Source organism: Hwangdonia sp. (genome assembly GCF_048381975.1).
Lineage (GTDB): Bacteria > Bacteroidota > Bacteroidia > Flavobacteriales > Flavobacteriaceae > Hwangdonia > Hwangdonia seohaensis.
In genome coordinates this window covers 346,029-403,699 of sequence record NZ_JBLWYT010000001.1, presented here as the reverse complement: position 1 = coordinate 403,699, position 57,671 = coordinate 346,029, and the positions used below count along the sequence as shown (strand labels likewise).

Annotated in this window: 48 protein-coding genes and 2 tRNA genes (2 of these 50 cut by a window edge); 18 read left to right on the top strand and 32 right to left on the bottom strand. The window is 37.4% G+C overall.

Annotation, left to right across the window (positions count from 1 at the left end; all coding sequences use genetic code 11):
- The 14 genes from ACN5J7_RS01755 to ACN5J7_RS01690 form a co-directional block, all read right to left on the bottom strand.
- Positions 1 to 480, bottom strand: partial view of an NADP-dependent malic enzyme gene (locus ACN5J7_RS01755; protein ID WP_311937226.1) — the 5' end (the start) only. The gene continues 1,824 nt to the left of window position 1, outside the view; the window shows 480 of its 2,304 coding nt (coding positions 1-480); its start codon is at positions 478 to 480; its stop codon lies beyond the left edge, outside the window.
- Positions 481 to 556: 76 nt separating this feature from the next.
- Positions 557 to 1,483: a tRNA epoxyqueuosine(34) reductase QueG gene (queG, locus tag ACN5J7_RS01750; RefSeq protein ID WP_418602414.1), complete on the bottom strand. Its 927-nt coding sequence runs from the start codon at positions 1,481 to 1,483 to the stop codon at positions 557 to 559.
- The gene (locus ACN5J7_RS01745; protein WP_418602413.1) at positions 1,480 to 2,817 is read right to left on the bottom strand and encodes a cytochrome P450; all 1,338 of its coding nucleotides are present in this window, start codon (positions 2,815 to 2,817) and stop codon (positions 1,480 to 1,482) included. The genes queG and ACN5J7_RS01745 overlap by 4 nt, the downstream gene beginning before the upstream one ends.
- Positions 2,818 to 2,944: 127 nt before the next feature.
- Positions 2,945 to 4,315, bottom strand: a complete 1,371-nt coding sequence (locus ACN5J7_RS01740; RefSeq protein WP_418602412.1) for an FAD-binding oxidoreductase — start codon at positions 4,313 to 4,315, stop codon at positions 2,945 to 2,947.
- A 133-nt stretch (positions 4,316 to 4,448) separates the two neighbouring features.
- Positions 4,449 to 5,525, bottom strand: coding sequence for a nickel-binding protein (locus ACN5J7_RS01735; protein WP_418602411.1), 1,077 nt, complete (start codon positions 5,523 to 5,525; stop codon positions 4,449 to 4,451).
- Between the two features lie 89 nt (positions 5,526 to 5,614).
- Complete coding sequence (gene ruvB / locus ACN5J7_RS01730) at positions 5,615 to 6,637, bottom strand: Holliday junction branch migration DNA helicase RuvB (RefSeq protein WP_311937213.1); 1,023 nt, start codon at positions 6,635 to 6,637, stop codon at positions 5,615 to 5,617.
- A 111-nt stretch (positions 6,638 to 6,748) separates the two neighbouring features.
- Positions 6,749 to 8,542: a cytochrome c oxidase subunit I gene (locus tag ACN5J7_RS01725; protein WP_418602410.1), complete on the bottom strand. Its 1,794-nt coding sequence runs from the start codon at positions 8,540 to 8,542 to the stop codon at positions 6,749 to 6,751.
- A gap of 27 nt (positions 8,543 to 8,569) precedes the next feature.
- Complete coding sequence (locus ACN5J7_RS01720; protein ID WP_311937207.1) at positions 8,570 to 9,637, bottom strand: cytochrome c oxidase subunit II; 1,068 nt, start codon at positions 9,635 to 9,637, stop codon at positions 8,570 to 8,572.
- Between the two features lie 30 nt (positions 9,638 to 9,667).
- A complete protein-coding gene (locus ACN5J7_RS01715; RefSeq protein ID WP_311937204.1) occupies positions 9,668 to 10,999 on the bottom strand; it encodes a quinol:cytochrome C oxidoreductase in 1,332 nt (443 codons plus the stop codon).
- Between the two features lie 20 nt (positions 11,000 to 11,019).
- On the bottom strand, positions 11,020 to 11,574 hold the full coding sequence (locus ACN5J7_RS01710) for a c-type cytochrome (RefSeq protein ID WP_418602409.1): 555 nt from the start codon (positions 11,572 to 11,574) through the stop codon (positions 11,020 to 11,022).
- A 1-nt stretch (position 11,575) separates the two neighbouring features.
- Positions 11,576 to 12,112, bottom strand: coding sequence for a DUF3341 domain-containing protein (locus ACN5J7_RS01705; RefSeq protein WP_311937200.1), 537 nt, complete (start codon positions 12,110 to 12,112; stop codon positions 11,576 to 11,578).
- A 10-nt stretch (positions 12,113 to 12,122) separates the two neighbouring features.
- A complete protein-coding gene (gene nrfD, locus ACN5J7_RS01700; RefSeq protein ID WP_311937197.1) occupies positions 12,123 to 13,853 on the bottom strand; it encodes an NrfD/PsrC family molybdoenzyme membrane anchor subunit in 1,731 nt (576 codons plus the stop codon).
- Between the two features lie 30 nt (positions 13,854 to 13,883).
- Entirely contained in the window at positions 13,884 to 16,994 is a 3,111-nt protein-coding gene (locus ACN5J7_RS01695) for a TAT-variant-translocated molybdopterin oxidoreductase (protein WP_418602408.1), read from the bottom strand.
- A 75-nt stretch (positions 16,995 to 17,069) separates the two neighbouring features.
- On the bottom strand, positions 17,070 to 18,368 hold the full coding sequence (locus tag ACN5J7_RS01690; RefSeq protein ID WP_418602827.1) for a c-type cytochrome: 1,299 nt from the start codon (positions 18,366 to 18,368) through the stop codon (positions 17,070 to 17,072).
- Positions 18,369 to 18,584: 216 nt separating this feature from the next.
- Here ACN5J7_RS01690 and ACN5J7_RS01685 point away from each other — a divergent pair, with 216 nt between their 5' ends.
- Positions 18,585 to 18,977, top strand: coding sequence for an SPOR domain-containing protein (locus ACN5J7_RS01685; protein WP_418602407.1), 393 nt, complete (start codon positions 18,585 to 18,587; stop codon positions 18,975 to 18,977).
- Between the two features lie 59 nt (positions 18,978 to 19,036).
- Here ACN5J7_RS01685 and ACN5J7_RS01680 read toward each other — a convergent pair whose 3' ends face one another.
- From ACN5J7_RS01680 to rimP, 5 genes are all read right to left on the bottom strand, one after another.
- Positions 19,037 to 19,723 (bottom strand): T9SS type A sorting domain-containing protein, encoded by a 687-nt coding sequence (locus ACN5J7_RS01680; RefSeq protein WP_418602406.1) that lies wholly within the window; start codon positions 19,721 to 19,723, stop codon positions 19,037 to 19,039.
- 13 nt (positions 19,724 to 19,736) lie between these two features.
- The gene (locus ACN5J7_RS01675; protein WP_418602405.1) at positions 19,737 to 20,324 is read right to left on the bottom strand and encodes a phage tail protein; all 588 of its coding nucleotides are present in this window, start codon (positions 20,322 to 20,324) and stop codon (positions 19,737 to 19,739) included.
- A gap of 125 nt (positions 20,325 to 20,449) precedes the next feature.
- A complete protein-coding gene (gene infB, locus ACN5J7_RS01670) occupies positions 20,450 to 23,194 on the bottom strand; it encodes a translation initiation factor IF-2 (protein ID WP_418602404.1) in 2,745 nt (914 codons plus the stop codon).
- A 63-nt stretch (positions 23,195 to 23,257) separates the two neighbouring features.
- A complete protein-coding gene (gene nusA / locus ACN5J7_RS01665; protein ID WP_311937179.1) occupies positions 23,258 to 24,490 on the bottom strand; it encodes a transcription termination factor NusA in 1,233 nt (410 codons plus the stop codon).
- A gap of 9 nt (positions 24,491 to 24,499) precedes the next feature.
- Positions 24,500 to 24,961 (bottom strand): ribosome assembly cofactor RimP, encoded by a 462-nt coding sequence (gene rimP, locus ACN5J7_RS01660; protein WP_418602403.1) that lies wholly within the window; start codon positions 24,959 to 24,961, stop codon positions 24,500 to 24,502.
- 135 nt (positions 24,962 to 25,096) lie between these two features.
- On the opposite strand from rimP, the gene ACN5J7_RS01655 reads away from it, so the two are divergent.
- Positions 25,097 to 25,921 carry a universal stress protein gene (locus ACN5J7_RS01655; protein ID WP_418602402.1) on the top strand — a complete coding sequence of 275 codons (825 nt, stop codon included), beginning with the start codon at positions 25,097 to 25,099 and terminating at the stop codon, positions 25,919 to 25,921.
- 423 nt (positions 25,922 to 26,344) lie between these two features.
- Positions 26,345 to 27,301 carry a serine hydrolase domain-containing protein gene (locus tag ACN5J7_RS01650; protein ID WP_418602401.1) on the top strand — a complete coding sequence of 319 codons (957 nt, stop codon included), beginning with the start codon at positions 26,345 to 26,347 and terminating at the stop codon, positions 27,299 to 27,301.
- Positions 27,302 to 27,717: 416 nt separating this feature from the next.
- Here the strand turns inward: ACN5J7_RS01650 and ACN5J7_RS01645 are convergent.
- A tRNA-Gln gene (locus ACN5J7_RS01645) sits at positions 27,718 to 27,790 on the bottom strand.
- A gap of 215 nt (positions 27,791 to 28,005) precedes the next feature.
- Here ACN5J7_RS01645 and ACN5J7_RS01640 point away from each other — a divergent pair.
- Both ACN5J7_RS01640 and ACN5J7_RS01635 read left to right on the top strand, forming a co-directional pair.
- Complete coding sequence (locus ACN5J7_RS01640) at positions 28,006 to 31,314, top strand: protein O-mannosyl-transferase family (protein ID WP_418602400.1); 3,309 nt, start codon at positions 28,006 to 28,008, stop codon at positions 31,312 to 31,314.
- Positions 31,315 to 31,329: 15 nt separating this feature from the next.
- Positions 31,330 to 32,034 carry a polysaccharide deacetylase family protein gene (locus tag ACN5J7_RS01635; protein ID WP_418602399.1) on the top strand — a complete coding sequence of 235 codons (705 nt, stop codon included), beginning with the start codon at positions 31,330 to 31,332 and terminating at the stop codon, positions 32,032 to 32,034.
- On the opposite strand, the gene ACN5J7_RS01630 is transcribed toward ACN5J7_RS01635, so the two are convergent.
- The 3 genes from ACN5J7_RS01630 to ACN5J7_RS01620 all read right to left on the bottom strand — a co-directional run bounded on the left by ACN5J7_RS01630 (position 32,031) and on the right by ACN5J7_RS01620 (position 34,523).
- The gene (locus ACN5J7_RS01630; RefSeq protein ID WP_311937159.1) at positions 32,031 to 32,327 is read right to left on the bottom strand and encodes a thioredoxin family protein; all 297 of its coding nucleotides are present in this window, start codon (positions 32,325 to 32,327) and stop codon (positions 32,031 to 32,033) included. The two genes, ACN5J7_RS01635 and ACN5J7_RS01630, sit on opposite strands and share 4 nt — an antisense overlap.
- Positions 32,328 to 32,468: 141 nt before the next feature.
- Positions 32,469 to 33,698, bottom strand: a complete 1,230-nt coding sequence (locus tag ACN5J7_RS01625) for a metallophosphoesterase (RefSeq protein ID WP_311937157.1) — start codon at positions 33,696 to 33,698, stop codon at positions 32,469 to 32,471.
- Between the two features lie 102 nt (positions 33,699 to 33,800).
- Positions 33,801 to 34,523 (bottom strand): copper homeostasis protein CutC, encoded by a 723-nt coding sequence (locus ACN5J7_RS01620; protein WP_418602398.1) that lies wholly within the window; start codon positions 34,521 to 34,523, stop codon positions 33,801 to 33,803.
- A 196-nt stretch (positions 34,524 to 34,719) separates the two neighbouring features.
- Here ACN5J7_RS01620 and ACN5J7_RS01615 point away from each other — a divergent pair, with 196 nt between their 5' ends.
- Both ACN5J7_RS01615 and polA read left to right on the top strand, forming a co-directional pair.
- Positions 34,720 to 35,727 (top strand): isoaspartyl peptidase/L-asparaginase family protein, encoded by a 1,008-nt coding sequence (locus ACN5J7_RS01615; RefSeq protein WP_418602397.1) that lies wholly within the window; start codon positions 34,720 to 34,722, stop codon positions 35,725 to 35,727.
- A gap of 74 nt (positions 35,728 to 35,801) precedes the next feature.
- Positions 35,802 to 38,648: a DNA polymerase I gene (gene polA / locus ACN5J7_RS01610; RefSeq protein ID WP_418602396.1), complete on the top strand. Its 2,847-nt coding sequence runs from the start codon at positions 35,802 to 35,804 to the stop codon at positions 38,646 to 38,648.
- Between the two features lie 135 nt (positions 38,649 to 38,783).
- On the opposite strand, the gene ACN5J7_RS01605 is transcribed toward polA, so the two are convergent.
- Both ACN5J7_RS01605 and ACN5J7_RS01600 read right to left on the bottom strand, forming a co-directional pair.
- A complete protein-coding gene (locus tag ACN5J7_RS01605; RefSeq protein WP_418602395.1) occupies positions 38,784 to 40,103 on the bottom strand; it encodes an RDD family protein in 1,320 nt (439 codons plus the stop codon).
- A gap of 41 nt (positions 40,104 to 40,144) precedes the next feature.
- Entirely contained in the window at positions 40,145 to 40,603 is a 459-nt protein-coding gene (locus ACN5J7_RS01600; RefSeq protein WP_418602394.1) for a toll/interleukin-1 receptor domain-containing protein, read from the bottom strand.
- Between the two features lie 706 nt (positions 40,604 to 41,309).
- Between ACN5J7_RS01600 and rplM the strand changes: the two genes are divergently transcribed.
- The 11 genes from rplM to ACN5J7_RS01545 all read left to right on the top strand — a co-directional run bounded on the left by rplM (position 41,310) and on the right by ACN5J7_RS01545 (position 53,278).
- Complete coding sequence (gene rplM / locus ACN5J7_RS01595) at positions 41,310 to 41,765, top strand: 50S ribosomal protein L13 (protein ID WP_311937144.1); 456 nt, start codon at positions 41,310 to 41,312, stop codon at positions 41,763 to 41,765.
- Positions 41,765 to 42,151 carry a 30S ribosomal protein S9 gene (gene rpsI, locus ACN5J7_RS01590; protein ID WP_311937141.1) on the top strand — a complete coding sequence of 129 codons (387 nt, stop codon included), beginning with the start codon at positions 41,765 to 41,767 and terminating at the stop codon, positions 42,149 to 42,151. Before rplM ends, rpsI begins: the two co-directional genes overlap by 1 nt.
- 195 nt (positions 42,152 to 42,346) lie before the next feature.
- Entirely contained in the window at positions 42,347 to 43,135 is a 789-nt protein-coding gene (gene rpsB, locus ACN5J7_RS01585) for a 30S ribosomal protein S2 (RefSeq protein ID WP_418602393.1), read from the top strand.
- Positions 43,136 to 43,220: 85 nt separating this feature from the next.
- Entirely contained in the window at positions 43,221 to 44,195 is a 975-nt protein-coding gene (gene tsf, locus ACN5J7_RS01580) for a translation elongation factor Ts (RefSeq protein ID WP_311937135.1), read from the top strand.
- 144 nt (positions 44,196 to 44,339) lie between these two features.
- Positions 44,340 to 45,047, top strand: a complete 708-nt coding sequence (gene pyrH / locus ACN5J7_RS01575) for a UMP kinase (protein WP_311937132.1) — start codon at positions 44,340 to 44,342, stop codon at positions 45,045 to 45,047.
- A gap of 152 nt (positions 45,048 to 45,199) precedes the next feature.
- Positions 45,200 to 45,757, top strand: coding sequence for a ribosome recycling factor (gene frr, locus ACN5J7_RS01570; protein WP_311937128.1), 558 nt, complete (start codon positions 45,200 to 45,202; stop codon positions 45,755 to 45,757).
- 98 nt (positions 45,758 to 45,855) lie between these two features.
- Complete coding sequence (locus tag ACN5J7_RS01565; protein ID WP_418602392.1) at positions 45,856 to 47,085, top strand: hypothetical protein; 1,230 nt, start codon at positions 45,856 to 45,858, stop codon at positions 47,083 to 47,085.
- Between the two features lie 59 nt (positions 47,086 to 47,144).
- Positions 47,145 to 49,547 carry an efflux RND transporter permease subunit gene (locus ACN5J7_RS01560; protein WP_418602391.1) on the top strand — a complete coding sequence of 801 codons (2,403 nt, stop codon included), beginning with the start codon at positions 47,145 to 47,147 and terminating at the stop codon, positions 49,545 to 49,547.
- A gap of 109 nt (positions 49,548 to 49,656) precedes the next feature.
- Complete coding sequence (asnS, locus tag ACN5J7_RS01555) at positions 49,657 to 51,090, top strand: asparagine--tRNA ligase (protein ID WP_418602390.1); 1,434 nt, start codon at positions 49,657 to 49,659, stop codon at positions 51,088 to 51,090.
- Between the two features lie 122 nt (positions 51,091 to 51,212).
- Complete coding sequence (gene rpoN / locus ACN5J7_RS01550; protein ID WP_311937117.1) at positions 51,213 to 52,673, top strand: RNA polymerase factor sigma-54; 1,461 nt, start codon at positions 51,213 to 51,215, stop codon at positions 52,671 to 52,673.
- Positions 52,670 to 53,278, top strand: a complete 609-nt coding sequence (locus ACN5J7_RS01545; RefSeq protein ID WP_418602389.1) for a hypothetical protein — start codon at positions 52,670 to 52,672, stop codon at positions 53,276 to 53,278. The genes rpoN and ACN5J7_RS01545 overlap by 4 nt, the downstream gene beginning before the upstream one ends.
- 33 nt (positions 53,279 to 53,311) lie before the next feature.
- On the opposite strand, the gene ACN5J7_RS01540 is transcribed toward ACN5J7_RS01545, so the two are convergent.
- The 7 genes from ACN5J7_RS01540 to ACN5J7_RS01510 all read right to left on the bottom strand — a co-directional run.
- On the bottom strand, positions 53,312 to 54,004 hold the full coding sequence (locus ACN5J7_RS01540) for a porin family protein (RefSeq protein ID WP_418602388.1): 693 nt from the start codon (positions 54,002 to 54,004) through the stop codon (positions 53,312 to 53,314).
- Between the two features lie 164 nt (positions 54,005 to 54,168).
- On the bottom strand, positions 54,169 to 54,651 hold the full coding sequence (locus ACN5J7_RS01535) for a biopolymer transporter ExbD (RefSeq protein ID WP_311937109.1): 483 nt from the start codon (positions 54,649 to 54,651) through the stop codon (positions 54,169 to 54,171).
- A gap of 27 nt (positions 54,652 to 54,678) precedes the next feature.
- The gene (locus tag ACN5J7_RS01530; RefSeq protein ID WP_311937106.1) at positions 54,679 to 55,290 is read right to left on the bottom strand and encodes a biopolymer transporter ExbD; all 612 of its coding nucleotides are present in this window, start codon (positions 55,288 to 55,290) and stop codon (positions 54,679 to 54,681) included.
- 1 nt (position 55,291) lies between these two features.
- The gene (locus ACN5J7_RS01525; RefSeq protein ID WP_311937103.1) at positions 55,292 to 55,726 is read right to left on the bottom strand and encodes a hypothetical protein; all 435 of its coding nucleotides are present in this window, start codon (positions 55,724 to 55,726) and stop codon (positions 55,292 to 55,294) included.
- Positions 55,727 to 55,747: 21 nt separating this feature from the next.
- Positions 55,748 to 56,521, bottom strand: coding sequence for a MotA/TolQ/ExbB proton channel family protein (locus ACN5J7_RS01520; RefSeq protein WP_311937099.1), 774 nt, complete (start codon positions 56,519 to 56,521; stop codon positions 55,748 to 55,750).
- A 74-nt stretch (positions 56,522 to 56,595) separates the two neighbouring features.
- Positions 56,596 to 56,683 (bottom strand) — tRNA-Ser (locus tag ACN5J7_RS01515).
- 78 nt (positions 56,684 to 56,761) lie between these two features.
- Positions 56,762 to 57,671, bottom strand: the 3' portion of a protein-coding gene (locus tag ACN5J7_RS01510; RefSeq protein WP_418602387.1) for an asparaginase. The gene runs 122 nt beyond the window's last position; only the last 910 of its 1,032 coding nucleotides appear in the window; the start codon falls outside the window, past its right edge; it ends in the stop codon at positions 56,762 to 56,764.

Here is a 57,671-nt window from a genome sequence, read left to right as displayed (position 1 = left end):
CATTACAGGAATATCCAATTCTTCCTTTAATCGACGCTCTATTTCAAAAGCTTCAGGCGCTTTTATATCTTCTAAATTAATGCCTCCAAAAGTGGGTGCAATCATCTTTACGGTTTGAATAAATTCGTCGACATTTTCGGTGTCAACTTCAATATCAAACACATCAATATCTGCAAATATTTTAAACAGTAAACCTTTCCCTTCCATAACGGGTTTAGAGGCTTCCGGTCCAATATTGCCCAAACCTAAAACAGCGGTTCCGTTTGATATTACAGCTACCAAATTTCCTTTAGCCGTGTATTTATAGGCATTGTTTTTATCCTTTTCAATTTCTAAACAAGGTTCGGCAACACCGGGTGAATAGGCCAGTGACAAATCTCTTTGGCTCGCATATTTCTTGGTTGGAACAACCTTAATTTTACCTGGAGTTGGTTTTGCGTGGTATATAAGGGCTTCTCTACGTTTACTTTCTTCGCTCATAAGGATTAGATATTTTTGATTTTCCGACTATGCGGGATAACAACCAACAAATATAACAATCCTATTTACGAAACGACTACTCTTTTAAAAAATTGATGTTTCTTTTTAATCCCGAAAACTTGGTACGTTTGACGGCAGATTTTTTAAATACCTTGCTAAACGTTTCTTGGGTTATCTCTTCCCAGTCTTTTTTTGTCATGGATAACAACTCGGGATGCGGATTGAACAAAGGCTCATTATGCGCTTTTGAAAAACGGTTCCACGGGCACACATCTTGACAGACATCGCAACCAAACATCCAATCGTCAAATTGTCCTTTAAATTCCGATGGGATATTTTCTTTGAGTTCAATGGTGAAATACGAAATACATTTGCTGCCATCAACCACATAAGGTTCGGTTATGGCCTCGGTTGGGCAGGCATCAATGCATGCAGTGCACGTTCCGCAATGGTCTGTGGTTACCGAATCGTATTCCAAATCCAAATCAATAATCAGTTCCGCTATAAAATAAAACGAGCCGACTTGTTGGGTTAATAAATTACTGTGTTTGCCAATCCATCCTAAACCAGATTTTGCAGCCCAGGCTTTATCGAGAACCGGAGCGGAATCTACAAAGGCCCTTCCGGAAACTTCGCCTATTTCATCTTGAATAAAATGTAATAGTGCTTTGAGTTTATCTTTTATAATAAAATGGTAATCGGTGCCATAAGCGTATTTGGATAGCTTATAAGAATCTTTATGTTGTAACTCCGACGGGTAATAATTTAACAATAACGACACCACACTTTTTGAGCCTTCCACAAGCTTTGTAGGGTCCAATCGTTTATCAAAATGGTTTTCCATGTATTGCATTTGCCCATGCATGTTGTTGTTTAACCAGTTTTCCAAACGCGGTGCTTCGTCTTCTAAAAAACCGGCTTTACTGATGCCGCATGACAAAAAACCGAGACGTTTGGCTTCAGTTTTAATAAGATTGGTATGCTGTGTTTTTGAATTTATCATGGTGCTTTTAATGAAAACTTCAATTTTACGTCTACGGGCTTCAAAGTTATCAAAGGATTTATTTTTATGGTGTTATTATCTGTTGAAATATGAAACTTATTTACGATGCTTTTTACGGCTAAAATCATTTCGTACATCGCAAAATTATTACCTATACAAAGCCTTGGGCCAGCGCCAAAAGGCATGTAATATTGCAGTATTTGTTTTCTGTTTTCTTCTAAAAAGCGTTCGGGTTTAAAACGCTCGGCATCATCCCAATAGTTTTTATTTCTATGTAGCTCGTAAATGGAAGCGCCAATTATCGTTCCTTTTTTTAAATGGTAGTTTTCCACCCTATCATCTTCAATATTTACCCTATCGGTTATCCACGCGGGCGGATATAAGCGCAAACTTTCTTCAATGCAACACTTGGTGTAATTTAGTTGCGCTATACTTTGTAAAGGCGTTACATTTTTGTGGTTTGCCTTATTGATTTCATCTTCAACCTTTTTTAATTCTTCCTTATTTTGTGCCAAAAGTTTTAATGTAAAGGTTAAGGCATTGGCGGTGGTTTCGTGCCCTGCAACAAACAAAATTAAAATCTCGTCGATGAGCTGTTGGTTTGTCATGGTCGTTCCGTCGTCGTATTGCGCGTGCAATAACATATCCAATAAATCGTCGTGCGTTTCATCCGATTGTCTTCTGTGATCGATAATTGTATTGATAATGCTTCTGCTTTCCTTTACCAATTTCATGTGATAATTAATATCTCCTTTTAAAAAATACCACATTTTCTTATAGGGCATTCGCAGTTCTTTTACAATAAACAATTGCAGCTTTTCAATAATGAATTGCAAGCGTTTCAAAGTCTGCTTTTCTGCTGAAAAATGAAACAGGGATTTGGCAACTACTTCGAACGCCAATTCATTCATCAAAGGATACAAATCGACAAAATCCCCGGCTTTAATGGTATTTACTTGTGTTTCAATAGTCGTATCGATGATTGAAACCAGATTTTGAATTTTCTCTTTATGGAATGCCGGCTGGATTAAACGGCGTTGTTTTAACCAATAATCGCCACTTGAGGTTAACAAGCCATAGCCCACATATTTTGATAAATACTTGGTTTGGATTTTTGATTTATGATAGGTTTTATGGTTTTTTTGAAGGATGTGTTTAACAACATGTATGTCTCGCGTTAACACAATATGCCCATAAAATGGTGATTTTACGGCAAAGGTATCTCCGGCTTCATTGAAACACTTATTGTGAAACGGAATGGGGTTTTTGGCTATGGAAGCCGACATGCGTAAAAACTTGCGAAACGGGATTTTATTTGGGTAGTTGTATTTCATTATCTATATGATGAGATTCTGAAATGATTTCAGAATGACGCAAGTGTTAAAAGTACTATTTTACTTAGTATTATAAAACAAAAAACCGAAGCATTTAACTTCGGTTTTAATCAATATCATTGACAATTTAGTTTGGTTCTATATTTTGATTAATATGAAAGAAATTATCAGGATCATATTTTGTTTTGATTTCTACGAGTCTATCATAGTTATCTTTATAAGATGACTTTATTCTTGCTTGCCCTTCTTCCATCATAAAGTTTACATAAGCACCGCCCATCGCATAAGGGGCTAAAGCATCAAAATAATCTTTGCACCAATTGGTGACTTTATCAGCTTTTGCTGGGTCAGGATCGACACCAACAATTACCTGTGCCCAACGCGCATCTCTATTTGCCCAGGCTGTTTCGTTATTAGAAACCTCGTGTACTGCACCATCGATGGGGTAAAAATGTGTTGTTGAATGCATGGTCGGGATTTTAGAACCAAATTCAATATTCTCATCTATCGATTCGTCTGTTAATTCCTTAATATAATGTGCGCGCCAATACCATTGCATTCCCGGTGGATACAAAGCATCGAACATGCCATTTAAAGCTGGCATTGGTATTTCTCCAACAAAGTCTAAAATTGGTGGGCCAAAATCTCGAATAGGTTTGAAAACCTCTTCAGCTTTTTCAATGGGTCCCGTGTAACTCCACACCACACCACAAACATTTTTATTCCATAGATCTTCTGGAAAAGGTTCAGCTGGAGGCACTATTAAAAAGGCAAAAAATCCATATAAATCATTTGATGCAGTTTTAGTGACGTTGTCATAAAATTTCATTGCTTTCTTTGCTTTTTCCAAAGGCCAAAACATAGGACCTGCATACACGTTTTTTATGGCTATTAAATTGAAGGTAAACGACACAACCACTCCAAAGTTTCCGCCGCCACCTCTTAAGGCCCAAAATAAATCGGGATGCGAATTTTTATTAGCGGTAACCACTTCGCCAGTAGCTAGAACAACCTCACACTCCAATAAATTATCAATAGAAAGTCCGCCCTTTCTGCTCAGATACCCTATGCCACCTCCTAAAGTTATACCACCAATTCCGGTGGTTCCAATAATACCGCTTGGTAATGCTAAACCGTATTCATGTGTTGCCGCATCAACATCGGCAAGTGTATTTCCAGATTGTATAACGGCGGTTTTTGACTGTGGATTTATATTTATGGCTTTCATTTCAGAAAGGTCTATTACCAAACCATCGTTAACCAAAGCGAGTCCAGCTCCGTTGTGTCCGCCACTTTTTATGGAAACTTCAATATTATGATCTCGAGCATAATTTACCGCATTAACAACATCTTGTTCGTTTTTGCATTTTACAATAACAGCCGGTTTTTTATCAATCATGGCGTTGTATATTGACCTTGCCTCATTATAATTTTCATCTTGTCGCACTATTAAACTCCCGTGAAGTTTATCTTTTAAATCGTTAATTGCCTGTTCCATTTGTTTAAGGTTTTAAAGTGAATAATCAAGAACTCTAAATTACTTATAAACGGTTTTTTGAAACGATAACGAATCAATCAAAAACAATAAATTTTGATTCATTCTTAGAAAACGACAAATGCTATTTTAACTACTAAGCTATTTTTGAAGGAGCTACACCATATTTCTCTGAGAAGCATTTTGAAAAATATGAAGGATTTTCATATCCCACTTGATACGCTATTTCGGAAACTGAAAATTTTTGCTTTGAAATTAGAGCCAAAGCCTTTCTTAATCTAATATCTCTTATAAAATGAACTGGAGAACGACCACTAAGCTGTGTGATTTTTCGATAAATTTGAGGTCGGCTCATCCCTAATTGTTCTACTAATAAAGTAATATTAAGGTTTGAATTAGACATATTGGATTGAATAGCTTTAAAAAAAGATTTTAGAAATTCTCCTTGTTTTTTATCTAGGCATCGTACATTATTATTTATTACTACATCCTGAAGTTCTACAGGAACTTCAATTCTAGAATCAAAAACAGTCTCATTCTTATTAGCTATTAAATTTAACTGCTGACATCTATTTAACGCCTTTTCAAAAAAACCGTGGTGCTCCGTTAAAGGTTCTCCAATACTTAAAGTAACTTTAAATTCACTTGAACCTGTATTTTTTAAAAGTGCTTCTTTTATTTTTATGGCCGATTGAATAGCAAAATCATCCTGATCAAAAACTGCTAGAATGGTATCATCCCACATGTTTTTTATTTCATTTCCTCTAAAACGTTCAAGTATGTTTGAAACTAATTTCCTTTGTTTACCTATATCAATTAAGCTTTCAAAATCATTTATATTTTTAGCTTTAGTAAGACCAATGACATCTACCATTAATAAATACCGAAGCCCTTCATCTACTCGTCCATTTTGTTTAAGTACCAATCCGTGGTCTAACTTAGGGTTACTACCCATAAACAATTCATAAAACCCAGATTTAACTTCGGTCATATTACAAGCCACATTGCCATGTGCTTCTCTGTGCACTTGCGCGCAAGCCTCTTTAGATGGCCCTTCCATTAAACAAAAAACCGTGCCTAATTTTTCGTTAACCCAAAACTGAAGGTATTTAACACCATATTCGTTTTGAACAGATTTATCGGCAACATGTGCTTGTTTTACTTCGTCAATAGTAACATGATCAAATTTGTGAAAATCCATGAAAATCGGCATAATCCTAAAATTTTAAAAAGGGTTAGGCTATGTAATTCTTGGAGAGGATTTTAAAGATACAAAAAATAGCCTACTTAGTACTATTTATGTTAAAACAACCCACCTTGAACCGATCCTTTGATTTTGCCTAAATGTTTGTACGCTTGTTCGGTTACTTCGCGTCCTCGTGGTGTGCGCATAATAAACCCTTGTTGGATTAAAAAGGGCTCGTAAACCTCCTCAATCGTTTCGGGGCTTTCGCTTACTGCAGTGGCAATAGTTGTAATGCCTACGGGACCGCCTTTAAATTTATCGATAATGGTTGATAGAATTTTGTTGTCCATTTCATCCAAGCCGTGGGCATCGACGTTTAAAGCTTCCAACGCGTATTTTGCTATTTTAATATCGATACTTCCGTTGCCTTTTATTTGGGCAAAATCCCTAACCCGTCGTAATAAAGCGTTGGCAATTCTGGGTGTACCGCGACTTCGTCCTGCAATTTCAATAGCTGCTTCCATGGTTATTGGAACAGCCAAAATAGTGGCACTTCGTTGTACAATGGTGGTGAGCAAATCGGTTTTATAATATTGCAGTCTGCTTTGAATACCAAAACGCGCACGCATTGGCGCCGTTAATAAACCTGAACGCGTTGTGGCACCAATTAGAGTAAACGGATTCAAATTAATTTGAACGGTTCTTGCATTTGGGCCAGATTCAATCATAATATCGATTTTATAATCTTCCATAGCGGAATATAAATACTCCTCTACAATAGGGCTTAATCGATGGATTTCATCAATAAATAATACGTCGCGTTCTTCAAGATTGGTAAGCAAGCCTGCCAAATCTCCCGGTTTATCTAAAACGGGACCCGATGTTACTTTTATGCCAACATTCAATTCGTTTGATAAAATATGTGCCAGTGTGGTTTTGCCAAGTCCCGGAGGCCCATGAAACAGGGTGTGGTCTAAAGCTTCGGTGCGTAAGTTTGCAGCTTGAACAAAAATTTGAAGGTTTTCCAATACCTGGTCTTGGCCCGTAAAATCGTCAAATGACAAGGGTCTTAACTTTCTTTCTACATCTAATTCCTCGGGTGAAAAATTGTCGTCTGTTGGGTCTAGATTTTCGTTCATTTAGCTTTTTAGCTTAAGTGATAAAGATACTGAAACAAGTTCAGCACAAGCAAATATAAACAAAAAGCCTTTCCATTCGGAAAGGCTTTTCATTATTAGTATATAGAATTTTTAATGGTGTAATTCTTCTTCGCCTTCTTTAAGAGGGACGTTCTGTGGCACAAAATCATCATCATGTCCTGGTTTGCTATAATCGTAAGACCAACGGTATACGTGAGGTATCTCGCCTTCCCAGTTTCCATGGATATGCTTTACGGGTGCTGTCCACTCCAAAGTAGTTGAACGCCATGGGTTTTGAACGGTTTTCTTTCCAAAGAACATACTGTCAAAGAAGTTATATAAATATACGATTTGCACGATGCCTCCAATTAAAGCAAAAATGGTTATAACAACATTTACGTTTGCTAAATCGTCAAATAACGGAAAATGACTGTTTGTATAATAACGGCGTGGCAAACCTGCCATTCCTATAAAGTGCATGGGGAAAAATACACCATAAGCACAAACGGCCGTTATCCAGAAATGGATATAACCTAAGTTTTTATTTAGCATACGTCCAAACATTTTTGGATACCAATGATAGATTCCTGCAAACATACCGTACAATGCCGATATACCCATTACTAAGTGGAAGTGTGCAACCACAAAATAGGTGTCGTGTACATTAATGTCCAGCGCCGAATCACCCAAAATGATACCTGTTAAACCTCCGGTTATAAATGTAGATACAAAACCGATTGAGAATAACATGGCGGGATTCATTTGTAAATTACCCTTCCAGAGTGTGGTTATCCAGTTGAAAGCCTTTACGGCCGATGGAATGGCGATTAATAAGGTTGTAAATGTAAATACAGACCCTAAGAACGGATTCATTCCTGAAACAAACATGTGATGCCCCCAAACTATGGTTGATAAAAAGGCGATGGCTAAAATGGAAGCAATCATTGCACGGTAACCAAAAATGGGCTTACGCGAACTTGATGCCATAATTTCGGAAACCAGTCCCATGGCAGGTAATATAACAATATAAACCTCTGGGTGTCCCAAGAACCAAAATAAGTGCTCGAACAATACGGGCGACCCACCTTGATAATGCAATACTTCACCTTGAATAAAAATATCTGACAAGAAGAATGATGTTCCAAAACTTCTATCCATAATCAACAATAAGGCTGCCGACAATAATACCGGAAACGATACCACACCAATTATAGCCGTAACAAAGAACGCCCAAATTGTAAGAGGTAATCTCGTCATAGACATCCCTTTGGTACGCAAATTTATTACCGTAACTATATAGTTTAGTGAACCTAATAATGACGAAGCAATAAATATGGCCATAGATACCAACCAAAGTGTCATACCCATTCCCGAGCCTCCTTGAGCCATTGGTAAGGCACTTAATGGCGGATAGATTGTCCAACCGGCAGATGCTGGTCCAGCTTCAACAAATAATGAAATCACCATGATTACACTTGATAAAAAGAATAACCAATACGACACCATATTTAAAAACCCAGACGCCATATCTCGGGCACCAATTTGCAATGGAATTAACAAGTTGCTAAACGTACCACTTAAACCCGCTGTTAATACAAAGAATACCATAATGGTACCATGTATGGTTACCAATGCCAAATAAATATCGGCATCCATAACACCGTCTGGAGCCCATTTACCCAATAGTGCTTCAAATAATACGTTTGGTTCTTCAGGCCATGCAATTTGTATACGAAACATCATAGACATTAAAACTCCTATAACACCCATAATTGTACCTGTAATAAGGTACTGTTTGGCAATCATTTTATGATCTTGACTAAATATATATTTAGTTACAAACGTTTCTTTATGATGATGTCCGTGGTCGTCGTCGTGAGCGTGGTTATCTGCGTGTGCTGACATAATCTTATATCGTATTTATCTTTTTAATTAGTTAATTAGAGAGTTTTTAAATTCTTTTTGCTCGCTTAACCAAGCATCAAATTCTTCTTGTGTTTCCACTATAATCTTCATTTGCATATTATAGTGCGATTTTCCACAAATCTTGTTACAAATTAGTAAATAATCAAACTCGTAAGGCTCTAAAGGCTCTTCACCTTTAGCTAACAATGGTTTGCTATTTTCAACTCTAATTTCATTTATGTTTTTTACTTTTTTAACAATCTGCGACCTTTGCCTCATATCGGCTGTAGTAACGGTTGGTGTAAAGCCAAACTGTGTAATCATACCGGGAACACAGTTCATTTGCGCTCTAAAATGTGGCATGTAAGCCGAATGCAACACGTCTTGAGAACGCATTTTAAACAATACCGGTCTGCCCACTGGTAAATGCAATTCGCTTGTAATGATATCGTCTTGCGCATTAGGGTCAGATTCATCCAATCCTAAAATATTAGCGCGGTCAATATCAATCAATCGAACGTTCGCTTTTCCTAAGGTATTATCAGCGCCTCCGTATCTGGCTTTCCAGTTGAATTGCTGTGCGTACAATTCTACCACCAAGGTATCTTCATCTTCTTCAACACCCATAATGTGTATCCAAGTGTTTAATCCGTAAATGATTAAACCTGCTAAAACAATTACAGGAATAATGGTCCAAATGGCTTCCAATTTATTATTATCGGCAAAGAACAAGGCTTTTTTTCCTTTTTCACCTTTATATTTAAAAGCAAAGTAGTGCAACAGAAATTGGGTAATGGTTTGCACTATAAAGATGACTACCATGGAGATAATCATCAAATTATCTATGGTTGGGCCATGTTCTGAAGCAGAGTTGGACATTAATGGTAAATCGCCCCAATACACAAAACACACAATGGTAATGACATAAATGAAGGCCAAAAAGCCCATCATTAAGTATGCATTTACGGTATTGTCTTTATCGGTAGCAATCTGGGTATTCTCAATTTTAGCTTGCGCCAAATCGAAAATTTTTACCATTTGCCAAATGGCAATTAAAATAAATACTAAAACTATAATTGTTAATAAAGCAGTCATTGGTATCGTTCGTCTTTATTTAAATCTTAATTAATAATGAAATTCTTCGCTTTCTTTTTTGAAAGGGTATCTTTGTACTAGTAACGGTGCTTTGGTTAAAGCGGTAAACACTACAAATATAAACAACCCTGCAAATAGTAATATAGAGCTAATTTCTGGGATGCCAATAAACCACCTGTCTCCAACCGTTGCCGGCATAATCATAACAAACACATCTAAGTAATGCCCGAATAGCACTACGATTCCCGTCATAACCACAAACCATGGCACACGTTTATAATCGGCATTCATCAGCATTAAAATTGGAAATACAAAGTTAAGCGCTACCATACCTAGGAATGGCAATTGATAATCTTGAAAACGCGACACAAAGTAAGTTACCTCTTCCGGAATGTTTGCATACCAAATTAACATGAATTGCGAGAACCATAAATAGGTCCAGAAAATACTAAATGCAAACATGTATTTAGCGACATCGTGCAAGTGATTTTCGTTTACAAATTCTAAATATCCTCTGGATTTTAAGTAAATTGATATTAAAGCGATTACCGTAATACCACTAACAAACATAGTAGCAAACACGTACCAACCGAATAGGGTTGAGAACCAGTGCGGATCTACACTCATTATCCAATCCCAAGACATCATGGATTCTGTATAAATAAAGAATACCAAAAACCCTGCAGCCCAACGGAATCCTTTTTTAAAGTTTCTGTTATCTTCTGCTGTATCTTGAGCAATTGAGTATTTTCTGGAAATGTAGCGGTAAAAACTCCAACCTGCAATAAATATTAATCCTCTAATAATAAACCCTGGTAAGTTTAAGAATCCAGATTTGTTTTGTATTAATCTATCGTGCGCTACAACATCCGGATCCATCCAAATAAACAAGTTGTAATGCCCAATAGTTCCTGACGCCACAGCTATTAAAAGCACAATTAAAGCACCAGGTAAAAGATAAGCGGTAATGCCTTCCATAACCCTAAACAATACGGGCGACCAACCGGCTTGCGATGCAATTTGAATGGCATAAAATGCGAGCACACCCAAAGCAATCATCATAAAGAAAAAGGCTGCGACATATAATGCTGCCCATGGCCTGTTTGCAATTTGATGCTGCACGTGTTTTACATGTTCTGTATGAGCGTCTGCTTCGGCCACATCTGCGTGTGCATCGCTTGATGCCGTTGCGTTGTGTGCCGCTTCTTCTCCATGTCCGCCACCGTGTGATTCTTCTGTAAGCAAGTGCTCTACTTCTTCAAAAGATTTATGAGATGTCATAAAACCATAGCCTACACCTAACAACCCTAAAACCATTAGAATGATAGAAAATGTCTTTAATTTATTTGAAAATGTGTACATATCTATATAATCTTATCTTCTTACTTTTCTAAATCTCCTTTTAACTTCAATACGTATGACACCACTTGCCAGCGTTCTTCTTCTTTCAATTGGTTGGCATAAGAGCCCATGGCATTTTTACCATAGTAAATGGTGTGGTAAATGCTACCTTGGTTGATGGCCCGTCCAATATCGTCAAAACTAGGGATACCAAGAATCTTTTCGCGTTTTACCAAATTACCTTGTCCGTCACCTTTATTGCCATGGCAAATACCACAGTATATGTCGTAAAGTTCTTTGCCTCTAGTTAAATCTACATGCATAGAATCAATGGGACTTATTAATGTGGCTTTAGCCAGCTCGTAACCTTCGGTTGAATTTTCAATATCAAAAGGAACGTGTCCTCTAGCTACAGATCCTTCGGCTGGTAATTGCGCTGCCATACCATCGGGGAAAGCAGCTTCGCCATAAGTTTCATAACCTTCAGACTCATACATATTTGGCATAAACTGATAGTTAGGCTCACTTTTATCAAAGCAAGATGTTACCGATAATAACAATACTGCTACAAGACTTATATGTTTTAAGTTCTTCATATTAATGTGCATCTTCTTTATCAATAATATTAATCTCGACTGCTCCTGTTTCTTTAAGTAGGTTTTCCAATTCGCTTTCATTTCCATGAACTGCAATTTCCATTAAAAAATGGTCGTCGGTTGTTCTCGGGTCTGGGTTTTCAGCCTGTTTAAAGGGCCACATTCTACTACGTAAATAAAAGGTTATAACCATTAAATGTGCTGAAAAGAAAACGGTCATCTCAAACATAATAGGTATAAATGCCGGCATGTTTTCCAAATAACTAAAGCTTGGTTTTCCTCCAATGTTTTGGGGCCAATCTTTAATCATGATAAAATCCATCATTAAAATAGCCACTGTTAAACCGATTAGCCCGTAAATGAAAGCCGTTATGGCAATACGTGTTGGTGCTAATCCCATAGCTTTGTCTAGTCCGTGAACCGGAAACGGTGTATATATCTCTTCGATGTGATAGCGTTCTGCCTTAACCTTTTTAACGGCCGACATTAATACATCATCATCGATATAAATAGCGTGAATAACTTTTGAAGCTTCCATTGACTCTATTCTAGTTTATTAGTTTTTTTGCTTGTCCGGACCAATCATCACGCTCTGCTCTTCCTGGGAAAGACCCTGTGATTTCATCTAACAAGTCGTATTCTCTTTTTGTCATTTTACTAACCTGAGCATAGGTATAAATACCAATACCGTTAAGTACACCTTCCATTTTCGGACCAATACCGTTAATAACCTTTAAGTCGTCTGGGGTTTGTATTGCAGGATCAAATTTACCTACGCCTTGCAACAGGTTATCTAATTTTTCAGAATTATCTTGAATTGGTTTAGAAGCTGTTGTTTCTTCAGGAAGTTTAAAGTTAGATGTTCTTTCATCTGCACCTGTACCCACTAAGCTTTCGCCTCTTTCCCTGATATTTTTATAACGCTCACCAGATGATTTCAAAATGGTTTTTACTTCCGCTTGAGCGATAACCGGGAATGTTCTTGAGTATAATAAAAACAATACAAAGAAGAATCCGATGGTTCCTATAAAAATTCCAATATCAACAAATGTTGGTGAGAACATGGTCCATGACGATGGTAAGTAATCACGGTGTAACGAGGTTACGATAATTACAAAACGCTCAAACCACATCCCGATATTCACCACGATAGATATTATGAAAGAGAACATAATGCTGGTTCGTAATTTCTTGAACCACATAAACTGAGGTGAAAACACGTTACAAGTCATCATCGCCCAATAAGCCCACCAATAAGGTCCCGTTGCTCTGTTTAAAAAGGCATACTGTTCGTACTCTACACCAGAATACCATGCAATAAACAACTCGGTAATATAAGCTACACCAACTATGGACCCCGTAATCATGATAACGATGTTCATTAATTCGATGTGTTGTACGGTAATATAATCTTCAAGGTCACACACTTTTCTCATAATAATAAGAAGGGTGTTTACCATGGCAAATCCTGAGAATACCGCACCCGCAACGAAATACGGTGGAAATATTGTGGTATGCCAACCTGGAACTATAGACGTGGCAAAATCGAAGGATACAATAGTATGTACCGAAAGTACCAAAGGCGTTGCTAAACCGGCAAGTACCAAAGATACTTCTTCAAAACGTTGCCAATCTTTTGCTCTACCAGACCATCCAAAACTTAATAACGAATATATTTTCTTTTGAAATGGCTTTACGGCTCTATCTCGAATCATTGCAAAATCGGGCAATAAACCTGTCCACCAGAAAACCAATGAAACCGATAAATATGTTGAAATTGCAAATACATCCCAAAGTAATGGTGAGTTAAAGTTTACCCAAAGAGAACCAAATTGATTCGGAATTGGCAATACCCAATAACCTAACCAAGGACGACCCATGTGAATAATTGGAAATAAACCGGCTTGAACTACCGAGAAAATAGTCATGGCCTCGGCTGAACGGTTAATGGCCATTCTCCATTTTTGACGGAACAGTAATAGTACGGCAGAAATAAGTGTTCCTGCGTGACCAATACCTACCCACCAAACAAAGTTAGTAATATCCCAAGCCCAACCTACGGTTTTATTTAAACCCCAAGTACCGATACCGGTTGATATTGTGTAAATGATACATCCAATTCCCCAAAGAAAGGCAGCAAGTGAAATACCAAAAACTATCCACCATTGTTTATTTGCTTTTCCTTCTACAGGTTTAGCCACATCCACGGTAACATCGTGGTATGATTTTTCGCCTGTAACTAAAGGTCTTCTAATAGGTGCTTCGTAATGAGACGCCATAATCCTTTTATAATTATTTCTTAATTAATTTTATGCTTCGGTTGTATTTCTCACTTTTGTTTGATATTGTACATTAGGTTTTGTGCCCACATACTCTAACAAGTGATACATACGGTTATCTTCTTTAAGTTTTGCAACTTGACTGTCTTTATCGTTGATATCTCCAAACACCATAGCGCCACTGCTACAAGCCGCAGAACAGGCCGTTTGGAATTCACCATCTTTAATTTCACGCCCATCACGTTTGGCATCCAAAATGGTTTTTTGTGTCATTTGAATACACATCGAACATTTTTCCATAACCCCACGAGAACGTACCACAACATCTGGATTTAACACCATACGGCCTAAATCATCATTCATGTGGTAATCAAACTCATCATTCCCAGCGTATAAGAACCAGTTAAAACGACGTACTTTGTAAGGACAGTTGTTTGCACAATATCTGGTACCTACACAACGGTTGTATGCCATGTGGTTTTGACCTTGACGACCATGCGATGTTGCTGCCACAGGACAAACCGTTTCACAAGGTGCGTGGTTACAGTGCTGACACATAACCGGTTGAAATACCACTTGAGGGTTTTCAGCGGCATGTTCCATTTCTCCAAATTCGCTAAGCGAACTACCTAAACCAGATATGCTTTCCTTTTTAGTGATGTCTTCTGTAAATGTATCTTCAGAAGAATAATATCTATCGATACGTAACCAGTGCATATCGCGGCTACGACGTATTTCTTCTTTTCCAACAACGGGTACGTTGTTTTCTGCATGACAAGCAATCACACAAGCACCACATCCCGTACAGGCATTTAAATCGATAGATAGGTTGAAATGATGCCCAATAGAACGATCAAATTCACCCCATAAATCTACCTCTGGTGATGTTACCGGTGTTTCAACGTGATTAAGAGATACCACAGGAACAGCGTTCCAGTGCTTCTTATCTTTTGTGTTGAAAATCTCTAAAGTAGTTTCTTTTATAATATCGCCACGTCCCATTAAGGTATTGTGCAACTGTACCGAAGCAAATTCATGCTCGCCACCTGCAGCCTCAATAGTAACCGACTGTACTTTATTAAAATCGTGATACAATGCGTATGCGTTAACACCCGTTTGCATTTCTTCTTTTAAACCTAAGGTTTTTCCGTAACCAAATGCTAATCCTACAGAGCCTTTTGCTTGCCCTGGCTGAATCATTACCGGCACTTTAATAGTGGTTCCGTTTGCCGTAATATTGGCATAGCTTCCGTTTAATCCTCCCGTGGCATCGTGTGTGTTAACGAAACCTAACGCATCGGCATCAACTTTAGAAATGGTTAAATAGTTATCCCAAGATGTTCTGGTTAAAGGATCTGGGAATTCTTGTAACCATGGGTTGTTGGCTTGCTGCCCATCACCCATACCTACTTTGGTATATAATGTTAATTCGAATGCTGCATCAGATTTTACAGATGCCGCTAAAGCTCTTGCCGCATTTCCTGAAGGTGTTTCTAAAACATCTTCATCGGCTTCTACAGCTTCAGTCGTATTTGCGGTTTCTGTTGCTATAGTTCCAACATAAACCCCATCGTGTAATGCTTTGTTGAAAGAACTTCCACCTAAAATAGTTGTTCCCCAAGCTTCTTTTATATAATCGTGATAAGACAAATCGTTTCCTGTCCATGTTAACAAGGCATCTTGAAATTGTTTGGTATCAAACAACGGACGGATTGTTGGTTGCGTTAACGCGTAATGTCCTTTTTTAAGCTCCACATCGCCCCAAGATTCCAAGTAATGTGGTGCGGCAGCGATGTAATCCGTTAGGGTTGATGTTTCATCTGCTTTCATGGAAAAGGTTACAGACAAATCAACTTTTTCTAATCCTTCAGCAAACGCTGATGCATTTGGAAGTGTGTACATGGGGTTAACACCGCTCATAATAAGCGCTCCAACTCTTCCCGCGTTCATATCGGTAACCAATTTAGCGACTGCTTTATCGTTACCTTGTCTTGTTTTTATAGGTGTTTTAGCATCAAAAGCCTTACTCTTTAAAGCTTCGTTAATTTCCAATGCTACGGTTTGCGCGTTTACATCTTGAATTCCTGTAACCACAACGCCGTTGCTTCCTGCTTTTTTAAGTTGCGCTGCTGCTTTACCAATAGCATCTTCAACATGGGCAGGCAATTCGTTTGTTGACACTGATCCGCCAACAACTTGACTGTATAATTTTGCTAAAACCGTTTTTTGCTGACTTGGTGTTAAAGGCACACGTTTATCGGCATTTGCTCCGGTTAATGACATATTGGATTCAAACTGAATATGGCGCGACATTTTACCGTTAGCCGGGATTCTGTTTTTAGAATATCCAGAATCAAAACCGCCACCTTGCCAATCGCCTAAGAAGTCTGCGCCAACAGAAACTATAGTCATCGCTTTCGAGAAATCGTAGTTAGCCAATCCGCGTTCGCCATATTTAGCTTGGTATGCATCTAATGCCGAAGATTCTGAAACCGCATCGTAAACCACGTGACGTACGTTTCCGTACTTTTCCTTAAATTCTGCAATTAACTTGCTTGTAGAAGGACTTGCAAAAGTTTGCGTTAATAGCACGATGTCTTTCCCAGAAGCTTTGGCGGCTTCCAAACCGCTCATAACACCACTGTCAAGATCGCTCCAATCAATATAACTATCGCCTTGAACGGGACCTTGCATTCTTAAACTATCATACAGTCCTAAAACCGATGCATTTACCCTAGCATTTGCACTACCGTGGGTAGCTGCCAAAGCATTGTTTTCAATTTTAATAGGACGACCTTCACGAGTTTTTACCAAAACACTTGCAAAATCAAAACCATCGGCAATTGTTGTTGCGTAGTAATTTGCAACACCTGGGATGATTTCAGTTGGCTGTACTACGTAAGGGATAGATTTAACTACCGGACCTTCGCAAGCAGCAAGAGATGCTGCTGCTGTACTAAAACCAACATATTTTAAGAAATCGCGACGTGTTGTTGATGTTTCCTCCAATGTTTTTTTATCACCTAAAAATTCATCCGTAGGAATCTCATTAACAAACTCGTTTTGTTTTAGCGTCTCAACAATTGAGCTATTTTCGTTTAGCTCTTCAACACTTTTCCAGTATTTCTTGTTTGATGACATATTTATTAAATAGTTATTAGTTGTTAGTTATGAGTTATTAGTAGTTACCTAAAACTATAACTGATTTTTCATTGATTAATAATGACACTTACCACATTCCAATCCGCCCATTTGAGCAGGCGTTAACTTATCGACACCATATTTTTTCGATAATTCCTCGTGTATTTTTGTATAGTAAGCATTGTCTTCTACCTTAACATTTGATGTTCTGTGGCAATCAATACACCAGCCCATGGTCAATGGAGCATGTTGGTACATCACTTCCATTTCCTCAACGGGACCATGACAGGTTTGGCACTCGATACCTGCAACGGTAACGTGCTGCGAGTGGTTAAAGTACACAAAATCCGGCAGGTTATGGATACGTACCCATTTAACCGGTTGGGTTTCCCCTGTGTACTGCTGCTCTTCATCATCCCAACCTACTGCTGCATATAGCTTTTTAATTTCAGCATTGTAATCTACACCTATTTTTTCACCTTCGGCCTGGGTTTCAGGAGCCACTTCATAAATTGATTTATGGCAATTCATACAAACGTTTAAGGAAGGAATCCCCGAATGCTTCGACGTTCTAGCTGATGAGTGACAGTATTTACAGTCTATACCATTATCACCCGCATGAATTTTGTGCGAGTAATGAATAGGTTGTACGGGCTCGTAACCCTGATCTACACCAATCTGCATAAAATAACCAAACATAAAATAAGCACTGGCCAGCAAAAAGAATATAGATACGACAAGCATTAAAAATTGATTTTGCACAAAGGCCTTCCATAAAGGCTTTCTTTTTGAATCTTCTTCAAAATCAATATTTTGAGCCGCTGCAAACCTGCGCAATGTTTTATTTACCACAAATAAACCTGCAGCCAATAGCATAAACAAAATAGTTAATGCACCTAGAATAATCTCGTTTGAAACACCGCCTGTTTTTCCAGCATCACCACCTCCAGTAGCTGCAGTTTCCGCTACAACAGGGGCTTTCTTTTCTTCGGCAGTATATGCCAAAATATCATCTATATCTTCATTTGATAACTGAGGAAAAGCGGTCATTGCCGCACCAGCATACTCGTCATAAATCTTGTTGGCATAAGCATCGCCGGCCTTAACCATGCCTGCACTGTTTTTAATCCAAGTGTATAGCCACTCTCTATCAAGGCCTTCATCATCAGCCAAACGCTGCTCTATGTGTCTTAAAGCAGGCCCTGTCATCTTCTTATCTAAAGTATGACAAGCAGCACAATTGGAGTTAAACAACGATTTTCCTTTTGCCGGATCGCCTTCTTGAGCCATAAGAGTCGTTGTAAACGCTAGTAAAATAACAAACCCCAAACGAAGACTATTTGTGGTTAGCTTGCGGTAAATTACCTGTATCATATTGTTGGTTAAATTAACTTCTAAACTTTGGTATGATTTTTTCATTTAATAAAATTGAAAAAAAACAGTTAAAAAAATCTCTCGCAAAAGTAATATTAAAAGTCGATTTTAGAAATGTTAGAGAAGTGTTAATTGATAATTTAGAGAGATTCTAAATAATAAAAACAACCATAATTAAGTTAATAACGTATACATTTGTATAAATAAATTTAAAGAATGAACGGATTAAAATTAAAAATCAACTTGTTTTTTGTTATCAGTTTTATGCTATGCGGGGCAAGTGGCTTTGCTCAAGAAGGGCATATTACCATAAATCAGGATAAGAATATCTCTAATTTGTTAGCCCTTAAAAAAGAGCTTAATAAAGATGAAGATACTCCCGATAGATATAAAATTCAAATCTATAATGGCAGTCGCGCAGGAGCTACTTCAGCTCAAAAAGAATTACATTCCAGTTATAACGATTGGCATTCTAAAATTGTTTTTGATACGCCAAACTTTAAAATTTGGGCAGGTAACTTTAGAACGCGTTTGGAGGCCGATAGAGCATTGAAAAGAATTAAAAAAAACTTCCCCAATGCGTTTATTTTTAAACCAAAAAAGGAATAAAGCTAAATTCAGTTGCCATATTGAATTATAAAAAAAAACGACCAATTGGTCGCTTTTTTTTATTTAATGATAAGCTTTTTTATAAGCTCTCGGTTTTCAATTTGTATTCGAACAAAATACAACCCAGCATCATATTCAGAAACATCAATGCTACTTGCCTCTTTGGCATTTAAAACCAATTTTCCTATCACATTGTATACAGACACATTATCGATGTTATACCCTTTATGATTGATGTGTATTGTTTTTTCGGCAGGATTTGGGTATAGTTTTATCTGATTGCCCCATTCCAATACATCAACACCCAAAGTGGTATCTTGAACATCACCTGTAAGTGTGGCATTTGTTGTGGTTAAATCACCGCCGCAATCGCCACTTGTTACACTTGCGTTTTCAACCCAAGTTCCTAAATTCAAACTTGGCGGGTTAGGAGTTGAAGGTTCAGAATTGGTATAAATTAAAAACGGGGATGAAAAGTCTCCGGTTCCGTCATCCGCTATAAATTCCCAACGGCTTTCGGTATTATTCCAAGAAATCCTAAACTCGCAAATCCCCACACCACTACAGGGTTGGTTGCCATCTATTGGAATAGTTTCAAAGACATTTCTTCCTGTGGCATCTGTACTGATTTCATTAAATATAAAATCCTGATTGTCAAATAATTGATAACATCCGTTAAATGTGATTTGAGCCAAACCGAAAGTAGAAACGCCTACTATTAGCAGCCATGTTATATAGTTTTTCATAACCAAAAAGGGATTAATTACGAGATGGATAAACACCTTCAAGCGCAATAATATAGTTTATTACCAAAACAGGCTGTATATTGTTAACCGGTTGATTGTCACCGTTAGCATTAATCATGTTTGCATTCATGGTTGTATTTGAAGCAGCATTAGAGTATTCTTTATCCAATACTTTGGTGCCTGCTGGCAAATTACCTGTTGGCACCGATTGGTTGCCATCGTCTGTAACAGCATTTACTGTATGCGAATGTGACGGCATTTGGTTAACAGCGAGTGTGTTTGTTTCTGAGCCAAACTTTTGCCCCAATGGCCTGTTGGTCAACCCAGGCCCGCTACCTTCATGCATGGGCACTCTACCTCGTAAATCTGGCAGGGCAAATGTTGTCTCTCCATCACCTCCGTAAGTCGTCCCTAAAATAGAAAACAGGGCTGAATATTGGCTTATTGGTAAAAGTTGTCCGTCGCAAAGCGCCCAACCTCTTGGAGCAAAATTGCCTGCAAACATTGAGATTTGACCTATAAATGGATCAGATTGCGCATGGGTGGAATTACTAAAACTTAAACATAGTAATAATGATAAAAGTGTAATTGTTTTTTTCATGATTTATGATTTTTAATTAGGAAAATTAATACACCATAAAGGTAAAATAAAAAAGGCACTTTTGTACAAAAGTGCCTTTTAATTTAATACCATTTGTATGGTACGCTTATTTTAAATCTGTTGAATTATTTCAATTTCTTTTTAACCTCAACTTCGTGGAACGCTTCAATAACATCGCCTTCCTTAATATCGTTGTAGTTTTTAATTTGCATACCACAGTCGTATCCTTTTGATACTTCTTTCACGTCGTCTTTAAATCGTTTTAACGATGCCAATTCGCCGGTAAACACAACCACACCATCACGAATCAATCGAATACTGGAGTTTCTAAGTATTTTACCATTGGTAACCATACATCCTGCAATGGTACCAATTTTAGATACTTTAAACATTTCCCTAATTTCTGCCGTACCTGTAATTTCCTCTTTAAGCTCTGGAGACAACATGCCTTCCATTGCGTCTTTAAGTTCGTTTATGGCATCGTAGATAATAGAGTAAGTTCTAATATCGATTTCTTCTTTATCGGCAATCATTCTTGCATTTCCAACAGGGCGTACATTAAACCCAATGATAATAGCATCGGATGCCGTTGCCAACAACACGTCACTTTCGGTTATCGCACCAACACCTTTATGGATGATGTTTACATGAATTTCTTCAGTTGATAGCTTTTGGAATGAATCTGTAAGTGCTTCCACAGAACCGTCCACATCACCTTTAAGGATAATATTCAATTCTTGGAAATCGCCCAATGCGATACGACGACCAATCTCGTCTAAAGTAATATGGCGTTGCGTTCTCACTGATTGCTCGCGTTGCAATTGCGCACGTTTAGTAGCAATTTGTTTGGCTTCACGTTCATCTTCAAACACATTAAACTTATCACCCGCTTGAGGCGCACCGTCCAATCCTAAAATGGATACTGGTGTTGATGGTCCAGCTTTGGCAATATCATTTCCACGCTCATCGTGCATGGCTTTTACTTTACCACTATGCTGACCGGCCAAAACATAATCACCAATTTTCAAGGTTCCGGCTTGTACCAAAATAGTCGATACATATCCACGTCCTTTATCCAAGAAGGCTTCAACAACGGTTCCTTGTGCCAGTTTATTAGGATTTGCCGTAAGTTCCAATAATTCGGCTTCAAGCAATACTTTTTCCAATAATTCTTTTACGCCAGTACCTACTTTTGCTGAAATATCGTGCGACTGTATTTTACCGCCCCAATCTTCAACAAGTAAGTTCATTTGCGCCAATCCTTCTTTAATTTTTTCAGGATTTGCATCTGGTTTATCAATTTTATTAATAGCAAAAACAATAGGCACACCTGCTGCTTGCGCATGCGAAATAGCTTCTTTTGTTTGTGGCATAATATCATCATCTGCCGCAGCCACAATAATGGCAATATCTGTAACTTGTGCTCCACGAGCACGCATAGCGGTAAAGGCTTCGTGACCCGGTGTATCTAAAAAGGCGATTTTTTGGCCATTTTCCAATTGTACGCCATAGGCACCAATATGCTGTGTGATACCACCAGATTCTCCCGCAATTACATTTTCTTGACGAATGTAATCGAGAAGCGAGGTTTTACCGTGATCGACATGCCCCATTACGGTTACGATTGGCGCACGTGGTTTTAAATCTTCTGGTTTATCTTCAACCTCTTCAATTGATTCTTCAATATCGGCTGTTACAAATTCTACTTTATATCCAAACTCTTCGGCTACAATAGACAGGGTTTCTGCATCCAATCGCTGATTCATGGTAACCATCATACCTAACGACATACATGCCGAAATAATTTGGGTTACTCCAACATCCATCATGGTAGCGACTTCGTTTGCCGTTACAAACTCTGTAACTTTAAGGATTTTGCTTTCTGCTGCTTCTATTTGCTCATCAATCTCAGTTTGCTCCCTGTGCAGATCTCTTTTATCTCTTCTGTATTTGGCACCTTTACCCTTGCTTGTTTTACCTTGGAGTTTTTCAAGTGTTTCGCGCACTTGTTTTTTTACATCCTCTTCACTAGGCTCTTCCTTTACAATGTTTCGTCTGCCTTTTCCAGCTCCTGGTTTTCCTTTAAAACGATCATTCTTTCCTCTGGAAGCATTGCCGTTTCCAGCCCCTGGCGCACCGGCTTTACTAATACGACGTCGCTTTTTCTTATGAGCCGCTCCGTCGTCTTTTTTAGCATCTGGTTTTTTATCTTCTTTCTTTTTCTTGGGTTTATTAAACTGGGATAAATCAATTTTATCGCCTGCTATTTTTGGCCCTGAAAGTTTTTTGTATTGTGTTTCTACCTTCTCTTCAACAATTACCTCTTGGTCATCAGATACAATTACCTTTTTTTTAGGTGCTTCTTTTTCCTTTTCTTTTGAAACCTTTTCTTTTTTGGGTTCAGGTTTTTGAGCCTTTTCAGGCTGCGCTTTTTCTTCTCTTACGGCTTCTGTAGCTTTTTCTTTAGGCGCTTCTGAAACGACCGCTTCTTTTTCTGGAAGCGACTCTTCTTTCTTTTTAGGCTCTAAATCAATTTTACCAACTGTTTTTGGTCCAGAAAGTGTTTTAGCTGCTTTTACCACTTCTTGTTTTTGGGCTGCTCGTTTTTGCTTTTCTTCAAGTTCACGCTCGCGTTGTTCGCGCAACAAATCTTTCTCTTTTTGCTTAGCCTCACTAACTTCTTGAGAAGCCATTTTTTTATTAGCGTCTGTTTCAAATTCGTCTGAAAGAATTTTATATGTTTCTTCAGAAATTTTTGTAGTAGGGCGCTTCTCTATTTCGACACCTTTGGAATCCAAAAATTCCACGGCACGATCTAAAGAGATGTTAAGCTCGCGTAATACTTTATTTAATCTAATTGTGTCAGCCATAAATTGCCTTTAAAATACTCAAATATATATTATACCTATTCAACCATAAAATTAAATGGGTATTTATTCTTCGAATTCTTCTCTTAGAATTCTAAGAACATCATTAATAGTTTCTTCTTCTAAATCTGTTCGTTTAACCAAATCTAACACATCTTGCTCTAAAATGCTTTTTGCGGTATCTAATCCAGCTTTGCTAAACTCGTCTATGATCCAAGATTCGATTTCATCGGAGAATTCTCTTAATTCCACATCTTCTTCTGCGCCTTCTCTAAGCACATCAATCTCGAAACCTGTTAATTGTCCTGCCAAACGGATGTTGTGGCCACCTCTACCAATGGCTTTACTAACTTCTTCTGGTTTTAAAATAACCTCGGCACGTTTTGTTTCTTCATTTAACTTAACCGATGTTACCCTTGCTGGACTCAGCGCTCGGGTTACATAAAGCTGCAGGTTATTTGTATAGTTTATAACGTCGATGTTTTCGTTTCCTAACTCGCGAACAATACCGTGAATTCTGGAACCTTTCATACCCACACAGGCACCAACGGGATCGATTCTGTCATCATAGGAATCGACAGCTACTTTTGCTTTTTCTCCTGGAATTCTTACCACGTTTTTAATGGTTATTAAACCATCGAAAACTTCTGGGATTTCCTGTTCGAATAGTTTTTCTAAAAACTTAGGCGAACTTCTGGACATAATGATGGTTGGTTTAGCGCCTTTAAGCTCAACACTATCAATAACGCCGCGAACATTATCGCCTTTTCTAAAAAAATCCGAAGGTATTTGCCTGTCTTTTGGCAACACGATTTCGTTCCCTTCGTCATCCAATAAAATAACCGCCCTGTGGCGAATATGATGCACCTCGGCCGTATAAATCTCTCCAACTAAATCCTTAAAATGCTTATAGATAATGGTATTATCGTGCTCGTGGATTTTAGAAATTAAATTTTGGCGCAGTGCTAAAATAGCACGCCTTCCTAAATCTATAAGTTTTACTTCTTCTGACACATCTTCACCTACCTCAAAATCCGGCTCTATTTTACGAGCTTCAGTTAATGATATTTCTTGATTTGGATCTTCAACCTCGCCATCAGCAACCACTATTCTATTTCTCCAAATCTCTAAATCGCCTTTATCTGGGTTTACAATAATATCGAAATTATCGTCGTCGCCATATTTCTTTTTTAAAGCACTTCTAAATACATCCTCTAAAATAGCCATTAACGTTACTCTGTCAATTAACTTATCGTCTTTGAATTCTGAAAATGATTCAATTAACGCTACATTTTCCATAAATCTGAATTAAAATTTAATCATAACTTTTGCTTCTACAATATCTTTATAAGCAATATTTGCTTCTTTCTTTACAGTAACCTTGCCTTTTCCAACGGGTTTTGGTTCTCTAACTTTCCACTCTAATGTTATCGTATCATCGGTAGCTTTGGTAAGAATCCCTTCTATTTTATCAGTTGGCGTTCGTACTTCCAGCGTCCTTTTTATATTTTTTTTATACTGCCGATTATGAACCAACGGCGCCGTGGCACCAGCCGACATAACCTCTAAGGAAAAATCCTGTTCTTCCCTATCCAAATTGTGCTCAATGGCCCTGCTTATAAACATGCAGTCTTCAACTAAAACGCCGTTATCGCCATCTATGATTACCTTGATGTGATTGCTGCTATCAATAGAGAAATCTATCAGAAATAAATCCGGGCGTTCGACCAATGCTTTTTCAAGTAAATCTGTAACGGTATTTTTAAACATTTTTAGTATAAAAAGAGGGGACTTCCCGTCCCCTCATTATCTTATTTTGCCTTTCAACGCTGCAAATATATAATTTTTTAATTGATTTATAAAGTATTAATTTATAAATTTATAAGCATCTCGAACATTAAAACCATGAAAAAAATACTTGTCCCTACCGATTTTTCCGAACAAGCCGAAAACGCTTTAAAAGTTGCCGCACAATTGGCCAAGCAACACCATTGCGAAATTTATTTGCTCCATATTGTTGAAATACCGATGCACAAAGTTGATGCTTTAAGCAGTTACAACAATTTGCCCGAAGCCATCTATTTTATGAAATTGGCCCACAAACAGTTTAAGGATTTAAAAGCCAAAGCCTACCTAAAAGACTTGGTTGTACACGAGCATGTAGATTTACACGAAATATTCAAGGGCATTTTCCAAGCTTGTAAAAAACACAACATCGATTTGGTTGTTATGGGCTCAAACGGTGTAAGCGGTTTGCGTGAAATGCTTATTGGAAGCAATACCGAAAAAGTGGTGCGCACCTCTGAAACCCCGGTGCTTGTTATTAAAAACAAGCATGATAAATTTAAGGTAAAGGATTTTGTTTTTGCTTCTGATTTTAAGGAAGAAAGCAAAATACCATACCAAAAGGCGCTTGGATTTGCCGAAATTTTAGGGGCCAAAATGCATTTGCTTATGGTAAATACACCTCATAAATTCGTTACCTCGGAAAAGGCAAACAAAAGAATGAAAACCTTTATTGAGGCCAACAAATCGAACAATTATACTACCAATATTTATAACGATTTAAGTATTGAAAAAGGAATCATGAATTTCTCAAAATCCATAAAAGCCGATATAATTGGAATGAGCACCCATGGCAGACAAGGGATTTCGCATTTTTTTAATGGCAGCATCAGTGAAGATTTGGTAAACCATGCGAAACGCCCCGTGATTACTTTTAAGATTTAGTTTTTTGCGCAAAGAGGCTAAGAAGCTAAGTGTTTCATTGTTTTGGCTTAAACTTGACTTTGCCAGAAAAAAACGATACATTCGTTCACTTGTGCTGAACTTGTTTCAGTAACGCCGGATATAAGTCTGTTACTGAGCTAAGTTGAAGTATTAAAACGACGCATACCCTTGAATAATTATACCCAATTAAGTACAAAAATTATGAGAACAACTATAAACAAAATTAAAACGCCAACATTTTCAATTTTATTTATAGTTGCATTAATTAGTTGTAAATCAGAAAATAAGGAGCCTATTAAAGACACACAAAATGTTACTTCCCAAAATGTCCTTTCAGAAGTGATTGATTCTATTAATTCAGATATAAACAACTGAGATTATGGATTAATTGACCGCTTTATGGTCATACGAAATGACGAGTTGTTGGCAGATTTTAAATATAATCAAGACTATGAATCCATAGTTAAAAAGTATGATACGACCAATCATCAATACAATTTCAATAATACGGATTGGCATCCTTACTACAAGGAAAGTGAGTTGCACACGCTTCAATCTGTAACCAAGAGTATTACATCAATCCTTTTTGGTATTGCATTGGATTTAAATGATGATTATAATGTTAGCAACAAAGCAATGCCTTTGTTGAGTGGTTATAATACTGACTTTCCAGATAAACGAAAGCAAAATATAACTATTGAAGATTTATTGACTATGAGAAGTGGATTACAATGGAATGAAGAGACTGACCATAATGATACTACAAATGACTGTTTTAGGCTGGAATCAAGCGACAACTGGATAGACTATGTATTGAGCAAGCCTATGGATACCATACCAGGAACAAGATTCGTTTATAATGGTGGAGGAACTGTACTTTTAGGGAAAATCATTAGAACCATTACGGGCAAACGGATTGATCATTGGGCAGAAGAAAAATTATTTGAGCCACTCGGCATTACAGATTACTATTGGAAAGAAACACCTAATGGAGAAATCGATACAGAAGGAGGTCTATATCTCAAGGCAGAAGATTTGGCTAAAATTGGTTCATTGTTTTTGAACAAAGGGAATTGGAACGGTAAGCAAATTGTATCTAAAAGATGGGTCACAACATCTACAAGCCCTTTACTTAAAGACATAAAACCTCAATGGCGAAGTGTTACAGGTTATGGCTATCAATGGTGGATTCCTGAATATTCGGAAAATGGCAAAACCAATATTTATTCCGCTAACGGATATGGAGGTCAGTATTTAATGATAGCACCAGAATACAATTTAATAATTGTCTTTAATGGTTGGAATATAAATGATGAACCTGAAAAGTCAACTTATAGAGTTTTACAAGACAGAATAATACCAGTACTTAAGTATAAATAACTGGGTGTAAAATGCTATAAGTAATTGCAAGTCCTCGCAACTACTCATAGCCAAACCTTAAAACGAACTTGCCCAAAAACAAACCAACTTTTAGTTAAACCTATAAGCCAGCAAACCAACCCGCGTTAGGGATTGAACGGTTGGACTGCGCTCACCGCAGGCTAAATGTTTGAGCTCGCCGACGCAGGAGGAAGCGAGTAGTGAAAGCCCGACCTGCCACCTTGAGCGTAGCCGAAAGGCAAAGGTAACGCCTTAATAATATTGCTTAAAAAACAAAAAACCCTAATCAAACATATGATTAGGATTTTTGTTGGCCCTCTAGGGCTTACTTCGACTGCGCTCAGTATAAACTTCTCGCCCAATCTCATTCCAAAAAAAATCCCAACCAATTTAATGATTGAGATTTCCTTTTTTTGTTGGCCCACTAGGGCTCGAACCTAGACTCTTTGGTACCAAAAACCAACGTGTTGCCAGTTACACCATGGGCCATTATTGGTATTGAGGTGGCAAATTTAAAACAAAATTTTCTTTGCACAAGCATTTTTGTAAAAATATTTATGAGTTTGTATCGTTTCCTTAAAAACAATTAGAATTTTTGCGCTTAATAGCCATGGTAGCGTTGTTTTATGTTAAGACAAACCAAATAGTTATACCTTGTTTCATATTTATTATTAAATTCGCCCAAGCAAATAAACATAGATTTTATGGCACATTTAAACTTTAAAGAATGGAATACCATTTTAGGATGGCTCTCTTTTTTAATTGCATTAATTACGTACAGTTTAACCGTTGAACCCACGGTAAGTTATTGGGACGCGGGCGAATACATTTTAACCTCGGCAAAATTACAGGTTGGCCACCCACCGGGAGCGCCTTTATTCCAAATGCTTGGGGCCTTCTTTTCCATGTTTGCTTTTGAGCCTTCGCAAGTGGGCTGGATGATGAACATGATGAGTGCCATTGCCAGCGCATTTACCATTTTATTTATGTTTTGGACCATTACGTTGCTATTGGTAAAACTAGTAGCAAAAAATGGAGACATTAATTCGCAACAGGCCATGGCTATTTTAGGCAGCGGTTTGGTGGGCAGTTTAGCGTTTACATTTACCGATTCGTTTTGGTTTAATGCCGTTGAAACCGAGGTTTACGCTATGGCTACTTTAATTATGTCGGCGTTATTTTGGTTGGGCTTACGCTGGGAACAGGACATGGACAAACCCCGTGGCAACCGCTGGCTTATTTTAATTGCCTTTATTATCGGGCTTTCTTTTGGGGTGCATTTTATGGGCCTTTTAACCATTCCTGCCATTGGTCTTATTTATTATTTTAAAAACTACAAGACCGTTACGGTTAAAAACTTCATTATTGCAAATGCCGTTTCCATTGGTATTTTACTGTTTGTTTTTAAATTATTAGCGCCCAATATCCTTAAAATATTCAGTGCTTTTGAAATCTTTTTTGTCAATAGCGTTGGCTTGCCGTTTAACTCCGGAACCATAATAGCTGGTTTATTGTTAATAGCCATTATTTATTATGCCTTAAGGTACACGCGGCAAAAACAATATGTGCATTTAAATACGGGCATCCTTTGCATTACCTTTGTCATCGTAGGTTTTTCTACTTGGTTAATGCTGCCTATTCGTGCCAATGCCAATGTGGTAGTTAACGAAAATAACCCGTCTGACGCCCGAGAGCTACTAGCCTATTACAATCTGGAACAATACCCGGAAACCCATTTGTTTTACGGCCCGTTGTTTACCGACCAATATGCGTATTTGGATGAAAGAAATCCGTATACAGACGATAAACCCAACTACGAAAAAGACAAGGAAAAAGGCAAATACGTTATTGTAAACGATTACAAAAACGCCAAACAAAACTACAACTCAAAACACGCCGCTGTTCTTCCGAGAATGTGGAGTCCAGAACATGCCGAAAATTATATGATGTTTTCCGGGTATTTGGATTTTAAGCTGAAACCCGATTACCAAATGCAAAACGAGCTCCGTAAAGCGGTGTCCGATTTTAAAAACGATGTCGCCCGTGGCAATGTAGATTACGAAGATTACCACAGCTTTTTAAAGCGATTTAAAAGCTACATCGATATTGAAAAACCTTCGTTGGCATCAAACATTCTTTACATGCTCGAATACCAACTCGGGTATATGTATTGGCGTTATTTTATGTGGAATTTCACAGGGCGACAAGACGATATTCAAGGCCGCTACGACAATCACGGGAATTGGTTAAGCGGTATAAAACTTATTGACGAATGGCATTTAGGCTACTCGCAAGATAATTTACCAAGTGATGTAAAAAACAACAAAGCGCGAAACACATACTATTTCCTACCGTTAATTTTAGGGCTAATAGGCATGTTCTTCCTCTTTAACAAAGACAAAAAAACCTTTTGGGTGATGCTGGTGTTTTTCCTGTTTACTGGGTTGGCCATTCAGTTTTACACCAATGTGCGCCCCTTTGAACCCCGCGAACGCGATTACTCCGTTGTGGGCTCATTTTATGTATTTGCCATTTGGATTGGTTTTGGGGTTTACGCCATTTACGAAATGCTTAAAAAACACTTGCCATCAAAACTCGCTGTTCCCATAATAACCATAGCTTGTTTAATTTTGGTTCCAGGTATTTTAGCCGCAAACAATTGGGACGACCACGATAGATCGGGCAAATACACCGCACGATCTATGGCATACAAATATTTGGATTCCTGTGAAGAAAACGCCATACTGTTTACCATTGGCGATAACGATACGTTTGCCCTTTGGTACGCCCAAGAAATTGAAGGCTACCGCACCGATGTACGTGTGGTAAACACCAGTTTATTTCAAACCGATTGGTACATCGACCAAATGAAACGTAAAGCTTATGAAAGCGATCCTATTCCTTCGCAATTAACACACGAGCATTACAGATATGGCACTAATGATTACGTGATGGTTGAGAACGAAATTAAAGATACGCTTGAAATCAAAAAAGCACTAAACTTTATATCCAGCAATAATCCACGATCTAAATACAAATATATCCTACAAAAACAAGGGGTTGATATTTCGCAAGTTAGAAACCAAGATTTAAATGCAAACTATTTACCTACGGGACATTTAAGACTTCCTGTAAATAAAGAAAATGCACTAAAATACGGCATCGTAAAACCAGAGGACGCGGATAAAATGGTATCGCATATCGACATTCATATTAAAGATGGTGCTGTATATAAAAACCGCCTTTTAATGCTCGACGTTGTTGCCAATAACGATTGGAAACGCCCCATTAATTTTACTGGTGGCGCTTTCGCGGAAGACGATTACATCTGGATGAAAGACTATCTGCAACTCGATGGCATGTGCTATAAATTGGTGCCCATTAAAACACCGGTTGATAGAGCAAATCCTTTTGATATGGGTCGCGTTGATAGCGATTTAATGTACGAAAAAGTTAAAAAATGGGATTGGGGCAATAGTGGCAGTCCAGATATTTACCACGATGTTGAAACCCGTAAAAACTCCATTACGTACCGCGGGAATCTAGCCCGTTTAATGGAACAGCTTATTAATGAAGATAAACCAGGGAAAGCTGAGGAGATAGCTGATATTGCCATGACCAATATGCCTGTTGAATACTTTGGTTTTTACACCCTTTTAGAGCCTTATATTAGCGGCTATTACGAGGTTGGAAACAAAGAAAAAGCGCAACAATTATTTAAGGAAGTAGCCAATAAATATCAAGAAAACCTAACTTATTACAGCGGTTTAAAAGTTGAAAATCAAGAGCGTTTGTTTGAAGAAATTTACACCGATATACAACGTTATAAAAGCCTTATTGATGTTTTAGTGGAATACGATATTGATTTTGCCGAAACTGAAGGCGATATTTTCAATAACTACTTAAAACTGTTTAGGCACTTTTACGGCGAAGACGAGCTTGAAGAAGAGCAACAGCAAACGGATTTAGATATTCCCGATAGCAGCAGTTTACAGATAGATACAGCTAATTAATTTCAGATTTAAGGCATGACCTTAACACCTGTAAAAACACCTATGTTGGTAAAGCGGATGTTTCCAAATTATATTTGGAACATCCCAACCGCTGGCAAAACCATCTATTTAACTTTTGATGATGGGCCAACGCCCGACATCACCAATTGGACTTTGGATGTTTTAAAACAATACAACGCCAAAGCCACTTTTTTTTGCATTGGCCATAATATTGAAAAGCATCCGGAGATTTTTCAGCATATTATAAATGATGGTCATGCCATTGGCAATCATACACACAATCACATTAAAGGTTGGAAAACCAAAACCAAAGATTATTTAGAAAATGTTTCAGAAGCAGAAAAAGTTATAAATTCTCAAATTAAAGTTTGTAACACTGAGCACATTCGAAGTGCGGAACTTGAAACTCAAAACCCTAAACTCAAAACCCTAAACTCTGAACTATTTAGACCGCCTTACGGACAAATCAAACCAAAACAGGGCAAACAACTCATCGGGTTAGGTTACAAAATAATCATGTGGGATGTGCTGTCTTTTGATTGGGATAAAAACGTTACGCCCGAGGGTTGCTTAAATAATGTGATTTCAAAAAGCACAAACGGAAGCATCATTGTGTTTCACGATAGTGTGAAAGCTTCAAAAAACATGCAATATGCTTTACCAAAAGTTTTGGAATATTTTAACGAAATAGGATATAGCTTTAAAAGCTTAGAAGCTTAAAAATATTGCTGAATAATCCCAATAAGTGTATTGGCATCTTGCTCACCGCTTTGGCGCCATTTCATTTCGCCATCTTTATAAATTATCAATGTAGGCAAGCCTTTTACACGTAAAGCTTCGGCGAGTTCTTCGTTTTTTTCAACATCAATTTTAATCACTTTGGCTTTATCGCCTAATGCTGCAGCAACGTCGCGAAGTACGGGATGCATGGCCGTTGATTGTTCGTTCCATTCTGTAAAAAAGTCTAACAGAACTGGAATATCCACATCGATAAGTTCCCCGAATTTTGACATATCTTAATGTTTTAAATCAATACAAAGCATTACAAACCTACAATTTTTTATTTTAGTTTGAAATCAACGCCATAAACTAAGTTGCTGATACTTAATTATAAATATAAAAAAAATTGTAACAACTCCAACATTAGTTAGTATTTATGCGTCTTTTACGCCCTTTTTAAGTTCGATAACCGTTATTTCCGGCCAAATACCAACACGCCCCGGATAGCCTAAATAGCCAAAGCCGCGGTTTACGTTTATGTATTGCCCTTTTTCTTTGTAAATACCAGCCCAATGTTTATAGCGCCATTTTACGGGACTCCATTTAAACCACCCCGGTATTTCGATGCCAAATTGCATGCCGTGGGTATGACCGCTTAATGTTAAATGGTAATGATAATCGTCTTGAACCACCTCTTGCTCCCAATGCGATGGGTCGTGGCTCATTAAGATTTTAAAATCATCCTTATCAACCTGTTGAGCGGCCTTTTTTAAATCTCCAGCCTTTTTAAAACCGCCAGCGCCCCAGTTCTCAACACCTATAATAGCTAAACGTTGGCCGTTTTTTTCAATGGTTCTACTTTCGTTTAAAAGCAAATCGAAACCCATGTCTTTTTGGGTTTGTATCAAGTCCTTAAAATTTTGTGCTTTGGCTTCTGATGTTGGCCAATTTACATAATCGCCATAATCATGATTACCCAATACCGAATATATCCCGTCCTTAGCCTTTAACGATCCAAACAAATCTTTCCACGCCGCCATTTCAGAGCTTTTGTTATTGACCAAATCCCCTGTAAACATAATCACATCCGATTTCTGTTCATTAATTAAATCTACCCCATATTCAATCTTGGTTCTGTTATCAAAACTGCCACAATGAATATCGCTGATTTGGGTTATTTTATAGCCATCAAAGGCTTCTGGTAAATCTTCAAAATACAATTTATAGCTTAAAACCCTAAAGCGGTATTTGCCTTTGTACATGCCGTAAAGAAGCGATGCAAACGGAATTGCTGCCAATCCTATAGCAATCTGACTGATAAATTTTCGTCTGGAAGGCATGTAGAAAGTTTCTTTAGTAGTAACCAATTTATCATACAAACCCAACACGACTCTAATAATATCTTCGCCCAATAAAATGGGAATAATAACTAAGTTAAAAGACATAAAAGCGAGTAAAAACCCAAAGGCATAACTTTTTGAAGGATTTAAAACGCGCCCATCTGAAGCTGCTAAAAACTGAAACATGAAATTGCCTAAAACCAGTAAAGCAATACCTATAAAAATAATGTACACCCAATTACTTTTGCTTATTGTTTTAATGGCTTGAAAACCATAAAACGATATAAACAGGTAGAAAAGAATAAAAATAATCCAACGCGACATAGCTTTTTTTCCAAAGATACCTTATTTAAATATTCCAGCTTTATCTGCAAAACATATTTAACGCTACGTTAAGAAACGTCATCGTTTAATTGCTGTAACTTGCTATGAAATGGCTTTAATAATATTGGCGATGCGGGTTTCGTCTGAAAATGAAATAGTACGTTCGTCAAAAAAAGAAGCACTGTTCATAGAAATTTTAGGTGTTTCAATAACTTGTTTTATTGTTGTTGCAGAGCAATGGATTTCGTTAAAACCGGCCTCTTTAAACAATAGGGCATTTTCAGCATTGATACCGCCCCCTGGAAGTATTCCAATTTTATTTTCGGCCTTTTCCTTTAGCTGTTTAAGCAGTTCCAAGCCTTTATTAGCAGCGGTTTCCTGTCCCGAAGTAAGCACCCTATCAACACCCAAATCCGCAAGTTGCCCTAAGGCTTCCAAAGGATTTTCAACCCAATCAAAGGCACGGTGGAACGTAAATGGCAATGGTTTTGCGAGGGCCATTAAAATTTTGGTTCGTACAACGTCAATGGTATTGTTTTTATTTAAAACCCCAGAAACAATGCCGCTACATCCCAGTGCTTTACATTGTAGAATATCGCTTTTCATAATTTCGAACTCATCATCGGAATAGGTAAAGTTTCCGCTTCTTGCACGTATTAGAACAAACACGGGAATTTTAAGGGTTTCTGTTGTTTTTTTAATCAGCCCAAAACTTGGTGTTATCCCGCCAACGGCAAGTTCAGAACACAACTCAATACGATTTGCCCCTGCATTTTCGGCATGAATTGCAGAACGATATGAATTGGCACAAATTTCTAGTAGCATTTTTTAGTATATTAGAAGCCAAAATTAAGTATAATTTAGCAAATGCTTTTAAACTAATATGATTTCCGCCTGACAATCATGGGGATTGTGGAAATGAAAAAATATAAAACTTAGGTGGAATTTCCATAACTAGAATTCGATACCTAAATGAATGGTTATATGGAAACTACATGTGATCATTGAAAAAAACAAAAATATGAAAAGAAGAAACTTTATTAAAAACGCATCTTTAACGGGAGTTGGCGTTGCCGTTGGAAGCTCCATTATAGGTTGTGCCGAAAATAAGAAAGAAGACAACAAAGCGGCCGCAACAAACACAAAAGCGTCGTTACCCTTAGTAATTGCCACCTGGAATGTACCGAACGCCACCGCAAAAGCTTGGGACGTCTTACAACAAGGAGGTTCGGTTTTGGATGCTTTGGAGCAAGGTGTTATGGTTGAAGAAGCCGATGAAAAAAACCAATCCGTAGGTAAAGGCGGGAGGCCCGATCGAGATGGGAATGTAACCCTTGATGCGTGTATAATGAATAAAGAAGGAGACTGCGGTGCCGTGGTGTATATGCAAAATATCACCCACGCTATTACCGTGGCAAGAAAAGTTATGGAAGACACACCACATGTGATGCTTGCCGGAAAAGGTGCCGAACAATTTGCTGTTGAAATTGGCATGAAACGCGAAAATCTTTTAACGGATGCCTCAAAGAAAGAATGGGAAGAATGGCTTGTTGAAAAAGAATACAAACCCATTATAAATATTGAAAACCACGATACCATTGGCATGCTCGCTATCGATAAAAATGGCGATATTTCCGGGGCGTGCACCACAAGCGGACTCGCTTATAAAATGGCTGGTCGTGTGGGCGATTCTCCAATAATTGGCTCCGGTTTATTTGTGGATAACGAAGTTGGTGGCGCGGTTGCCACTGGTTTGGGCGAAGAGGTTGTAAAAACCGTTGGCAGCTTTTTAGTGGTAGAATTAATGCGCCAAGGCAAATCGCCACAAGAAGCTTGTGAAGAAGCTATTGGCAGAATTGTGAGCAAACCAAACAGCAATTACAAAAACTTTCAAGTGGGTTATATTGCCGTTAATAAACAAGGAGAAACGGGATCGTATTCCATTCACGAATGGTTTAGCATGACGAAATATCAAGATGGAAAAAACGAAAATTACCAATCGGATTATTATTTGAAGGATAAAGAATAATTCGCAAATATTTTATTTATTTCAAATTAAACTACAACTTTTCGTAGTTTTGGTTTTCTTTCAAAACAAACAAAATGTCAGACCAAAAACGTCTTTTTCTTGTCGATGCCTACGCCTTGATTTTCCGTGGGTATTATGCCTTTATAAAAAATCCGCGAATCAATTCCAAAGGCGAAGACACTTCGGCCATTATGGGTTTTATGAACTCCCTTTTGGATGTAATTAAACGCGAGCGTCCGGACCATTTAGCCGTTTGTTTTGACAAAGGCGGTAGTGCAGACCGTGTAGAAATGTTTGAAGCCTACAAAGCCAACAGGGATGAAACGCCCGAAGGTATAAAAACAGCAGTTCCGTACATTTATGAGATTTTAAAAGCCATGCACATTCCCATTATGGTTAAGGAAGGTTATGAAGCCGATGATGTAATTGGTACCCTGTCCCGCCAAGCGGAAAAAGAAGGCTACCAAACCTTTATGGTAACGCCCGATAAGGATTTTGCGCAATTGGTAACCGAAAATATTTTTATGTACCGTCCCGTTTTTGGCGGTGGCTACGAAACTTGGGGCATCCCCGAAGTGCAGAAAAAATTTGAAGTAACCGACCCTATGCAAGTGATTGATTTTTTAGGGATGATGGGCGATTCCAGCGACAATATTCCCGGATTACCGGGCGTTGGTGAAAAAACGGCCAAAAAATTCATTAAGGAATTTGGCAGTATGGAAGGTTTATTGGCCAATACCGATAAGCTTAAGGGCAAGATGAAAGAAAAAGTGGAGGCCAATGGCGAATTGGGATTGCTCTCAAAACAATTGGCGACCATTATGTTGGATGTTCCGGTAACGTTTAATGCCAAAGATTTTGAACTGGACCATCCCGATATTGAAAAGGTTAAAGACATCTTTCAGGAATTGGAGTTTAGGAGATTGACCGATAATTTTTTAAAAACGTTTTCAACCGAAACGGAAACTGCTCAATCTTCACCCGAAAAACCTTCAGATAAAACGGAAACAAAAGCCACACCAAAGGAAGTTAAATCTGCTGGAGCTGGTCAATTTTCTCTATTTGGAGCAGAAGACAATTCCGCGGAAGCGCCAACAAGCAACACCAGAAAAACCTCGGAAACATCGTCGCATTTTTACCAAAGTGTCGCCTTGGGAATGGCCACCAAATTGTTTGTTAAAAATTTAATGAACCAAACTTCGGTGTGTTTTGATACCGAAACCACAGGGTTAAACCCGTTGACGGCAGAATTGGTGGGCATTGCATTTTCGTGGGAAGTGGGCAAAGGTTTTTACATGCCGTTTCCCGAAAACAAGGATGAAGCGCAAGCATTGATTGAAGAATTACGGCCGTTTTTTGAAAGTGAAGCGATTGAAAAAATCGGTCAGAATTTAAAATACGACATTAAGGTTTTAGCAAAATACAATGTTAGCGTAAAAGGCAAATTGTTTGATACCATGTTGGCGCATTACCTGATTAACCCGGATATGCGGCACAATATGGACGTGCTTGCCGAAACCTATTTGAATTATACGCCAATTTCGATAACCGAACTGATTGGGAAAAAAGGCAAAAACCAACTGTCGATGCGCGAGGTGCCGCTGGAAAAACAAACCGAATACGCCGTTGAAGATGCCGATATTACCTTGCAATTAAAAGAACATTTTGAAAAAGAATTGGGTGAGGCCAACACACAAAAGCTGTTTGACGAGATTGAAATTCCGCTACTGCGCGTTTTGGCGGCCATGGAATTGGAAGGCATTAATTTGGATAAAGACTTTTTACATTCGCTATCGGAGCAGTTAAATACGGATATAAAGGATTTAGAAACGAAAATTTATACCGAAGCGGGCGAGGAATTTAACATTGCATCGCCCAAACAATTGGGTGTTATTTTATTTGAAAAACTAAAGTTGGTTGACAAACCCAAAAAAACCAAAACGGGACAATATGCAACGGGTGAAGATATTTTATCTTATCTCGCCAAAGACCACGACATTATTCGGGATATTTTAGAGTATCGTGGATTGGCAAAATTAAAAAGCACCTATGTGGATGCCTTACCGCTTCAGGTTGAAGAATTAACGGGAAGGGTGCACACCGATTATATGCAAACCGTTGCAGCAACCGGGCGTTTGAGTAGTAATAATCCGAATTTACAGAACATTCCAATTAGAACCGAACGTGGGCGACAGGTACGAAAAGCGTTTATTCCCCGTGATGAAAATTACACCTTGCTAGCTGCCGATTATTCTCAAATAGAACTGCGCATTATTGCGGCTTTGAGCAAAGAAGAAAACATGATTGAAGCCTTTAAAAACGGTGAAGATATTCATGCTTCAACAGCTTCAAAGGTATTTGGTGTGCCTTTGGGCGAAGTTACCCGCGAGCAACGAAGCAACGCCAAAACCGTAAACTTTGGTATTATTTATGGCGTTTCAGCTTTTGGACTGAGCAATCAAACCGATTTATCGCGAAGCGAATCCAAAGCATTGATTGACACCTATTATGCCACCTATCCGAAACTGCGAAGTTATGTTCACGAGCAAATCGATTTTGCCCGCGATAACGGCTATGTGCAAACCGTTTTGGGACGTCGCCGTTATTTAAAAGATATTAATTCCAGAAATGCGGTGGTTCGTGGCGCTGCCGAACGAAATGCCGTAAATGCGCCTATTCAAGGAAGTGCCGCCGACATTATTAAAATCGCCATGATTAATATTTATAACAAATTACAAGAAGGCGATTACAAAACCAAAATGTTACTGCAAGTCCATGACGAATTGGTTTTTGATGTTTATAAACCCGAGCTTGAAGCCATGAAAACCTTGATTAAAACCGAAATGGAACAGGCTTTTGTAATGGATGTACCGTTGGACGTGGAGATGGATGTAGGCGAAAATTGGCTGGAGGCGCATTAAGCTTATTTCGCAAAAATACACCGCCAATTGTACTTAAGAAGCAAAAACCTTTAAATCACTGCTGTTCATTTTTAGACGAAACAGACAAATAATTTAAAGATTTCTGTTTTAAATTCTTTTTGAATTCTAATGAGATTACTTTACATGTTTTTCTTTTTTCAAACGTTCACCTACTACCGTATATGAAATCTGGTCGTGAAAAAGTTTTTTGTATTTTCTATATGTGAAAATTTGAATTATAAATGGAATAACAAGCAAATACAAGTAACCCATAAAAAACCTTAGTATATTTCTAAAAAACGCCCTGAAAAAACCAATTCGGTTGCCTTGACGGTCTGTAATTTCCATTTTCATTATTAGTTTCCCAAATGTACCTTTATACTTAGAGGACTCAACGACTGCGCTAACGACAAAATACAATAACATAGGAATAATTATGAAAAAGAACCAATCATTCATGGTAAGTTCTGCTGTTTCATCCATAATAACTTCTTCGGAGGCAAATGCCGACCAGCCTACTCCACCTAAAATTGATCCAATGAAAAAAAGCGGTACTGTAGTTAATATTTGATCAAGGAAAAAAGCCAAAGCCCGTTTCCATAATACCCTGCGGTAATACTTTTTACGCCAGTCAACCTGCATGTCAACATTTGCAATTTTCTTTCTTTCTCTGGGTTTTACGGTTTCTTTTTTAGCTTCTTTTTCAACTATCGGTTTCTTTTCAATTATCGGTTCCTCTTCAACTATTGGTGCTTTGGTTTGTTTAGCCTCAACAACTTCTTCAACTTGGTCTGCTAATGCTTCTGTACTATCCGGAACGTCAATTTCAGAATCTGCCAATGAAGATGCTGGCGTGGGGTCCGCGGTTGGTTCGGTAATTTCCATTTCGGAAAGCAATTCTGAAATATCAGCTTTCGATGCTTCCTCTACTACGACGTCATCTTCAACAGACTCAACATTATTATAACTGAATTCATTTATGGATTCGTAAATATCGTTAACCACCGAGGTTAAGGCATCATCTTCACTGTTCCAAAATTGCTTGTTATTAAGCGGTTGCGTGTTTTTAGGCAATAGTGGTAAGTTTACAAATGGCGTAGATTTCCACATACAATTCCTTACCAAAATAGGCAGCATAATCGTTTCATCGTTATTATATCTTTCAATAACTTTTTGGGTACGAATATAAGTTTGATCATCGTTAATAAAATCGGCACTTATAAACGCCAAAACAATATCGGCATCATATAATTGAAGCTTATATTCGTTAATATCCTGTCCTGGTGGGATCTCGAAATCGCTTAAAATTTCAATGGGAATTTCAGAATTCCTCACTACCGGTGAGAGGTATTTTTTCACCGCTTTGGTTTGTTCTTCATCTTCGGGAGCCGCTAGGAAATATACGGTGATTTTTCCTTTTTTAGTGGGCATTGAAGACTGCGTGCTTGTTGCCATAGTTATAAATATTTTGGTTGGTTACTTTATTTTTATACTATTTACTTTGATAGGATATGATCCACAAGGCGTTCAATTCCGGTTGCTACTTCGGTGAAGGCTGCATCTCTATCGGCATATTCAGAAATCGGTTTTGCATTTCGCGGTAAAGCCTGCAATTTTGCAAATGGCATGCTGGTCCATTTACAATTTCTTAAAATAATAGGCACTACAAAGGCGTCTCCGGCTTCGTGACGTTTCATGGCTTCTGCCAATTCTTTATCCCAAATAAAATCGGAAGCGAGAAAATCGACACTTACCAAAAGTAAAATGACATTGGCTTTAGCAAGTTCATCCATAATGCCGGCATTCCATTCCTGTCCTGCAATTAATTCGCGATCGTTCCAAGCATCAATCTTGCCCGAGCGCTTTAGTACTTTTAGGTATTTATCCATTTCATCTTTGAGGCCTTCATCTTCATGGGCATATGAAGTGAAAATTTTGACGGCTTGGTCTGACATAATTGTTTATGGGTTTTTAATTATTAATTACAAACTGGTTTTTCATTTAAATAGTAATAAGAAATCGCCATAACGAAATCCTTTTAAAATAAAAGGAAATCACAAAATGCATAAGCTCAAAAAAAATAGATTGGGGTAGTAATTGTTGAAATTCAATAAAATAGTGCGCCTTGAATTAGACTTAGAGAATATTAAAGTTAGTAAAAAATAATTAAATGATCTTTTTTTATCTGTCGCTATACTTTCACTTACAAACGCCTTGAATTTCTTCAGCAATTTAGTATAAAATATCTTAATATTCTATAAGCACACACATATAAATGATTGATTTTGTAAAAGTTACTACCTTTTACCACCATAAATATGGTTTAATCAATCACTCATATCATTAAATTGATGATAATAACAACGGTTACTTTACCGATAAAAACCATTTGTTATCAGTTGGCATCAATCTTAAATTTGTTGAAAACAATTAGGCCTTTCAAGCTGAAAAACAGAACACACCACGTAATAATTACACCCAATCAGTTCATCAAATTTCTTGGTAATCGATTGGGTTTTTATTTGATAAAATTCAATCGCTCAAAACCCGCAATTATTAATCTAAAATAATCTCACTTCACTATTTGGTAATCAAATATATAATCGTAAATTTGCAAACTCTTTTTGAGAGAGGAATGTTTAATTAGAAAAAATTTAAAGTGTGGACACATTAAGCTACAAAACGATTTCAGCAAACAAAGCTACTGTAAATAAAGAGTGGGTTTTAGTTGATGCTGAAGGTCAGGCGCTTGGTCGTTTAAGCTCTAAAGTTGCAAAACTTTTAAGAGGTAAACACAAGCCAAACTTCACACCTCATGTAGATTGCGGAGATAATGTAATTATTATCAATGCTGAAAAAATCACGTTATCTGGAAACAAATGGAACGACAAAACGTACATTCGTCACACAGGTTACCCAGGAGGTCAAAAAAGTTTAACTGCTACTGAATTGTACGGGAAAGACCCTGCAAGAGTGGTAGAAAAATCAGTAAAAGGAATGCTACCTAAAAACAAATTAGGTGCAGCGTTATTCCGTAATCTAACCGTTGTTGTTGGTTCAGAGCATGCTCATGCAGCGCAAAAACCAAAGGCAATTAACTTAAACGAATTCAAATAATGGATGTAATTCACAAAATTGGCCGTAGAAAAACGGCTGTTGCGCGCGCTTATGTTGCCCCAGGAAAAGGTAACATTACAATCAATAAAAAAGACTTAGCTAATTATTTTACTACCGCTACTTTACAGTACAAAGTAAAACAACCATTAGTTTTGACTAACAATGACGCCAACTTTGATATTACAGTAAATGTATTTGGAGGAGGTATTACAGGTCAAGCAGAAGCTGTTCGTTTGGCAATTTCTCGCGCTATGTGCGAAGTTGATGCAGAGAACAGATTAACATTAAAACCAGAAGGTTTATTAACAAGAGATCCAAGAATGGTAGAGCGTAAGAAATTCGGACAGAAGAAAGCTCGTAAGAAGTTCCAATTCTCGAAACGTTAATTTTATCCTCAACTTGATTGAGGAACTGTTTATCAGTTATCTTAATCTTGTTGAAAATTAAAACAAAAAATTTAAACAGTTATTGTTGTCCTAGTTGTAAAAAACAGGATTTAGTTTAGCATCTAAATAGTTAAGGCGATTTAAAAAATGACCACTTAATTATTGCTAATTCAACAGAACGTAAACTATTACAAAATGGCAGTAGAAGTAAAAGAATTACTTGAAGCAGGTGTACACTTCGGTCACCTTACACGTAAGTGGGATCCAAACATGGCGCCTTACGTATATATGGAGCGCAACGGCATCCATATTATCAACCTTTATAAAACAGCGGCAAAAATTGAGGAAGCAGGTGCGGCATTAGCTAAAATTGCAAACTCGGGTCGTAAGATTTTATTCGTTGCAACAAAAAAACAAGCCAAAGATATCGTAGCTGAAAAAGCCGGCGAAATTAACATGCCTTACATCACGGAAAGATGGCCAGGTGGTATGTTAACCAACTTTGTTACTATTAGAAAAGCGGTTAAAAAAATGGCCTCTATCGATAGAATGAAGAAAGACGGTACGTTTTTAACCTTATCTAAAAAAGAACGTTTACAAGTTGATCGTTTAAGAGCGAAGTTAGAAAAAAACTTAGGTTCTATTAGCGATATGACGCGTTTACCGGGAGCTTTGTTTGTTGTAGATATTAAGCGTGAGCACATCGCTATTAAAGAAGCTCAAAAATTAAACATTCCTATTTTTGCCATGGTTGACACCAACTCCGACCCACGTCAGGTTGATTATGTTATACCAGCAAATGATGACGCTTCTAAATCGATAGACAAGATACTAACTCACGTAGCATCTGCAATAGCAGAAGGTTTGGCTGAGCGTAAAGCTGAAAAAGATGCTACGGCATCTGCTAAAGAGGAAACTCCAAAAGCCGAGGCTAAAGCTAAAGCTGCTCCAGCTAAAAAAGCTGTTGCTGAAGAAGAAGAATAAATAACACAATACACACAAATAAGTCGTTTAGTTCTTTTTCTCAATTGAAAAATAAATTAAACGACTTTTTTAAATTATAATTACTATGAGTACTACAGTAAAAATAACAGCCCAAGAGGTTAATAAATTAAGACAAGCTACTGGTGCAGGCATGATGGACTGCAAAAAAGCATTGGTTGAAGCCGAAGGTGATTTTGACAAAGCCATTGAGGTTTTACGTAAAAAAGGACAAAAAGTTGCAGCAAAAAGAGCAGACCGCGAATCTAGCGAAGGTGCCGCTGTATCTAAAGTAAATGCCGATAATACTTCAGGTGTCGCTATTGTTTTAGGATGTGAAACGGATTTTGTTGGTAAAAACGAAAACTTTTTGGCATTAGCTAATCAATTGGCCGATATTGCTTTAAACCACGATTCTAAAGAATCATTTTTAGCAGCAGATTTTGGAGGCATGACAGTTGCCGAGAAATTAGTTGAACAAACTGGTGTGATTGGCGAAAAACTAGAAATCAATGCATTTGAAAAACTAGAAGCTGCTTATGTTGGTACTTACGTTCACATTAATAAAATTGCTGCTTTAGTAGGCTTATCTGCTAATGTTGACAACGCTGAAACCTTAGTAAAAGATGTTGCTATGCAAGTAGCCTCTATGGGAGCTACCACTTTATCTTATAAAGATTTTGACCCGGCTTACATTGCATCGGAAACTGAAGCGCGCATCGCAGTAATTGAAAAAGACAATATCGAATTAGGACGTTTGGGTAAAACCCTAAAAAATGTACCAAAATATATCTCTATGGCACAATTAACTCCAGAAGTTATTGCAGAGGCAGAAGAAGCTGCAAAAGCAGAACTTAAAGCTGAAGGTAAGCCAGAACAGATTTGGGACAGAATTTTACCTGGTAAAATGGAGCGTTTTATTTCTGATAATACAACTTTGGATCAAGAGCAATGCTTATTAGATCAAAAGTTTATTAAAGACGAAAAGAAAACCGTTGCCGAATATGTTTCTTCTTTTGGTGATGTTGAAATTTCAGGATTTAAACGAGTTACTTTAGGATAATTCTAATTTCTGTTAAAACAGGAATCTAAAGCATAAACCACTATTCTTAAAAGAATAGTGGTTTTTTTAATCCTTAAAAAGGACTTATTTATAAATTCAAAAAATAAAAAAATTATGTAGCTTTGCTAAACTTTCAGAAACATTATGAAATACAAACGCATCCTACTTAAATTATCCGGCGAAGCCTTAATGGGCGACCGACAATATGGTATCGACCCCGAACGATTAGCAGAATATGCCCAAGATATTAAAGCCGTTACAGAGAAGGGCATCGAAGTGGCTATTGTAATTGGTGGCGGCAATATTTTTAGAGGCGTAGCTGGCGCCATGAATGGCATGGACCGAGTTCAAGGCGATCACATGGGTATGCTGGCAACCGTAATAAACGGTTTAGCATTGCAAAACGCTTTGGAAGATGCCGGTGTGAAAACACGGTTGCAAACGGCCATTAAAATAAATGAGGTTGCCGAACCTTTTATACGCAGAAAAGCGATGAGTCATCTTAAAAAAGGACGTGTTGTTATTTTTGGTGGCGGCACCGGAAATCCGTATTTTACTACCGATTCTGCGGCTGTTTTAAGAGCAATTGAAGTTGAAGCCGATGTGATTTTAAAAGGTACACGGGTTGATGGTATTTATAACACAGATCCTGAAAAAGACCATTCGGCTATAAAATTTGAACACATCACATTTGACGATGTACTGAGAAAAGGGTTGAAAGTAATGGACACCACAGCGTTTACATTAAGCCAGGAAAACAAACTGCCAATAATAGTTTTCGATATGAATACCAGAGGAAATTTAATGAAAGTTGTTTCTGGTGAAAAAATTGGAACAGAAGTAAATATTTGATTATTAAAATTATAACTTTAAGGTATCACTTTAAAGTTTCAAATAAATTGTCATTCCCTTAAAAAAGGGAATCTAAACTAACACCACATTATAAAATTAAAGCTTGTTAGTTTGGCGCAATTTTTGAAATTATTGATATAAAATTTTAAAACATGAACGAAGACGTACAATTTATATTAGACACGGCAAAAGAAGCTATGGATAATGCCATAAAGCATTTAGAAAAGCAATTGGTAAACATTAGGGCAGGAAAAGCAAGTCCCGCAATGTTGGGTAGCGTTATGGTAGATTACTACGGTTCGCAAACGCCCTTAAGTCAAGTAGCCAACGTAAATACACCCGATGGAAGAACAATAACCGTTCAGCCTTGGGAAAAAAGCATGTTGCAGGAAATTGAACGTGGTATTGCTTATGCCAACCTTGGTTTTAACCCCATGAATAACGGAGAAACCATTATCATTAATGTACCGCCTTTAACCGAAGAACGCCGTCGTGCCCTTGCAAAACAAGCAAAGGCAGAATCCGAAGATGCAAAAATCAGTGTTAGAACAGCACGTAAAGACGCCATGAACGACGTTAAAAAGAATGATGATATTTCAGAAGACCTTCAAAAGAATGCTGAAATTGATATACAAAAAATGACGGACTCATACGTGAAAAGGATAGATGATATCTTTGAAAATAAAGAAAAAGAAATCATGACCGTGTAATTTAAGAAGCGACTAAATTGTCGCTTTTTTTATAAACCCTAACTTTTATCGCGCACATGCTAAAACATTGTACAACTTTCCTGTTTTTCATTTTTACAATGTTGCTGCACTCCCAATCTTTTTCAAATACGGAAATAGAACCCAAACAAGATTCGATTAAAAAAAAAGCTTTTGTTAAGCAACTCGGAAACGGTTTTTTGCCCACCAAGTATTTTAATTTCGACTTGCGCTATTTAATAAAATTCAATCAATACGAGGGCCTCAGAACTGGTATTGGTGGCATAACCAACGAGGCGCTTTCAGAGACCTTCCGAATTAACGGCTATACCGTTTACGGTTTTAAAGACCACCGTTTTAAATACAGTATCGGTGCTGGTTTCAGGTTGGCCGAAGAAACAAACACCTGGTTAAACGCGTCGTATACCAACGATTTACAAGAAACCGGAAGCACAAAGTTTTTAACCGACACCCGCTTTTTCCAATTTTTCGAACCCCGTTTGTTAAATATCGATTTGTTCCATAAACACGTTACAAAAGCCGTTTCCATCGAACACCAATTAGCGTCAAAATTATTAACCGAAACACAGTTTGCGGTAAGCAACATAAACCCAACCTACAATTACCAATACGTTTTTAACAACAATGCACTTAGCGAGTTTCATTTAAGCACCGTAACTTTAGCATTGCAATGGAGCCCTTTTAGCCATTATGACTATGCAAAAAACAAATTAATCGAAACCAAGGAAGGCTACCCAAAATTTACGCTTCAGTTTACCAATAGCTTTAAAAATTTATTTAACAGCAACATAAATTTTTCAAAACTGGATTTTAGAACCATTCATAAAATACCACATAAAAACGACGCCCTGTCAGAAATCACTTTAGTTTCTGGCATCACCTCTGAAAATGCGCCATTAACCCATTTGTACCACGCATACCCAAACAACATCAGAAAAGAAACCATTATGCAACGGTTTTCGGTGGCTGGTTTAAATAGTTTTGAAACCATGTTTTTTAATGAGTTTTTTTCGGATAAATTCACAACCTTTCAACTCAAACATTATATAGCGCCATTTAAAATATCCAAACGTTTCCAACCGCAATTGGTATTAATAACCCGATACGCTATTGGCGACATAGAAAACCCGGAAAGGCATCAAAATGTAACATTTAATTCTTTAAAAAAGGGCTACACCGAATCCGGTTTCGAGCTTAACAAATTGCTCTTTGGCTTTGGTTTAAGTTTTTCGTACAGATATGGCGCATATCATTTACCTAAAACAGAAGATAATATTGCCCTAAAATTCACCTTTAACGTAACATTATAAGGGAATTAAAGTTAGTTATACATTGTTTTTTCTACCTTTGCGCATCTTTAAAACAGAGCATGTTTAAACTATTCACAAAAAACTTCTGGGATGTCACGGCAAGACTTATTTTGCGTAACAAAATAGCCATTCTTGTTGCCATAATTGGGGCTACTGTATTTTTTAGTTTTCAGTGGAAAAACATGCGGTTTACCCACACCGAAGCCAACTTATTACCGGACGACCACGAGGTAAATGTGGTTTATAACGATTTTTTAAAAATCTTTGGTGAAGAAGGTAATTTAATTGTTCTTGGAGTTAAAGATACTTCACTTTTTACCGTTGAAAAGCTGAATGCTTGGAACAAACTTTCAGAATCGTTCAAACAATTTGAAGATGTTGAAACTGTTATTTCAATCAAAGATTTACAAAAGCTTATCAAGGATGATGAAAACGAAAAATTCAAGCTCGAACCTTTTATAAAAGATTCGGTTTCATCTTTAAAACAAATTGAAACGCTTCAAAATGAGCTTTTTAAAAAGTATCCGTTTTATGATAATTTCCTGTTTAATAAAGAAACAAAAACGATTAGAACGGCCATTTATTTAAAAAAGGATATTGTTAACACATCGGCCAGAAAAGACTTTGTTATCGATGTTTTAAACCCGACGATTGAAGCTTTTGAAATCGCCCAAAATTTAGATGTTAGGGTGTCTGGAATGCCTTATATAAGAACCCTAAACTCCCAACTTATTATTGACGAAATAGGCAAGTTTATTGTTGCTGCCTTATTGGTTACCTCGCTTATTTTCTTTTTCTTTTTCAGGTCTTTTCGAGCCACTTTTATTTCGTTAATCGTAGTGTGTATTGGCGTGATGTGGACCTTGGGTTTCCTAGGTTTGTTAAACTACGAGATTACCGTTTTAACGGCCTTGATTCCGCCATTAATAATTGTAATCGGTATTCCAAACTGCATCTTTTTAATAAACAAATATCAACACGAGGTTAAACTACACGGTAATAAAGTAAAATCGTTGCAACGCGTTATCACCAAAATTGGGAATGCAACGTTAATGACCAACGTTACCACAGCCTCTGGTTTTGCTACTTTTATTTTAACCGAAAGCAAGCTTTTAAAGGAATTCGGTATTGTGGCATCGCTAAGTATTTTGGCTATTTTTATTTTGTGCCTGCTCATCATTCCAATTATTTACACCTTTTTACCGTACCCAAAAGAGCGTCATTTAGAACACTTAAACAAGCGTTGGATCGGTGCTTTTGTTGATTGGATGGAACGCATGGTAAAGCAAAAACGCATTGCCATTTACGCCACGTCATTGGTATTGCTTATAGCCAGTATTATTGGTATTTATCAAATAAAAATCTCGGGGAGTTTGATAGACGATATGCCTCAAGAATCCGAATTTGTAAACGATATTCGTTTTTTTGAAGATGAGTTTAGCGGTATTATGCCCTTGGAAATTATGATTGACACCAAGCGCAAAAAAGGTGTTATGAAACTAGGCACCTTAAAACGTATGAACGAACTGGAGGATTTAATTATTGAAACGCCCGAACTCTCTAAACCCATTTCGGTTGTTGGTTTGGTTAAATACTCCAAACAGGCGTATTACAACGGCAATCCCAAGCATTACCAACTACCAACGTCGCAGGAAAACAGTTTTATTTTATCGTATGCCAAAAACTCGACATCCAATGTCGATTTGCTTAAAAACTTTGTAGACAGCACCGGGCAATACGCACGTATCACCACTTTTATGAAGGATATTGGCACCGATAAAATGGAGCGCATCGAGGAAAACCTGCAAACCGAAATAGACAAGGTTTTTCCTAAAGAACGCTACAACGTAAGCATGACGGGCAAAGCGTTGGTGTTTCAAAAAGGCACCAAATACTTGGTAAAAAACCTAGCCATTTCGCTATCGTTGGCCATATTTCTTATTTCTTTATTTATGGCCTATATGTTTAGGTCTTTTAGAATGATAATTGTATCGCTCATCCCTAACCTCCTGCCATTACTGGTAACCGCAGGTTTAATGGGCTATTTGGGTGTACCTATAAAACCGTCAACCATTTTGGTGTTTAGTATTGCTTTTGGTATTTCGGTTGATGATACCATTCACTTTTTAGCAAAATACAGGCAAGAGTTACAGGCCAACCATTGGAAAATAAAAAAATCGGTTTATGCCGCTTTACGCGAAACCGGTGTGAGCATGTTTTACACCTCCATTGTTTTGTTTTTTGGATTCTCGGTTTTCACCATTTCCAGCTTTGGCGGTACGGTGGCTTTAGGGGCTTTGGTCTCGGCGACTTTACTTTTCGCTATGCTTTCAAACCTCTTGTTATTACCGTCTTTATTACTGTCTTTAGAACGCAGTATTGCCAATAAAGAAGTATTGAAAGAACCTTCAATAAATATTATTCCTGAGGAAGACGACACAGAGGAAATTGCAAACAACTAATTCTAAAATCCAAAAAGGATATTTCTCATTTTGGTGTTTGTTTTTTGATTATTTGAAGATTGAAAGCCCAAAGGCTTTCTTTATATTTGCACTTTAAAATTAAATACACATGCAATTACGTACCGTATCACAATTATTATCGCAGGAAATTACCCTGCCAGAAGTAGAAATCAAGGGTTGGGTAAGAACCTTTAGAGCAAATCGTTTTATAGCCTTAAATGATGGTTCTACTTTAAATAATATACAATGTGTAGTGGACTTTGAAAATACAAACCAAGCTATTTTAAAACGTATTACAACGGGTGCTGCACTTCATATAAAAGGCGAATTGGTGGAAAGCCAAGGCAAAGGCCAAAATGTTGAAATCAATGTGAATTCCATTGACATTTTAGGCGATTCTGATGCTGAGAGCTTTCCTATTCAACCTAAAAAACACTCGTTTGAATTTTTAAGGGAGAACGCCCATTTACGCACGCGAACCAACACCTTTAGTGCCGTGATGCGTTTGCGCTCTGCCCTGTCGTTTGCCATTCATAAATATTTTAACGAAAACGGATTTTACTATATGCACGCTCCAATTGTTACGGGAAGCGATGCCGAAGGTGCCGGCGAAATGTTTCGCGTTACCAATTTAGATGCTAAAAATCCGCCATTAAATGACGAAGGCGAAGTCGATTTTTCAAAAGATTTCTTCGGAAAAGAAACCAACCTTACCGTTTCGGGGCAATTGGAAGCTGAAACCTATGCGATGTCTTTAGGTAAAGTATATACCTTTGGCCCAACCTTTCGCGCCGAAAATTCGAATACTTCGCGCCATTTAGCTGAGTTTTGGATGATTGAACCCGAAGTGGCTTTTATGGATTTAGCGGGCAATATGGATTTGGCGGAAGCTTTTTTGAAATCTGTTATTACTTATGTTTTAGAAAACAATCGTGAAGATTTAGAGTTTTTGGACAAACGTTTACAAGACGAAGAAAAATCTAAACCGCAGGCGCAACGTAGTGATATGACGTTAATTGAAAAATTAAAGTTTGTTACCGAAAACAATTTTAAACGTGTAAGCTATACCGAAGCCATCGATATTTTACGCAACAGCAAACCCAATAAGAAAAAGAAATTCAAATATCTAATCGACGAATGGGGCGCAGATTTACAAAGCGAACACGAGCGTTTTCTTGTTGAAAAACACTTTAAATGCCCTGTGATTTTGTTTGATTATCCGGCAAATATAAAAGCGTTTTACATGCGTTTAAACGAAGACGGCAAAACCGTTCGTGCCATGGATATACTGTTCCCAGGCATTGGCGAAATAGTTGGTGGCTCGCAACGTGAAGAGCGTTTAGAGGTTTTAAAAGAAAAAATGAAGGCTTTGGATATCGATGAAGAGGAACTGTGGTGGTATTTGGATTTACGCAAATACGGCACTGCGGTGCATTCTGGGTTTGGCTTAGGCTTCGAGCGTTTGGTGATGTTCGCCACAGGAATGGGCAATATTAGAGACGTTATTCCTTTTCCACGAACCCCACAAAACGCAGAGTTTTAGATTTACTTTCGTATTATAGAGACCTGTCAGGTTCCCTGTGCTGAACTTGTTTCAGTATCTTAATCAGACAGGTCTTCTTTTTTAAAAATAGTTTTATATTTTTACAATAATCAAATCGGAACATGCTTAAACAATATTTACAATTCAAATTATCGCAAAAACTGTCGCCGCAGCAGATTCAATTAATGAAATTGATTCAGTTGCCAACACAGGCTTTCGAGCAACGCATTAAGCAAGAGCTTGAAGAAAACCCTGCGCTTGAAGGTGGTAAAGAAGAGCATGACAACGATTACGATTCGGATTTAGACAATTCTGCCGATGATTATGATGACAATGAAACCATAAATGCCGAAGATATTAATGTTGATGAATATTTAAGTGATGATGAAATCCCGGATTACCGCACGCAGGTTAATAATTACAGTAGCGATGATGAGGAAAAAACGATGCCCTATGCCGCAGGAACATCTTTCACCCAGCATTTAATCAATCAATTGAACACCTATCGGTTATCTGACGACGAGCGCGATATTGCTGAATTTTTAGTAGGAAGCGTCGATGAAAGCGGATACATCCGTCGTTCGCTATCCGATATTACCGATGATTTGGCGTTTACGCAAAACGTGTACACCGATGAAGACAAAGTGGCATCGGTTTTGCGCATTGTACATCAATTGGATCCGGCTGGTGTTGGCGCACGAAACCTTCAAGAGTGTTTAAGTATCCAGCTACATAGAAAAGAAAAAACAGCCAATATAGAATTGGCTATTGATATTATTGATAATGCTTTCGATCAGTTTACAAAAAAGCATTATAAAAAACTGCTCCAAAAATTCGATATTACCGAAGCTCAACTGAAAGACGCCATTTCAGAAATTGAACATTTAAACCCAAAACCCGGAGGTTCTTATGCGGGCAATAACCGAATTGTTGAACATGTGGTTCCCGATTTTGCCATTAAAATTGTTGATGGCGAGTTAGAGCTCACGCTTAATGGCAGAAACGCACCCGATTTACACGTGTCTAGAGAATACAGCAACATGCTTAAAGGTTATAAGGACAGTAAAGAAAAATCGAGCTCGCAAAAAGATGCCGTTATTTTTATAAAACAAAAATTAGATGCTGCCAAGTGGTTTATCGAGGCTATAAAACAACGCCAACAAACCTTGTTTGTAACCATGAGTGCTATTATGCATTATCAAAAAGAATATTTTTTAACTGGCGATGAGCGCAATTTAAGACCCATGATTCTTAAAGATATTGCCGATGAAATCTCTATGGATGTCTCTACCGTGTCAAGAGTGGCGAACAGTAAATATGTCGATACACCTTACGGTACAAAACTCATCAAAGAGTTCTTTTCTGAATCGATGAAAAACGATCAAGGCGAAGATGTTTCAACCAGGGAAATAAAGAAAATTTTAGAAACAGTTATTGAAGAAGAAGATAAGCGCAAACCACTAACCGACGAAGCTTTAGCTACCATTTTAAAGGAAAAAGGTTATCCAATTGCCCGACGAACCGTTGCTAAATACAGAGAACAATTAGATATTCCGGTAGCACGTTTACGCAAAAAAATATGATAGATCGTATTTTAAAAAGTATCTCGTTTGTTTTTCACCCTTTATTAATGCCATTATTGGGCGTGGTCTTTTACTTTGCCAAATCCCCAAGGTTTATCCCCAGTGAAATTATCCGAGCCAAATTAATTTCGCTTTTTATTTTAACGATTATTTTACCCGTATTGCTCTTCTTTTTATTAAAAACACTTGGCAAGGTAAAATCTATTTATTTAGACAGCACCAAAGAGCGTATCCTTCCGCTTTTGCTCTATTGTGTGGTTCTTATTTTGGTATTGCAGCGTATTGTTACGCCAAGTCAAGTTATTGAGCTTTATTTCTTTTTTGTAGGCATATTGATTTCAACATTGGCTTGCTTGATTTTGGCGATTTTTAAATTTAAAGCCAGTATTCATATGATTGCCGTATCGGGTTTATTTATGTTTTTTATAGCTTTAAGCATTCATTTTAACATCAATATTAACGGTACTTTGGCATTAATGTCGATTATTACCGGTGCGGTTGCAACTTCAAGATTGCACTTAAATGCCCACACGTATAAAGAATTGATTATGGGTTGTTTTATAGGCGTGTTTCCGCAGTTAATTTTAGTCAATTATTGGCTATAAAGATTTCCAATTTTATGGAAATGACGGCATTAATTATAAGATATAAAACATTAAGCCCACTTTAATGGCATTCATATCTATGCTTTCGCCATCTATTTTTGAAGTATCGGAAAAAATAGGATTTAAAGCATAATATAAATGAAAATTCCATGTGCCGTATCCCACACTTAATGTTAATCCGTATTGAAAATCATTAAACCCATCAACGCTACCGTATTTTAAAACCCCCAAGTCGCCAACGTGTTTAGTAGTGTGCCTAAACACATATCCCAATTTAAACCCCGTATAAATACGCCAAAAATCGTATACGGTGGGTGTTGATGTGCGCCATCGAAACTCAATGGGCATTTCAACCAAATGCATCGAAAATTTATTCTTGGAATAGGTGCTTCTGTCTTTTAAAATACTATACTCAAAATCTCCAGAAACATTTTGATTAACGAGTAAATTTTGATTAAATGAATTTGCAGAGTAACCTAAACCTACACCAATGGCAACATTTCTGTTTTTATTTATGGGCATATCTTTAATATACCCGAAATGAAAGCCTGTTGAAAATCCGCTTTGTTTAATGCTACTTGGAATATTACCCAATAAATTATAGGTTATTCCAGCGTAAAAATGATCCTCTTTATAAAGTGAATCTACAACGGTGTTTTGAGTATCTTGAGATGAAACCCACTGAAAACCCAAAATAAAAAAGATTACAAAAAAGATGTTTTTCATTTAAAGGAATGCTTGTTTTGTGCCAATACCAAATAATCGTCAATAGGATTGGTACTAAATTCAAATGGTATAACTATACAATTATACTTAAAATTGTACGATTATATATAAAAAAAAGCGTTTTGAATCAACAAAACGCTTTTTAGATATAAAATCAAGATAGTTTAATTCTTTATATTGCTTAACGCATCTCCAATACCGGTAGTATAATTAATTTTTAATGCATTTACTTTACGTAATTCTTGCTTAACATCTCCAACAATTCCCATGTTGGCATCTTTATCTACTTTTAAGGATACGGTTAAAAAGGGTACTAATTCTTCTCTTAAAGCCAGTCGCTCTGCGTCAATAAATCTTCCAACTTCAGAAACATCAGCAAACTTATCGTTAAGCTGGATTCTCGCAACCGTACCAAATTTTCTGTAATTCTCGCTTGGCTTACCCATATAAATATAACTTACTGGATATTTTTTATCAAGTTTTTCAACCTGATCTGCCAATGGTAATTGGTTTTGTATAAATAGTGTATCTTCTCTCATTACGGTAGCAACCATAAAAAAGAATAACAACATAAATACAATATCTGGTAATGATGCTGTGTTAACCGGAGGTAATCCTCCATCTTTTTTCTTTTTAAATTTAGACATAATCTTTAATCTCTATTTAATTCTAAATTATTCTACAACTTCTGAAAGTTTTTGAGGTATCTCTAGTTTAATTTGATCGACAACCTCTTTCAACTTTTCTTTATCACCAGTCCATCTCACATCTTTAATATTGTCTTGCATCTTAATAAAGTCCATATCATTAAAGCCGTTTTGTGGGCCTATTTCAAGAGCTCTTCGATTTCTCAATACATTGTAAGCTGCAACCAATTCGTTTTGCACGGCTATATAAGCGGCATAAGACGTTTCGCGATCGTTTTTTAAAGATATAATAGCTTTGTCTGGATTATCAGATGAGCTAGGGCTTTTTGCGCCTTGACAATAATCGCAAGTACCATCGCCACCATTGTCTAAAAACTCAACGGCTGCTTTACGCAAATCTTTAATTTGCATAGGCTCATCTTCAACTAATAATTGATCGTTTTTGTTCAATAAAACAGTAAATATATTTTTCTGTTTTATAATTGGCGGATCTACTTCGCTATCATCAATAGGCGGTAGTTTACGGTTAATACCAGAATCTTTCTCAATGGTAGTAGTTACCAAGAAAAATATTAGTAGTAAGAAGGCAATGTCGGCCATTGAGCCTGCATTAACTTCTGGTGCTGCTCGTTTTGCCATATTACTTTATCATTTTTTTAATTCCGAAAAACAACATTGATCCGCCTGCAATAGCTAAAAGAAGATAGAATAAATATAATCCTGCCCCTAATAATTGTGAGCCTCCAGCAGAAAGCATGTCGCCATCTTTAAGCTCTGTTTCCACACCTTTAGCCAATCCGAAATAACAAATAGCCGCCAATAAAGCGAATATCCCAACACCTTTTAAGGTGCTTTTCATGGTTTCAGAATCAGAAAAGATGTTTTTTAAACTAAAAATAACAACAAAAGCTAAAGTTAAAAACAAAACTAAATATCCAATGTACATAAACGTATTTACGGTACCACTAGACTCGCCTAGTTTAATAGCTTCATCGCCTGTTGATATTATCATTGCTAGAAACACAATAGAAAGAACTCCTACTATACCTAACAATATGGTTAATATTTTTTTCATAATACTTACAATTTTAAATTATTACTTCTTGTGTCTTATTAGCAAATCCATTAACGTAATAGAAGCATCTTCCATATCGTTAACAATGCTATCAATTTTCGCAATAATATAATTGTAAAAAATTTGAAGTATAATTGCCACAACTAAACCAAATACCGTTGTTAAAAGTGCTACTTTAATACCACCTGCAACCAACGACGGGTTCATATCACCTGCAGCTTCAATTTTATCAAAAGCCTGAATCATACCAATTACCGTACCCATGAAACCAAGCATTGGCGCCAGAGCGATAAACAAAGAAATCCAAGATACGTTTTTCTCCAACTGTCCCATTTGTACACCACCGTAAGCTACAACAGCTTTTTCGGCAGCCTCAACACCTTCGTCTGTTCTATCCAATCCTTGATAGAATATAGAAGCGATGGGCCCTTTTGTATTTCTACAAACCTCTTTTGCTGCTTCAACACCACCAGATGATAGTGCATCTTCAACATTTTGAGTTAATTTTTTTGTGTTTGTTGTAGAAAGGTTTAAAAAGATAATTCTCTCGATAGCAATCGCTAAACCTAAAATTAAACATAACAGTACAATACCCATAAATCCTGGACCACCTTCAACGAACCTCTTTTTTAGTTCTTGGTGAAATCCGAGTTCTTCAGCGGGTGCTGCGTCTTGTTCTTGAGTGATAGTTGCAACCGTTGTTACTGCCGTTGTTGCGTTTGCATTTGTAGTTGCATTAACAGTTCCGAATGCCATTATTCCTGAAATGGCTAGGATAGAAAATAATCTTTTCATGTTCTCGATCTTAATTTTATTAGTTAAAGTGTTAAAGATATAAAAAATATAGCAATTAAAAACAAAAAATACAGCAGAGAGGAAGGGATTCGAACCCTCGATACGCTATTAACGCATACACGCTTTCCAAGCGTGCGCCTTAAACCACTCGGCCACCTCTCTGTATTTCGCAATACTTTTAATTACGGTGGCTCAAATAACAAAAAAAAATTAAGCTGTTAAAATTTTAACAGTTAATTTTTAAGATATTTCACCCCTTAAATCGGTTTCGTAGCTGATTTTAAAGGATTTGTGCGAAATATTTTGTCCTATTAAATACATTAATTTAGAGATTGCCGCCTCGGTTGTGATGTCTTTTCCCGAAATTACCCCTATTTTCTTTAGCTGATTACTGGTTTCGTAGTGTCCCATAATCACACTTCCGCCCGAACATTGCGTAACATTAATAATATGTATGCTTTTTTTAATCGCATTTTTTAGAATATTTATAAACCAAGCCTCGGTTGTACAATTTCCCGCACCGTAGGTTTCTAAAATAACGCCTTTTAAATTTGGCGTGTTAAAAACACTTTGCAAAACCGCTTCAGAAATCCCTGGGAACAACTTTATAAGCGCAACATTTTTATCCAAATTTTTATGAACCGTTAATTTTTTCTTCACATTGGGCTTAAACAAATACTCGTTGTTCACTTTTAAGTGCACTCCGGATTCTGCCAAATCTGGATAATTTAAAGAGGCGAAGGCTTCAAAATGTTCGGCATTGATTTTTGTGGTTCGGTTGGCGCGATACAATTTGTATTCAAAATACAAACACACTTCCTTAACAACTGGTTTTTTTCGATGTTGCAACGATGCCACTTGAATGGACGTAATTAAATTTTCCTTGGCATCGGTACGTAAATCACCAATAGGCAATTGAGACCCCGTAAACACCACTGGTTTCGCCAAATTTTCCAACATAAAACTTAATGCAGATGCGGTATAACTCATGGTATCGCTTCCGTGCAATACCACAAAGCCATCAAAATTGTGGTAATGTTTTTCGATGACTTCGGCAATTTGCACCCAATACTCCGGATTCATATTGCTAGAATCGATGGGTTCTTTAAACGATACGGTATCGATATTACAATCTAACAGGTTTAATTCC

Bases quoted from the DNA above. Each gene is read 5' to 3' on its own strand.
- infB (WP_418602404.1), bottom strand. From the start codon at position 23,194: ATGGCTGACACAATTAGATTAAATAAAGTATTACGCGAGCTTAACATC.
- ruvB (WP_311937213.1), bottom strand. From the start codon at position 6,637: ATGAACGAAAATCTAGACCCAACAGACGACAATTTTTCACCCGAGGAA.
- ACN5J7_RS01635 (WP_418602399.1), top strand. From the start codon at position 31,330: ATGACCTTAACACCTGTAAAAACACCTATGTTGGTAAAGCGGATGTTT.
- ACN5J7_RS01705 (WP_311937200.1), bottom strand. From the start codon at position 12,112: ATGGAAGCTTCAAAAGTTATTCACGCTATTTATATCGATGATGATGTA.
- queG (WP_418602414.1), bottom strand. From the start codon at position 1,483: ATGATAAATTCAAAAACACAGCATACCAATCTTATTAAAACTGAAGCC.
- rpoN (WP_311937117.1), top strand. From the start codon at position 51,213: ATGCTTAAACAATATTTACAATTCAAATTATCGCAAAAACTGTCGCCG.
- ACN5J7_RS01605 (WP_418602395.1), bottom strand. From the start codon at position 40,103: ATGGCAACAAGCACGCAGTCTTCAATGCCCACTAAAAAAGGAAAAATC.
- ACN5J7_RS01675 (WP_418602405.1), bottom strand. From the start codon at position 20,324: ATGAAAAAAACAATTACACTTTTATCATTATTACTATGTTTAAGTTTT.
- ACN5J7_RS01710 (WP_418602409.1), bottom strand. From the start codon at position 11,574: ATGAAGAACTTAAAACATATAAGTCTTGTAGCAGTATTGTTATTATCG.
- ACN5J7_RS01735 (WP_418602411.1), bottom strand. From the start codon at position 5,525: ATGCCGATTTTCATGGATTTTCACAAATTTGATCATGTTACTATTGAC.
- frr (WP_311937128.1), top strand. From the start codon at position 45,200: ATGAACGAAGACGTACAATTTATATTAGACACGGCAAAAGAAGCTATG.
- ACN5J7_RS01520 (WP_311937099.1), bottom strand. From the start codon at position 56,521: ATGAAAAGATTATTTTCTATCCTAGCCATTTCAGGAATAATGGCATTC.
- ACN5J7_RS01640 (WP_418602400.1), top strand. From the start codon at position 28,006: ATGGCACATTTAAACTTTAAAGAATGGAATACCATTTTAGGATGGCTC.
- ACN5J7_RS01625 (WP_311937157.1), bottom strand. From the start codon at position 33,698: ATGTCGCGTTGGATTATTTTTATTCTTTTCTACCTGTTTATATCGTTT.
- nrfD (WP_311937197.1), bottom strand. From the start codon at position 13,853: ATGGCGTCTCATTACGAAGCACCTATTAGAAGACCTTTAGTTACAGGC.
- ACN5J7_RS01685 (WP_418602407.1), top strand. From the start codon at position 18,585: ATGAACGGATTAAAATTAAAAATCAACTTGTTTTTTGTTATCAGTTTT.
- ACN5J7_RS01630 (WP_311937159.1), bottom strand. From the start codon at position 32,327: ATGTCAAAATTCGGGGAACTTATCGATGTGGATATTCCAGTTCTGTTA.
- ACN5J7_RS01690 (WP_418602827.1), bottom strand. From the start codon at position 18,368: ATGATACAGGTAATTTACCGCAAGCTAACCACAAATAGTCTTCGTTTG.
- ACN5J7_RS01530 (WP_311937106.1), bottom strand. From the start codon at position 55,290: ATGGCAAAACGAGCAGCACCAGAAGTTAATGCAGGCTCAATGGCCGAC.
- ACN5J7_RS01655 (WP_418602402.1), top strand. From the start codon at position 25,097: ATGAAAAAAATACTTGTCCCTACCGATTTTTCCGAACAAGCCGAAAAC.
- rimP (WP_418602403.1), bottom strand. From the start codon at position 24,961: ATGTTTAAAAATACCGTTACAGATTTACTTGAAAAAGCATTGGTCGAA.
- polA (WP_418602396.1), top strand. From the start codon at position 35,802: ATGTCAGACCAAAAACGTCTTTTTCTTGTCGATGCCTACGCCTTGATT.
- ACN5J7_RS01695 (WP_418602408.1), bottom strand. From the start codon at position 16,994: ATGTCATCAAACAAGAAATACTGGAAAAGTGTTGAAGAGCTAAACGAA.
- ACN5J7_RS01715 (WP_311937204.1), bottom strand. From the start codon at position 10,999: ATGTACACATTTTCAAATAAATTAAAGACATTTTCTATCATTCTAATG.
- ACN5J7_RS01720 (WP_311937207.1), bottom strand. From the start codon at position 9,637: ATGACTGCTTTATTAACAATTATAGTTTTAGTATTTATTTTAATTGCC.
- asnS (WP_418602390.1), top strand. From the start codon at position 49,657: ATGCAATTACGTACCGTATCACAATTATTATCGCAGGAAATTACCCTG.
- ACN5J7_RS01725 (WP_418602410.1), bottom strand. From the start codon at position 8,542: ATGTCAGCACACGCAGATAACCACGCTCACGACGACGACCACGGACAT.
- ACN5J7_RS01600 (WP_418602394.1), bottom strand. From the start codon at position 40,603: ATGTCAGACCAAGCCGTCAAAATTTTCACTTCATATGCCCATGAAGAT.
- ACN5J7_RS01620 (WP_418602398.1), bottom strand. From the start codon at position 34,523: ATGCTACTAGAAATTTGTGCCAATTCATATCGTTCTGCAATTCATGCC.
- ACN5J7_RS01525 (WP_311937103.1), bottom strand. From the start codon at position 55,726: ATGAAAAAAATATTAACCATATTGTTAGGTATAGTAGGAGTTCTTTCT.
- ACN5J7_RS01745 (WP_418602413.1), bottom strand. From the start codon at position 2,817: ATGAAATACAACTACCCAAATAAAATCCCGTTTCGCAAGTTTTTACGC.
- ACN5J7_RS01615 (WP_418602397.1), top strand. From the start codon at position 34,720: ATGAAAAGAAGAAACTTTATTAAAAACGCATCTTTAACGGGAGTTGGC.
- ACN5J7_RS01545 (WP_418602389.1), top strand. From the start codon at position 52,670: ATGATAGATCGTATTTTAAAAAGTATCTCGTTTGTTTTTCACCCTTTA.
- ACN5J7_RS01560 (WP_418602391.1), top strand. From the start codon at position 47,145: ATGTTTAAACTATTCACAAAAAACTTCTGGGATGTCACGGCAAGACTT.
- tsf (WP_311937135.1), top strand. From the start codon at position 43,221: ATGAGTACTACAGTAAAAATAACAGCCCAAGAGGTTAATAAATTAAGA.
- ACN5J7_RS01535 (WP_311937109.1), bottom strand. From the start codon at position 54,651: ATGTCTAAATTTAAAAAGAAAAAAGATGGAGGATTACCTCCGGTTAAC.
- nusA (WP_311937179.1), bottom strand. From the start codon at position 24,490: ATGGAAAATGTAGCGTTAATTGAATCATTTTCAGAATTCAAAGACGAT.
- ACN5J7_RS01740 (WP_418602412.1), bottom strand. From the start codon at position 4,315: ATGGAACAGGCAATTAACGATTTAAAAGATAAACTTCACGGGAGTTTA.
- rpsB (WP_418602393.1), top strand. From the start codon at position 42,347: ATGGCAGTAGAAGTAAAAGAATTACTTGAAGCAGGTGTACACTTCGGT.
- ACN5J7_RS01680 (WP_418602406.1), bottom strand. From the start codon at position 19,723: ATGAAAAACTATATAACATGGCTGCTAATAGTAGGCGTTTCTACTTTC.
- pyrH (WP_311937132.1), top strand. From the start codon at position 44,340: ATGAAATACAAACGCATCCTACTTAAATTATCCGGCGAAGCCTTAATG.
- rpsI (WP_311937141.1), top strand. From the start codon at position 41,765: ATGGATGTAATTCACAAAATTGGCCGTAGAAAAACGGCTGTTGCGCGC.
- ACN5J7_RS01540 (WP_418602388.1), bottom strand. From the start codon at position 54,004: ATGAAAAACATCTTTTTTGTAATCTTTTTTATTTTGGGTTTTCAGTGG.
- ACN5J7_RS01565 (WP_418602392.1), top strand. From the start codon at position 45,856: ATGTTGCTGCACTCCCAATCTTTTTCAAATACGGAAATAGAACCCAAA.